This is a genomic window from Sanguibacter sp. 25GB23B1 (assembly GCF_040012415.1).
Classification (GTDB): Bacteria; Actinomycetota; Actinomycetes; order Actinomycetales; family Cellulomonadaceae; genus Sanguibacter.
Map to the genome: position 1 here is coordinate 1 of NZ_JBDYKL010000021.1, position 54743 is coordinate 54743.

Here is a 54743-nt window from a genome sequence, read left to right on the forward strand (position 1 = left end):
GCGGCGAGGAGATGGAGCTGCTCGCCCGGCTGGCGGGCGGCTGACCGGCGGCTGACCGGGAGAGTCAGCTCGCCGGTCCGGCGGTCACTTCACCTCGCGGTGGAGCACCCGCCAGGTGCCGGCCGCGAGCGGGAGGATGACCCACACGAGGCTGGAGACCGCGAGCTTCGCCCACGCGTCGCCGTCCATCGAACCCATGAGGAGCGGGCCGGTGGTGCTGTTCATGTCGAGCCACTGGACGGGCGTCCGCATCCACGAGATGAGCGCCCCGAGGAGCGTGAGCACGGTCGGCAGCACGTAGTAGGCGACGAGCGCTGCCGGGGTGTTGAGCAGGATCATGCCGAACGCGACACCCTGGGCGACGACGAGCAGCTGCATGAGGAAGAAGCCTGCGAGCAGGTCCCACTCCACCGTCCACGTACCGGCACCGTCCTGGAGGGCCATGCCGGCGACGTTCGCGACGGCGGCGAGGACGATCGCGGCGAAGACCGCTGCGACACCGAAGCCGAGGGCACTGATGAGCTTGGCCGCGATGACCCGGCCGCGCCGTGGCTCGAGCGTGAAGGTCACCATCCCGGTGCGCTGCGACCACTCGCTGGTCGCCGCCATGATGCCGATGGCCGGCAGGAGGAACATCTGCGGGGTCGCTGCACCGAGGGCGAGGTCCATGAAGGTCAGGTACTCGGGGTCGCTCACCCACACCTGGATCACCATGACGATCGCGGTGATGAGGCCGAGCGTGATGAGCAGCCAGCGACCCGCACGGGTGTCGAGCTGCTTGCGGAGCTCGACGTGCAGGAGGCGGGTGAACGGGATCGCCGTGATGGGCTGCGTCCGTGTGGGGGTGGTCTTCACCGTGGACTGTGTCGTGGTGCTCATGCTGCTCCGACCTCCTCGCGACCGTGCTCCGACGTCAGGTCGAAGAAGAGCTCCTCGAGCCCGTTGTTCTCTGCCGCACCGAGACCGGTGAGCACGATGCCGGCCGCGAGCGCGACGCGCCCGACCTCCTCGGCGCTGGCGGGCGTGCTCAGACCGCCGCTCGGCCGGGTGGTTGCCTCGATGCCGGCCTGCTGGAGCGCTGCGAGCAGGCCCGCGTCGTCGAGGCTCGACACGACGGAGCCCGCGACGGCGAGCAGCTCGGCCTTGGCACCTTGCGCGACGATCTTCCCGTGCCCGATGACGACGAGGTCGTCGGCGATGGCATCCATCTCGAGGAGCAGGTGCGACGAGAGGAGGACGGTCCCTCCGTCGGCGGCGAAACCGCGCAGGAGGGAGCGCATCCACCGGATGCCGGCGGGGTCGAGGCCGTTGACCGGCTCGTCGAGGATGAGCATCTGAGGATCACCGATGAGGGCGTTCGCGATGCCGAGGCGCTGGCGCATCCCGAGGGAGTAGTTGCGGACGCGGCGGCTCGCCTCCTTGGGGTTGAGCCCGACGAGCTCGAGCATCTCGTCGACCCTGCGCTTGTCCACGCCCATCGTCAGTGCGGTGAGCGCGAGGACCTCGCGCCCGGTGCGGCCTGCGTGCTGCGCGGAGGCGTCGAGGAGGACACCGACGCGGCGGCCGGGGTTGACGAGCTCGGCGAACGGCTTGCCGAAGACGGTGGCCGTCCCGGCGCTCGGTGGGGTGAGGCCGCACATCATCCGCATGGCGGTCGACTTGCCTGCCCCGTTCGGTCCGAGGAAGCCCGTCACACGACCCGGGCGAACCTCGAACGACACGTTGTCGACGGCGGTGAACGCGCCGTATCTCTTGGTGAGTCTCTCCACTGTGATCATGGGTCCAGCCTCCTCCTCCCGAGGGCCCGCGCGCATCGGGCATCCGGCGCGGACCGGCGCGTCTTTGGTAGGGGGTGCGACGCACCCGGCAGCGACCTGTGGCAGTGTCACCGCGACCGGAGCTCCGCCTAGGCTGGCGCTCATGCCCTCGCGCTCCACCCTGCCCACCTACTCCCCGCCGCCGCTCGGCACGTGGGGCAAGACGTGGCGGGTCCTGGCGGCGCTGCTCGTGGGGATGCTGACCTTCGCGGTGACGCTCGAGGACACCACGACGGTCGCGCCGTGGTTCTTCGTCGTCGACCTCGCCCTCGGGATCGTCTCGGTGATCCTCCTGCCGTGGCGCCGCAAGCACCCCTTGACGATCGCGCTCGTGGTGTCGCTCATCTCCGCGTTCTCCTCGTTCAGCGTCGGGGCCCTGGGGATCATCGTCATCTCCGTCTCGGCGCGCCGCCGGTGGCGGGAGGTGCTGCCGGTCGGCGCCGTCTGGCTCGGTTCCGCGTACGCGTACGAGCTCGTCGTCAACCCCGACGACCCCACGCCGTGGTGGGCGATCATCCTCACGGGCGCGCTCGTCTACGTCATCTGCGTCGCGATCGGCTTCTACATCGGCGGTCGCCGCGAGACGCTGCAGAACCTCGAGGAGAGGGCGGTCCGCGCCGAGCGCGAGCAGGCTGCGCGCGTGGACCAGGCGCGCACGGCGGAGCGCTCCCGCATCGCCCGCGAGATGCACGACGTGCTCGCGCACCGCATCTCGCTCGTCGCGATGCACTCCGGCGCCCTCGCCTATCGCGGCGACCTCACGCGCGACGAGACCCGGGCCACCGCGACGATCATCCGCGACAACGCCTACCTCGCCCTGACCGAGCTGCGCGAGGTGCTCGGCGTGCTGCGCGACGTCGACGCGGGCGCGAGCGACCCGGACCGCCCCCAGCCGACGCTCGCGGCCCTGCCCGACCTCGTCGACGAGAGCCGCGCCGCGGGCACGGTCGTGAGCTGCACGGTCCTGCCCCGGACGGCCGAGGAGCTCGGCTCGCTGGCCGACACGACGAGCCGCAACTCCTTCCGGATCATCCAGGAGGCGCTGACGAACGCGCGCAAGCACGCGCCCGGCGCGCCGGTCGAGCTCCGTCTCTCCGGGGTGCCGGGCGGGCGCCTGAACATCGTGCTCCGCAACCCCATCCCCGAGGCGACCGCAGACGGCGACCCGTCCGCCGAGCTGCCGACGTCGGGCATGGGACTGGCTGGTCTGGCCGAGCGGGCGAAGCTCGCCGGGGGCGAGCTCACGCACGGCGTGGACCAGGGTGGGCAGTTCGTCGTGAGAGCCTGGCTCCCGTGGCCGACATGACTCCTCCCGCTGAAACCACCATCCGCGTCGTCCTCGTGGACGACGACGCCCTCGTGCGCGCCGGGCTGCGGCTCATCCTCGGCGGCGACAAGGACGTGGAGATCGTCGGCGAGGCGCCCGACGGGCTGGAGGGCGTCGCCGTCATCGCCCATACGCGGCCCCACGTGGTCCTCATGGACATCCGCATGCCGCGCCTCGACGGCCTCGCCGCGACGGAGCAGGTGCTCGCAGCCAATCCCGGCACCAAGGTCATCGTGCTCACGACCTTCGACACGGACGACATGGTGCTGTCCGCCCTGCGGATCGGCGCGCAGGGCTTCCTGCTCAAGGACACGGCGCCCGAGCAGATCGTCGCCGCCGTCCGGACCGTCGCCGCCGGGCACCCCATGCTCTCGCCCACCGTCACCGCCCAGCTCATGGCGAGCGTCGTGCGTGACACCTCCGGGTCCCGGAGCCAGCCGGCGCTCGACCGCCTCGCCCGGCTCACCGACCGTGAGCGCGAGGTGGCCGTCGCGATCGGCCAGGGGCTGTCGAACGCGGAGATCGCGACCTCGCTCTACATGAGCGTCGCCACGGTGAAGTCGCACGTGGGACGCCTGTTCACCAAGCTCGAGGCCGAGAACCGGGTGCAGGTCGCGATCTGCGTCCACGACGCAGGCCTCGTCTGACACGCACCGCTGCCGACCCGTACCGCCACCGAAGGGGAATCATGACCGACGCGACACCCGCCTGGATCCCGCTCGACGAGATCGCCGCGCAGGAGGCCGAGCTCCAGCTCGGGTCGCTCACGCACGACGACGCGTGGGAGCTCGGCCGCACGCTCGTCGAGGCCGCCCGCGCGCAGCAGGCACCCGTGACGATCGACATCAGCATCGGCGACCAGCAGGTGTTCCGGGCGGCCCTGCCGGGCTCGAGCACCGACCACGTCTCGTGGATCGAGCGCAAGACGCGGGCCGTGCGGCGCTTCGGCCACAGCTCGCTCTACCTCGGGCAGGAAGCCCGCGAGGAGGGCGTGACCTTCGACGACAAGCACGCCCTCGACCCGGCGCTCTACGCGGCGCACGGCGGCGGGTTCCCGCTCGTCGTAGCGGGCACGGGGCTCGTCGGCGTCGCGGTCGTGTCGGGGCTCCCGCAGCTCGACGACCACGCGCTCGTGGTGCAGGCGCTGCGGACGTTCCTCGGGACGGACCCCAGCTAGCCGTCTGCTGTTCGCCCAGCCGTCAGGTCGGCGTCCTCAGAAGCCGTCACGGGCAGCCGATGAGGCGCCCGTGGACGATGACGGTACTGCTCGGACTGGCATGATCGCTCCGGGCTCAGGGCGCGTCACGCGCTCTGTCTCGGCAGGTCGGGCTGCGGACGCCACGGTGATGGAGTGGGTCCGCGACCGCGCGGCAGGCACGACCGGCGGCCTGCTCGGTGACCTCTCCGTCGCTGCCGTGGTCGTCGACGCGACCATCCGCGCCAACGAGCTCGACGAGCTCTTCCGGCGCGAGGAGGACCTGCGCTGCGTCGTCCTGCGAGGGCCCGACGGGCCGGTGCTCGTGGCCCGGTCCTGGTTCGAGATGACCATGACCGGACGGCTCGGCTACGGACGCCTCCTGCACGCCCGGACACCCATCCTCGAGATGATCCTCGAGCCGTCGCTCGTCATGGGGCACGACTCCACGGTCGCGGCCGCGGCGTCAGCCGTCATCGCGCGCCGCTCCCCCGGCACCGCCGCCGACGCCGTGGTGGTCGAGTGGGAGGACGGGTCCCTCGGGGTCGCGTTCGTCTCGACGGTGTTCGAGCGGCTCGCCCGGCAGTACGCCCACCAGTCGTGGCACGACCCACTGACCATGCTGCCCAACCGCCGGTACCTCATCGAGCAGATCCAGTCCCTCGAGCTCCAGCGCGCAGATGCCGGGACGAGCTGGCAGGCCGTGCTCTTCTACGTCGACCTCGACCGGTTCAAGGACGTCAACGACCAGCTCGGTCACGGTGCCGGTGACCAGGTCCTCACCCAGTTCGCGAGCCGGCTCCTGTCGGTGTCGCGGGTCGGTGACGTCGTCGTGCGCCTCGGTGGCGACGAGTTCGCCATCCTGGCCACGTCTCCGCTGACCGTCGCGCAGGCGGGTGCGCTCGCGTCCCGGCTCGTCCTGGAGGCCGCCGCACCCTTCGTCGTCGAGCTCGCCGACGCCGCCGGGGCGGTCACCGAGCGCACCGTGACGATCGGCGCGAGCGTAGGGGTCGCCCACTCCGACCTCAGCCTGCCGAGCGTGCTCGTGACGTCGCTCGAGGTGCTGCTCAAGCAGGCCGACATCGCGATGTACCGCGCCAAGGAGCAGGGGCGCGGACGATCCACCTTGTACGACCCGCAGATCCGGACCGGTCAGGAGACCTCCGAGGCCACGACCGCCCGCCGACGGATGGAGCGCAGCCTCCGCGCGGCGATCGACCAGGGATCGTTGACGGTGCACTACCAGCCGGTCGTCGACCTGCCGTCCGGGCGGGTCATCGGCGTCGAGGCGCTCGCCCGGTGGCACGACCCGGTCCTCGGCAACGTGCCCCCGGACCAGTTCATCCCCGTGGCCGAGCAGACGGGGCTGATCAACGACCTGGGCGAGTGGGTGCTGCGCACCGCGTGCCGCCAGGGAGCCGTCTCGACCGTCGGCGTCGACGACGAGCTCACCGTCGCGGTGAACGTCTCCCCGGTCCAGCTTGCCCAGCCCGGGTTCGTCGCCGTCGTCCTCAGCGCACTGGAGGACTCCGGGCTCGCCGCCCGGCGGCTGTGCCTGGAGATCACCGAGACCGCGGCGGTCGCCGACCTCGAGGCCACCGCGGAGCAGCTGCGCGAGCTCCGCGGGCACGGTGTGCAGATCGCGCTGGACGACTTCGGCACCGGGCACTCCTCCCTGACGATGCTCCGGGCACTGCCGCTGACGACCGTCAAGATCGACCGGTCGTTCGTCGAAAACGTCGCTCGCAGCGCCCAGGACGCCGTGCTCGTCCGCATGGTCATCGAGACCGCGCACGTCCTCGGCCTGCGGGTCTGCGCCGAAGGCATCGAGGACGCGGACCAGGCTGCCCAGCTCGTCGCGCTGGGGTGCGACACGGCGCAGGGCTGGTACTTCGGCATGCCCGAGCCGCCGTCCGAGCGGCTGACGCGTGCTCTGCGCTGGACGGTGGGACCGGACATGTTCGACGCCAGCGCCCCGGCACCCGTCCCGCTCGGGGCGGCGGACGAGCTCATCCTCGTGACGACGCCGGAGCACGTCATCACCTACGCCTCCTCCACCGCGCAGGGGCTGGTCGGCTGGACACCGCAACAGCTCGTCGGCACCCCGGTGCTGGACCATCTGCACCCCGAGTCCGTCGCGCGCCTCGCCTCGCTCGACCCCACCACGGTGCACGACGGCCGCGCCACCCACAGGGTGCGCCACCGCGACGGCGGCGAGCGGTGGTTCGACACGCGCAGCAAGGCGTTGCGCGACGAGGACGGGACAGTTCGCGAGGTCATCTCGGTGGGGCGGGACGTCAGTGCTGTCAGGCGCACCCAGGGTGAACTGGCTGATAGCGAGCAGAAGTTCCGGCACGTGTTCGACGATGCGCCGACAGGCATGGTGCTCAGTGGTTCGGACGGGCGCATGTTGCGGGTCAACCCGGCGTTCACGGCGATGGTGGGGCGCGTCCCGGCGGACCTGGTCGGGCGACTGGAGGCGGAGATCATCGACCCGGGTGACCATGCTGAGGAGGCCGCGCGGCTGGGTGCGCTCCGCGACGGGACTGTCAGCTCGTTCCGGCTGGTCCGGCGGTATCTCGGTCACGACGGCGTTGTGGTGCCGGCCGAGGTGCGCGCCTCCGTGATCCGCGACGATGCGGGCGGGGTCGTCTACGTGATGGGGCAGGTCAGCCCCAGGTGATTCGCCAGGCCCACCGGGGCCTGTGGCTCAGCCGCCCCCGGGAGCGGGCCAGAGACCCAGCCCAACCTGGTCCAGTGCGCGTTCGCCGCGACCGGCCCTGACCAGCTGTGGGGCGCGGACGTGTCGTTGCCGTGCAATGGCGTCTGCGGTCTGTGGGGCGCCCGTGGAACAGTTGTCTGACCATAGCGAGCGATGACCGACGGTGGCGGTGGCAAGGCTCACGATCAGGGAGGGACTCACCCGTGGTCCTGCACATCGTCGCCCTACACTGGAAGTGGCAGTAGCTTCGGAGCATCTGTGTCTCACAACCGAGCAAAAGGATCTACGTGCTTCCACGCGCGCCCGAGGCCGACCTCTCGCCGAAGATCGACGAGCTTATCTGCTGCGGTGTAGGCGCGGCCTCGCTTTTCCCCGATCGCCGTAAGGAGTCCCGCCTGGGCGAGTTTGGTGAGATCGCGCGTGGCCGTCTGCGGGGTGATCTCTGTGCTCGCCTCGGCGAGTGAGGTGATATAGCGGCCGCGTGTGACGGTTGCGCCAAACAGGGCGTCGTACAGCGCTTCCATTGCTCGATCATCTACACCGGCGGTTTCAAGTAGTTCACTGAGAGCCATCGACGCCTCGCCTGCGGCGGCGATGCGGGACGCGCGCTCCTTAGCCTGATTGTAGTGGGCGGTAAGGATAAAGCGGATCCAGGGGCGCACCTGCTCGGTTGTCGCTGACCGTGGGCGCCACTCCCCCTTGCCCACAGTGGCGAGGACATCGTAGTAAGCCTGCGTGTGGCGACCGAGATACTCCTCGATGGAGAGGAATATGGGCGAGATGGCGCCGTCCGCGGCGAGCACGAGGGACTGCAGCACGCGTGCCATACGTCCATTACCATCCTTGAACGGGTGAATAAGGACAAAGTTCAGGTGCGCCATGGCTGCGTTGACGAGGCTGTCACCGCCTTCCTCGATAGATTCAGCCAGTTCTTTCATCAATGCAGGCAGCGCATCCGCTTCGGCTCCCTCGTGCACGATGTCCCCAGTAAGCTCCTGCTGAACGAAGACCGGCCCTTTGCGATACCGCCCGGGTCGCTTCGTGAGATCGTACGATGTCACCATGTAGTGCAAACTGCGGATAAGGGTGGGGTCTACTACGACAGGATCCTCGGCGAGTTGAAGCACGTAGGTCATCGCCAATTGGTAGCCAGCAAGGGCCCGCTCAGTCTCCTCGTCGACGGTAGCCGGTTTCTCACCTTGGGCAATGGCTGCCACCTCATCGACGCTCGCATTGATGCCCTCAATGCTGTTCGATCCCTGCACATTGCGAGCGAAAGTCATTCGACGAAGTGGGGCCGTCCAACGGCGGGCCTGACCAACCTGGTGCCTCAGGGATTCGCTCAGGTCCTGGATGGCTACGCGAACCTCTTGTTCTTCGTCCGTGAGGACGGGGGCTACGTACATGATCTCTCCGACCTAGAGTTGATGCTTAGTAAGCATCATATCATCACGATCGGCCGGGCGTTCGGCCGTTGCGCGGGCCTAGATGTTCTGTGTCATGACGTTGGTGACGGTCAGGCGCGTGCTCTGGGAAATCGACGGGCAGGAGAACCTCGACGCCCTCGTCATCGAGTGGACCTCCCGCCTCGTCTCGGTCCAGGTGCGCGACCCTCGCTCGCGGTTCGTGGGCGTGTGGCTACCTCCCCGGGACGTCCGTCGCCGGGGGGATCAGCGCTCGACGTGATCGGCGATGAGCTCACGCTGCTCGTCATCCGGGTCGGGCGCGCTCGCGCGCACGATCGCGCCGACAAGCACGATGAGCGCCGCGACGACGAACGCCTCGAAGTGGTGCGGCGGGCTCGTCGACATCCCGTACGCGTCGTCCAGCCTCGAGAGCACCAGCGCGCTCGCCCACCATGGAAGGATCGGCGCCACGTAGGCACCGGCGACGACGCAGACCGCCACCACGTTGATCAGGCGGTGATGCGCCGGTCGGAACGGGCGACCCTGAGAGATCGCGACGAGCACCGGGCGCAGGGCGAGGGCCGCCACGAGGAGCGCGACCCCGCGCAGCAGCGCGTCAGCACGCGAGAGAAGCTGCTCGCTGAGCGACGCCTCGTAGGTACGGACCGTCACGACGCCGATGGGCTCGGATCGGTAGTCCCGGTCGGGCAGCCCACCAGTCGATACGCCCCACACCGAGACCTCGGGGTACGGCTTCTGGTCGACCTCGAGCACGAGGTCGGCACCCACGCCGTCCGACGAGCGCAGCTGCATCGGTACGGCCACGTGACCCGTCGAGCTGGTCACCGGCTCGAGCCAACGGACCACACCCACCACTGCGGCGACCACACCCCCCGCGACGAGCACGAACGCGAGCACGACAGCCAGCCGACGCGATCGGACACTGACAGCACGCATGCTCATCCCCTCGACCGACGCTCCTGGCCAGCAGCGTACAGACCGGCACGACCCAGCCGGCGTTCTCCGCCAGACCTCCGCGAAACGCTCTTGCTTCTGCTCCACGCGGGGCGCATGGTCGAACGACCCGGTCCAAACGAACGAGGGGAACACCGTGGGCTCGGCCCGACAGGCGCCACACAGCACAGACGAACGATCGTCCCGCCGGAGGCACCCAAGAGCTCACCTGCAGACCCGCTTCTCGAGCACTCGACGTCAGCGAGCCGCAACAGTGGTGGTGGCCGCGCTGACTCTCACCACGAGCCTGGTGCTCATCGACGAGCGACACCATCCTGGGCTCTTCTACCGCTACGTCGTGGCCCAGATCCCAGACGTTCAGCTCTTCTACACCTCGGACGCGGACGTCGTCGCGTTGCGCCTGCGGATGGTCGCCGCTGCGGGCGACCTGCTCGCGATCGACGGCATCGACAGCGTCGCATGGCCAGCCATCCAGCTCTTCGACGATGGAACGAGAGCTCGTGTCACACCGATCGGCACGCTGGACGTGCAGGCCGATGCAGATGTCGACCTGGCCTCACTAACCGACCTCACGCGAACCGTGGCCACCAGCGCCAGCGACTCCACTCTTGAACTGCGCATCACCGTGAACAGCGACGACAGCGTCATCACCATCCGGCCGAGAGACATCTGAAGTCAGCCCAACGTCGGTGCGGGCACCCTGCATGATTGTCTGGTCCCCAGCGCTCGAGGAGGTCAGCCCGTGGTGCCATCGAGCGAGGGTGCACGTCGGTGGCCGGCCCGTCTCGGGGTGCTCGTCGTCGTCGTCGGGGTCGTGGCCACGCTGAGGGCCTGCGGTCCGCGTGACGAACCCCCCGTTCTGGAGCTGACCCTCTGCCAGGCGGCATTCTCTGACATGGCCTCAGCTCACCAAGGTGATGCCAACATCGTCCTCGCCGACTCCGAGAGTCGGTCGTTGCGCTACTGCGAGTCCCCTGAGGAGTGGCTCGCAGGCGCGGGCGAAAGGCCAGACGCGATCCCGGTCGGCACCGACGCGAAAGTGGTGCTGCGGGAGCTGTGCTCGAGGGCAGATCGCGCTGACCATCCGGCGTGCTCCGCCCCCGAGACGTCGTAGGGATCGGGACGGTTCGGAGGGCCCTCGACGTCGTTCATGGCGAAGTACGAGACGACAGGCGCCGAGAGGAACCGCCCGCACCATGAGCACCGATGAGCTCTTCGCGCTGTGCCGCGTGGCCCTGCCGTTCGCTCGACCGACTTCGCGTCACCAAGGCGGGCGGACGTTCCTCGGGTCGAACTGATCCGAGCAGGGCACTGATCTAGACCGGCGGCGATCGAATCCAGCGACCTTCCGGCTCATATCCGTTCGCTATGCGGCTCATCCGGGTTGAATCCAAGACACTCTGGCCGCATAGTTGCTGTATGGCATCCCGAATCATCACCACGCATGCCGATGCGACCCGTATGCCCGTACCGGATCTCGTCCGAGAGCTCGTCGACGGGCTCGGAGCCTCGGTCGTCGCCGCGATGTCAGGTGCCGGATCGCGCTCGCTCCCGAAAAAGTGGGCCGAGGGAACCCGACCCGGTCAGGACAAGCTTGATCGCTTGGTCCTGGGTTACCGAACGTGGAGGATCCTCAAGGATGCCGAGGGGAGCAGCGTCGCGCTCGCGTGGATGGTGGGTTCCAACCCCCGCCTGGGCGAGAGCACACCCGTCACCTTCGTCAGGGACCTACGAGCCGCGGAAGTGCTGGGCGCCGCCGAGGCGTTCGTGAGCGACGTCCCGGCGTGATCGCGAGCCCTGAGTCGCGCACCTGCTCGAGTACCGGTGTGCGGCTGGCCCCTGCCACAGGAGAACTCGCGTTCCGGGTTGCGAAGGACCGCTACACACGGCGATCCGGACCGCTCGCCTCGTTGCCGAACGGCCATGTCGGAGCGCTGCCTCGGACCGTCAAGGAGGTGCGTGGACGCTTCGACACGATCGGTCGCACGGTCTACTTCGGCGACTCGCCGGAGTGCTGCTTCGCCGAGACTTTGCAGGCGTTCCGCAAGAACCGCCAGGCTCTCGCAGCTGATGCCCAGGCCGCCGGACAGGATGTCGACGAGTACGTCCGAGACGTCACACAGGACGCACTCGACAACGGGTTGGACACCCCCTGGGCGGTGTCGGTCGACTGGCAGATGGAGCGTTCACTGCTCCCCATTCGTATGCCACTGGAGGGCTGGTGGGTGCTGATCGATCATCCGGACACACTCAACACCTTGAATGATGCGCTCGCCGCCGATCTCCGTTCGGTCGGGGTCACCCTCCTGACGTCGAGCATCGCGACCGGGGAGAATCGAGCAGCGACCACCCTGATCGCCCAGCACGTCCGCGACCTCGTCCTGGACGATGGTTCTCAGCCTCTGGGGATCTCCTTCCCGTCGAAGACCGGCTACGGGCGCTGCCTTGCATGGTGGAACCGTCGGGAAGACGATGGCCTCCTCCCGGCGGACGAAGGCCCGAGCTCCGACGGCCGTAGCGACAACGTCGACACTCCGGGGTTCCGCCGCGTATGCAGCGACTGGAGCCTTTCCGTGTTGCCAGGACGCCCTTCCTGGTAGCCCTCACCTATGGCTGCGGCAACCCGCTCGGGCGCTTCGACGGGCCACCGCAGTACGCTCACCAACGTGCCTGATCCCTCCGTCCCGGACCGGGAGCGCCTCGACCTGCGGGCCGACTGCTCCCGGTGCTTCGCGCTGTGCTGCGTGGCCCTGCCGTTCGCGCGGTCCAACGACTTCGCGTTCACCAAGGCGGCGGGCGACCCGTGCGTCAACCTCCAGGGCGACTTCCGGTGCGGCATCCACACGACGCTGCGAGAGAAGGGCTTCCCGGGCTGCACCGTGTACGAGTGCTTCGGCGCGGGTCAGAAGGTCGCGCAGGTGACGTTCCACGGGACGGACTGGCGGGCCGAGCCGGGCTCGGCGCGCCTCATGTTCGACGTGTTCGCCACGATGCGCCACCTCCACGAGCTCCTGTGGTACCTCACGGAGGCGCTCGACCTCCACCCGTCGGGGCCGCTCGCCGAGCAGCTGCGCGCCGCGCTCGACGCGACCGAGCGGCTGACCGTCACGGAGCCCGAGACGATCGCGGGCGTCGACGTCGCCTCGCACCGGACGGACGTCAACACGCTCCTCCTCGCGGCGAGCGAGGCGGCGCGAGAGGCGGTCGTCCGAGCACGGCGCGCACGGCTGCCCAAGCGGGTCGGCCGCGGCGCCGATCTCGTCGGTGCGCGGATGCCGGGCGCCGACCTCTCCGGGGCGAACCTGCGCGGCGCCGTCCTCGTGGCAGCCGACCTCTCGCGCGCCACCCTCTACCGTGCAGACCTCATCGGCGCAGACCTGCGGGACACCGACCTGCGGGGCGCCGACCTCAGTGGCGCGCTCTTCCTCACGCAGATGCAGGTCCAGGCAGCCCGGGGCGACGCGGCGACCCGCATCCCCGCGGCGCTCGAGCGCCCGGCCCACTGGGCAGCGGCCGGCACCGGGCCGACGCAGCCCAAGTCCACCCGCTGATCACCCTGCGAGTCGCCGCCACGGTGCCCACCGATCGGTACTCTGGCGCGGTCGACTCGAAGGGAAACAGCACCAATGTGGATCGTCTCCAAGGACCGCTCGGACATCTGGACGGGCTCTGAGGTCCCTGTCGGCAACGGCGGAGGCATCGGCTGCCACGAGTGGGTCAACCTCGACACCGGCGCTGCGTTCCTCCTCTACCCCACGAGCAAGTGGAACCAGGGCGGCGCGTTCCTCCTCTACTACCTGCGCCCGGGCTCCGACCTCGTCGTCGACATGACGGAGAAGTTCTTCACCGCCGACATGAACGTCTACCCCCGCGGCAAGGCCGACGGGTGGGAGGCGCCCCAGGCGCGCTGCATCAGCTTCGTCACCAACGCGCTCGGCGCGAAGGACCCGCTCAGGCTCTGACCCGGCGCCGGGGCCGTTCCCGAGGCTCGGACGCTCAGGTGCGCAGCCTCGTCGTCGGGCCGGGCTCACCGACGTGCCGCGCAGCCGCGGTGATCATCACCGCCCGTCGGCCGCTCGGGCGCAGGGACACATGGTCCTCGAAGCCGAGCTCGGGAAACTTGTCGTGCCCGTGGAAGTAGAGGACCACCGTGTTGAGCACCGCGGCGAGCGGCACCGCGAAGAGGGCGCCGAGGATCCCGGCCACGAGCGTCCCGCCCGTCACGACGAGCACGACCGCCACCGGGTGGAGCGAGACGGCGTGGCCCATGAGCCATGGCTGGAGCACGTGCCCCTCGATCTGCTGGACGAGGAGAACCACGCCGAGCATGATCAGCGCCGTCACCCAGCCGTTCGCGACGAGGGCGACGAGCACGGCGACGGCCCCCGTGACGACTGCCCCGACGAGCGGCACGAATGCGCCGAGGAAGACGAGGACCCCGAGCGGCACCGCGAGCGGGACACCGATGATCGCCGCTCCGATCCCGACCCCGAGCCCGTCGATGAACGCGACGAGGATCTGGGTCCGGACGTAGGACGCGAGGGTGACGAGCCCGCGCCGGCCGGCCTGGTGGGTGCGCTCGCGTGCGTGACGTGGCAGCAGACCGACGATCCACGTCCAGATGCGCCGGCCGTCGAAGAGGAAGAAGAAGGTGCAGAAGAGGGCGATGAGCCCGCCCGAGAGCACCTCGGTGACGGTCGTCGTCACGGTCAGGGCCCCGGACGCGACCGAGGATGATCCGCCCTGGACGGCCGACGACATCTCGTCGAGATAGCCGTCGATCTCGTCGGAGTCGAGGTGCAGCGGGCCGCTCGCCAGGGCGTCGAGGAGCTGCTGGATGCCCTGCTCGGCCTTGCCGCCGAGGTCGGCGAGACCGCTGGCGATCTCCAGGCCGGCGACGACCACGAGACCGACGACGCCGGCGAGGAGCGCGACGAGCGCCGTGGCCGAGGCGAGCACCGGGGAGAAGTACAGGCGTGTGCGGAGCACGCGGGCGAAAGGCTGGAGGAGGACAGTGAGCAGGAGGGCGACGGCGACCGCGACGACGAGGACCTTGAGGTAGGACACGAGCCACACGACGCACGCGGCGCCGAGCACGATCGCGACCAGCCGCCACGACCACGCGGCTACGGACTGGATGCTGCGCGGCACGAGGTCTGTCGACCGTGGCACCGCTCTCGTCGAGGCGCCCAACGCGTCGCTGCTCACGTCGAGCCTGGTGCCCTCGCTGGGTCCGGCGCCCTCGCTGTGAGCGGTGCCCTCGTCCGGCGTGGTCGGACCATCTGTCTCGTCCTGCCCGGCGCCCATCGCCCCCCGTTCCTCGTCCGCTCCGACGCTGGTGGGCGCGCCAGGGATCCGGTACCGCTCCTGGCCAGTGTTGATCCGTCCGACGGCGCGCGCAAGCGGATTCTTCGGACGGGCAGGAGCCGATCACTTCTGCATGCGCTTCACACCTCTGTGCGCAACTGCCTTGCGGCTTTTGTTGGCACGTCGACGGAAGTGGCATAGGGTGCGTCTCATCGAGCCTGGCGACGTCGCCGGGCGAGCGCCCGCACCGACGCCGGCGCGCTGACGACGAGGAGCGACGATGCACCTGGCGGACACCATCCCGGACGAGCACGGCCTCGGCCGGACCGGACTCTGGCTCGTCGGAGCGCGCGGATCGGTCGCGACGACAGCGATCGTCGGCCTCGCCGCGATCACGGCACGGCTCGCCGGACCGGCCGGGTGCGTCACCGCCGGGGACGATTTCGCGGACGCCGCGCTGCCCGGGTTCCACGACCTCGTCGTCGGCGGGCACGACATCAGCCACGACACCCTCGTCAAACGCGCCGAGGCCCTCGTCGCCTCAGGCATGCTCCCGGCCAACCTCCTCGACGGGGTGCGGCCTCGACTCGCAGAGATCGAGGCGGAGCTGCGGCCCGGGTACGCGCTGCCACGCGGCGTCGGGGTCGAGAGCCCGGGGGTCGCGGCGGACCCGGCGGGGCACCCGGCCGAGAGCCAGGGCGACGCGGCCCGACGCCTCGCTCACGACATCACCGACTTCCGCGAGCGCCACGGCCTGGCCCGGGTGGTGGTCGTCGACGTGTCCTCGACCGAGGCGCTCGTCGAGCTCCTCCCGGAGCACGAGGACCCGGACCTCCTGCGGGCCGCGCTCGACGACACGGCACGCACGGTGCTCCCGGCGAGCTCGGTCGTCGCCTACGCAGCGCTGCTCGCCCGCGCCCCCTACGCGGGGTTCACGCCGTCGGCCGGGATGAGCCTGCCGGTCCTCACGCGCACGGCCACCGAGCTCGGTGTGCCGGTCGCGGGTCAGGACGGCAAGACCGGCCAGACGTGGCTGCGGACCGTCCTCGCTCCCGCGTTCACGTCCCGAGGCCTCCGCGTCCTGTCGTGGGCCGGCACCAACCTCCTCGGCGGCGGCGACGGCGCGACGCTCGCCGACCCCGAGGCGGTGCGCAGCAAGCTCGTGTCGAAGAACCGCGGCCTGGTCGACCTCACCGGCACGACCGTCACTCCCCTGCACATCGACAACGTGCCCGACCTCGGCGACATCAAGGTCGCGTGGGACCACGTCCACGTCGAGGGGTTCCTCGGTTCCCGCGCCACCCTGCAGACGACGTGGAGCGCCTACGACTCCATGCTCGCCGCGCCCATGGTCCTCGACCTCGCCCGCCTGCTCGCCCTCGCGGACGCGACCGGGCACGCCGGGCCGGTGGCCGAGCTCGGCTTCTTCTTCAAGGACCCGTGGGGCAGCGAGGCGCACGCCTTCGCGGAGCAGGCCCGCACCCTCGTCGACTGGGCGGCCGCCGCGTCCGCGACGCTCGCCGCACGTTCGTGACGCCCGTAGCGCGGGTGGCGCCCGGCGGGGCCCGGCTCGGCGACTACGTCGAGCTCGTGCGGGCCCCGGCGATCCTCTCCGTCCTCGGCGACACCCTCGCGGGCGGGGCCGCGGCCGGCCACCCGTTCACCGTCCGGCGGCTCGCGCTGCCGCTCGCGTCGGCGTGCTTCTACGCGGGCGGCATGGCGCTCAACGACTGGGCGGACCGCGAGGTCGACGCCCGCGAGCGCCCCGAGCGGCCGATCCCGTCAGGTCGGATCAGCTCTCGCCGTGCGCTCGGCGTCGCCGTCGGCCTCACGGCCGGCGGCCTCCTTCTCGCGCCCGTCGGCGGGGGCCGGCGGGCGCTGCTCCTTGCCGTGCCGCTCGCCGCGACCGTCTGGACGTACGACGTGCTGGCGAAGGACCACGCTACGGGTCCGCTCGTCATGGCGGCGTGCCGCGGCCTCGACGTCCTCCTCGGCGCGGGGCCCGGTCACCTGCGGCCTGCGCTGCCCGCGGCGGCGGCGCTCACGCTCCACACCGCCGGCGTCACTGTCCTCTCGCGGGGCGAGGTCCACGGGACGACGACCGCCCACGCCGGGGCCGTCGCCGCCGGGACGGTCCTCACGGCGGTCGCGGCCGCCGTCGTGCCGACACCCCGCCGGGACGCACGCTCGGCGCTGCACCGTGCCCTCGCGACCGCCGCCTCCGTCGCGTTCGCCGCTGCCTGCCTCCCTGCTCAGCTCACCGCGGCCCGCGAGCCGACCGCCGACCACGCCCGCACCGCCACCCGCGCGGGGATCCGCGCGATGGTGCCGCTCCAGTCCGCGTGGGCCGGGCGGCACGGGCAGCCGTGGGCGGTCGGTGCCCTCGCCGTCGTCGAGGTAGCGGGGCGCGCGCTGCGCGCTCGCTCCACCCGCGCGGGGACGCTGGTGAGCGAGACGTGAGCATCCCGGAGGCGTTCCCCGCAGGGACGGCCGGGATGCCGTTCACCCTCGGCTACGGCACCAACGGCTTCACGGACCACCCGCTCGGCGCGACGCTCGACCTCCTGCACGCCGAGGGCTACGGCGCGGTCGCGCTGACCCTGGGCTACCCGCACCTCGACCCGTTCGCGGCGGGGGCAGACGCTCTCGTCGACGACCTGCGCGGGCGGCTCGACGCGCTGGACATGCGCGTGGTCGTCGAGACGGGGACGCGGTTCCTCCTCGACCCGTACGTCAAGCACCGGCCCACGCTGGTGGACGCCGAGGCCGGGGCCCGCGTCGCGTATCTCGAACGGGCCGTCGAGGTAGCTGCCCGGCTCGGTGCGGAGTGCGTCTCCTTCTTCTCCGGCATCGAACCGCCGGGCGCCCGCCCGGGCGAGGCCTGGGCGCGGCTGCTCGAACGGCTGCCGCGGCTCGTCGAGCACGCGGAGCGATCCGGCGTGCAGCTGGCGCTCGAGCCGGAACCCGGGATGGTCGTCGAGACGGTCGCGGACGCGCTGCGCCTGCGCGAGGAGATCGGCTCCCCCGAGACGCTCGGGCTCACGGTCGACATCGGGCACTGCGTCGTCGTCGAGCCCGGCGGCGTGGAGGCGGCGCTGCGGGCCGCCGGCCCGTACCTCGTCAACGTGCAGGCCGACGACATGCGCAGCACCGCGCACGAGCACCTGCCCTTCGGGGAGGGCGAGCTCGACCTCCCCCTGGCGCTCGCGACGCTCGCCGACGTCGGGTATCGCGGAGTCGCCGCGGTCGAGCTGCCGCGGCACTCCTACGACGCGCCCGGCCTCGCCCGACGCAGCATGGCGGCGCTCGTCGCTGCCTGGTCCGACGATCACCCTCGAGGAGGCTCACGATGACCACCCCCACCCCTGTGACCGCAACCGCCCCTGGGACCGCGCCGTCGGATGGCTGGCTCAGCGACGCGCTCCACGCCGTCGAGTCGGACCCGACGAGCATCGGCTCCGTGTTCGGCTCCGTCGGGCGCCACGTCGGGCGTGGGCCGGTGGACAAGGCCGGCGATCCCCGCGGGATCCACGGCACCGTCGACGACGCCGCGCGCGCGCAGCTCGTCCAGAGCCTGGCTCGCTCCGCGAGCCCGTCCGAGACCGCTGAGCGCCTCACCGCGCTCTACCGCGCGGGCGACACCGCAGAGAAGCGCGGCGTGCTGCGCGGCCTCGACGCCCTTACCGGCGACGGCACCATCAACCCGGCGCCGCTGCCCGCCTCGGTGCCGAACCCGCTCGTCGCGGCCGGGACCGCCCTCGTCACCGACGCCCTGCGCACGAACGACCCGAGCCTCGTCGCCGCCGCGACCGGTCCGTTCACCGCCGCGCACCTCGACCAGCACGCGTGGCGCCACGCCGTGCTCAAGCTCGTCTTCATGGGCGTGCCCCTCGACGCCGTCGCCGGCCTCGACGAGCGTGCGGACGACGAGCTCGCGCGGATGGCCGCCGACTTCGCCGCCGAGCGTCGGGCCGCCGGACGCACGGTGCCCGACGACCTCGCGCGGATCACCGGCGCCGGCAGCACCTCCGCCGGCACCGACCGCGCCCCCGAACCCGGCCCTGCTGCCCCCGAGAAGAAGGACGCCTGATGCGCATCTTCGACCCGCACATCCACATGACGAGCCGCACGACGGACGACTACGAGGCGATGTACGCGTCGGGGGTGCGGTGCGTCGTCGAGCCGGCGTTCTGGTTGGGGCAGCCGCGCACGAGCGTCGCGTCCTTCACGGACTACTTCGACGCGCTCCTCGGCTGGGAGCGGTTCCGGGCGTCGCAGTTCGGCATCCGCCACCACGCGACGATCGCGCTCAACCCCAAGGAGGCGAACGACCCCCGGTGCACGGGCGTGCTCGACGAGATGCCGCGCTACCTCGGCAAGGACGGCGTCGTCGCGGTCGGCGAGGTCGGCTACGACTCGATGACCCCTGCCGAGGACGACGCGTTCGCCCGGCAGCTCCAGATGGCGCGCGAGCACGCGCTACCCGTCCTGGTGCACACGCCGCACCGGGACAAACGTGTCGGCACGCAGCGGACGCTCGACGTCGTCGCGGAGTCGGGCGTCCCCGCCGAGCACGTGGTCGTCGACCACCTCAACGAGACCACGGTCGCCCTCGTCAAGGACGCCGGCGCGTGGATGGGCTTCTCCATCTACCCGGACACCAAGATGGACGAAGCCCGGATGGTCGCGATCCTGCGGGACGTCGGGACGGAGAAGGTCCTCGTGAACTCCGCCGCGGACTGGGGGCGCTCGGACCCGCTCAAGACACGCTCGACCGGGGACGCGATGCTCGCCGCGGGCTTCACCGCGGCCGACGTGGACCGCGTGCTCTGGCAGAACCCGGTCGACTTCTACGGGCAGTCGGGCAACCTCCTCCTCGAGCCCGTGCCGGGCTTCGTCGAGGAGGACGGGCCCGCGGCGGGCGTCACCTTCGAGGGCAGCTCCGTGCTGCGAGGGGTGCGGGCGTGATGCACCTGTCGTACTGCACGAACGTCCACCCGGCGGAGGATCTCGACGGGGTGCTCGACCAGCTCGTCCGCTCGGCGGGGCCGGTCCGCGAGGCGGCCGGTCTCGACGTCCTCGGCGTCGGGCTGTGGCTGCCGGCGTCGCTCGCGCACCGGCTCGCCGGATCGGCGCAGGACCGCGAGCGCCTGCAGAGGGTCCTCGCCGAGCAGGGTCTGGAGGTGCGGACGCTCAACGCGTTCCCGTACGCGGCCTTCCACGCGGAGGTGGTCAAGCTCGACGTGTACTCGCCGACGTGGGCCGAGCCCGAGCGTCTCGCGTACACGCTCGCGTGCGCCGAGGTGCTCGCGGACCTCCTGCCGCCGGGGGCGGACGGGTCGATCTCGACGTTGCCGCTCGCGTGGCGCGAGCCGTGGTCGGCGGAGGACGACACCGCAGCGACGCTGGCCTTCGTCGTGCTCGGGGCCGAGCTGCACGCGCTCGCCGCGCGGACGGGCCGGACGGTCCGGGTCGCGGTGGAGCCCGAGCCGGGCTGCGTCCTCGACACCGTGGACGACGTCGTCACGTGGCTCAGCGAGCGGGTGCCTGCGGGGATCGACCCGGAGCACGTGGGCGTCTGCCTCGACACGTGCCACCTCGCCGTCTCGTTCGCGGACCCGGAGCAGGCGGTGCGTCGGATCACGGAGGCGGGGCTGCGCGTCGTGAAGGTCCAGGCGTCTGCGGCGCTGCACGTCGCGGGCCCTGCGGACCCGGCTGCGCGGGCGGCCGTGGCCGCGTTCGCCGAGCCGCGGTACATCCACCAGGTGCGCGAGCGCACCGAGGCCGGGCCGGTGCTCGCGGCGGACGACCTCCCGGACGCCCTCGGCGGCGGGCACGGAGACGCGACGGGCCGTGCGCTGCCCGGGACGGGTCCGTGGCGGGTGCACTTCCACGTCCCGCTGCACCACGAGCCCGCTCCCCCGCTCGCGGCGACGACGGACGTGCTGCGTGCGGCGGTCCGGGCGGTGGCGGCTGCGCCGCACGGTCTCGAGGCGCACCTCGACGTCGAGACGTACACGTGGTCGGTGCTGCCGCCCGGGTCGCGGGACGTGTCGCTCGTCGCCGGGATCGCGGCAGAGCTGCGCTGGGCGGTGGACGAGCTGCTGCCGATCGCGACGGCGCGATGAGGCCGGTGCTGCTGCTCGACGTCGTCGGGCTGACCGAGAAGGCGCTCGCGCACATGCCGCGGCTGCGGGCGCTCGCGACGGGCGGCTGGCAGTCGCCGCTGGCGACGGTGCTGCCTGCGGTGACGTGCAGCGTCCAGGCGACGATGCTCACCGGGCTGACGCCGGCGCAGCACGGGATCGTGGGCAACGGGTGGTACTTCCGTGGGCTGGGCGAGGTGCACCTGTGGCGTCAGCACAACAGGCTCGTCGAGGGCGAGAAGGTGTGGGAGGCCGCGCGCCGGGAGCAGCCCGGGTACACGGCGGCGAACGTGTGCTGGTGGTACGCGATGGGGGCGTCGACGGACGTCACGGTGACGCCGCGGCCGGTCTATCACGCGGACGGCCGCAAGTCGCCGGACGCGTACGTGCGCCCGCCGGCGCTGCACGACGAGCTGACGGGCCGCTTCGGCGAGTTTCCCCTGTTCACGTACTGGGGGCCGACGGCGTCGATCGAGTCGTCGAGGTGGATCGTCCACGCGACGCGGCACGTCATGCGGACGCGGTCGCCGAACCTGCTCATGGCGTACGTGCCGCACCTCGACTACGACCTCCAACGGTTCGGCCCCGACTCCCCCGAGGCGGACGCGGCGGCGGCCGAGCTCGACGCCACTCTGGCTCCGTTGCTCGACGACGCAGCCGAGCGCGGGCTCGTGGTGCTCGTCGTCTCCGAGTACGGGATCGCGCCCGCGAGCCGTCCCGTGCACATCAACCGTGCGCTGCGGGAGGAGGGGCTGCTCGAGGTCTACGTGCAGGACGGCCGCGAGCTGCTCGATCCGTGGACGTCGCAGGCCTTCGCGGTCGCGGACCACCAGGTGGCGCACGTGTACGTCGACGACCCGTCACTGGTCGGGCGCGTGGCCGACCTGCTGCGCGGGCTGCCGGGGGTCGACGAGGTGCTCGACCGTGAGGCGCAGGCCCGGTACGGGATCGACCATCCGCGCGCCGGGGAGCTCGTGGTCGTCGCAGAACCGCGCGCATGGTTCACGTACTACTTCTGGCTCGACGACGACGTCGCCCCTGACTACGCACGCGGCGTCGACATCCACCGCAAGCCCGGCTACGACCCCGCGGAGCTCTTCTTCGACCCCGCCGACCCGTTGGCCAAGGCGCGCGCCGGGCTCAACCTCGTGAAGAAGAAGGTCGGCCTGCGGTACGCGATGCGCACGACGCCGCTGGACGCGACGGTCGTGCGTGGGACGCACGGTCGTTTGCCGGACTCCGCCGCCGACACCCCGCTGGTCATCTGCTCGGACGCCGCGGCGACCGGTGGGGTCGGGGAGATCGTCGGAGCGGGGCAGGCGGTGCCGGCGGCCGCGGTCAAGGGGCTGGTGCTAGGGCTGCAGGGGCTCGGCTGAACTGACACCTCCTATGGGACACAACACACGCCGCCATTGGCGTGCAATCGCGACGACCTTTTCAAGGCGCGTTCGAAAGTCTGACCTCACGGGCCGCGGCCATTATCCTTAACTGATAGTTGCCCAAGGCATGGGCCCATCTGGATATCGCGACTTCAACCGAGCAACCACGGAACACTAACATCTGAGTGCTCAAAACCAATAAATCCACCAACGACTGAAGCGGCGTCTCCAGAAGACCATTGCCGCACTTTCGAAGGGTCCCCAATTCCCCAATCAGCCGCCTGATGGGCGGACAACCCACTCAATGGGCTTGGCTCCTCAAAGGGGCCATCAAAAACGCAAACGTTGCTTTGCCCATCTTCTACGACAAGAGCGGTGGCGAACCAGCTCTCCACGTCAAAGACTCGCTCTCTGGATCGATCGATGCCGACATATAGCGAGGCATTGACAGCGTCCGAACGCCCGTCGTGCAGAGCAGCAAGGAGCTTGCGGCTTGTTTGAAAACCAGTCTGAAGCGACTCGCGAAGCTCCCCAGGGTTCTGCGGGAGTACAAACGGCGCTAGGCCTTGGTTGAATCGCCGACCGCGCTTCTCTATGGTGTCTGCCAAACCCAAGAGCGGGTGCTGCATGGACGATCCAAACCCAGAGTGCGCATGAATCATTCCTATTCGTTCAGCATTCCCCAAACAGCCAGCTCGCCGTAGTCGGAGGTCACGGAGAGGGTCGTTGATGAGAGCCGGCCACAGGGCCGAGGGAAAATACTCTACGGTGCGCCTCTCGCCGCCGAGCACCTCAAGCACAACCCAAGCGTTTAACGAAGGGTTGATGTCGACTAAATAACGGTGTGGGCTGGCGAGGCCCAGAGCGTGCGCCTCGGTCGACGGGATCAAAGATCGTATCGCCTCCTCGGCAGAAGCGGTCTGCGCCAGTATTTCTAATAGTTGGTCGGGGCTCGTGAAGTCAATATCACGCGTAGACACCCCGGCCTTCAGCGCATCCGCGATCAGCCACCAACGCACCCGCTCCGGTGGCAGAGTAAAAACCACACCCAGACTAACTCGAGGCGGGAAGACGTGCTGCATCAGACCATCAAGAGCCACATCTCGACCCTCTTGAGAATCAAAGAAGACGGCAGCTTCCAGCGGCATTCCCTCGACGCCCAGAGCGAAGCCCAAACCCGGGAGTTCGGCTGCCGTTCGACCATCCACGTCAGTCTTCTGCGCCTCCCTCATCGCCTCGCGGTGCCCCTCGATTCCTCTCTGACCGAGACTAACCGATGCGGATCGAAAAAATGGCATCAAAGGTCGCACGAAGGTGTCGAGAGCCCGCGACATGAGCCTTTGCAAGGGATAGGAAGCGAAGGCTCGTCCAATCTCTCCAACTATTGCTGCGAGAACGAACGCGCTGGGCGTCACCAAAGCAGTCAGAGAAAGTGCGGAGTTCGCAGCCCCACCAATAAATCCGAGTTCGCGCAACCTATCGAGAGAATCCAACGGATCATCGATATTTCCTGCTCGCAGAATAGCCCACTCGACTACGTCAGAGGTTGAGGCCATCAACTCGAAAATTGCGGAGGGGTCGACTACTTCAATTAGCGCCCAGAGTATTGCCAGTTCATCGCGATCGAGCGCCAGAAGATTTCGAAGATGCTGGTCGGAGGCTTCGACGGGTGCGGCTCGAATTAGATCCGAGATGCTCGCACAAATCCACATATCAACGCCTTCATTCGCCTCCAACCAGATCTTCATTGCCTCGATAGGCTCGGTTGCGAGGGTTCGCCGCTCCTTGTCCGTAAGAATTTGGTTCCAAATGTGGTTTCGACGCCGATCGTGAAACCACAAGAGGTCGTTGTCCGCAGTCACGAACATTTTCACCCTGTAGAGCGCATTGCGAATGGTTTCAAGGTGAACCATCTCGATTCCCATGTACTCTGCGAGGAATGTCTCGTCGGGCGGATCAGCAAAGACTGAGAGTTTCTTCGCGGCCGTTTGCAGCTCGAGGCTCAACTGGCCCCAGGCCGCGTCCAGCAAGTCGGCGGAATGGCCACCAGCGGTCAAGCCTCGGAGGTCCGCATTCTCGAGACTGAGTGCGATCGCCCGTTCGATAAAGAGCGGGTATCCTCTGGATACCTGCATAATCATGGTCCACTGCGAAGCGGGAATTTTGGCAGATTGGAGCCATCTGTCAACAGAAGCAGCAGGTATTGGGCGCAGGACTAATTGCCGAACTCCGCGGGATATGAGTTTAGCAAGAAGGTCCTGTCCCTGCTTGTCTGCGTCGCTCAAGGCAACCACGATGTTCACGCCTTCCCGCGCCGTTTCGGCGAGTACAGAAAGAAGCGCTGCATCGTTGGGGGACATTCTCTCGCCACCGTCCAACCGTATGACAATTGTCACACCGAGCCATCGCTGTATTTCCGAGGCAATGTCCATCAATTGCTCAGAGATGTCGGGTATCGTAAATCCATCGATCCGTTGCTGCAACGTTTCCGAAGCCGCTTGAAATACTTCCTTTAGTGCCTCCTTGGCGATCTTCATCGCAACCGGTCCGATTTTCTGCTCGACCACACCGAACAAGGTTTCGAGTGCCAGGGCTCCTGCCTGCTTCATCGCCGCACCTCCCCCACGGAGCGCCACCTTCCGTAGATTGAGCCAAAGTTCGTTGTGGCTCGGCACTGGTGCACTGCTTGCGTTCAACACGTCACCAAGTGACCTCGCGAACGAGTTCTGCAATGACCCGTCGACGTACCCGACTCTTCGTAAACCGCCGAGAAGCACCGGGGCCGGCCACCGGTACGCAAGGGCTTGGATCAGGGTGGACTTTCCGATGCCTGAGTCCCCAGCGACCAGCAGGACCCCGGAAGTCATCGAAGTGATCTCGCTCATCTCAACGTCGCGTCCCCATACCGCTTCGCTCACCATGGCATCAGCGTGCCCGACTTGCATGACCTTTCACAACAGGCGCGCACGGATGCGCCTACCCGCTGGGCCATGGCTTTACTGAAGGCGACGGCCTTCGCAGGCCCCTCTCAGGTCGTCCGTCGCGTGGCAACGCTCTTCCGTCCATGGGCTGGATCACCTATGGTCCCAGCAGGGCACCACGCACAGCACGCCTCCATCGACAAGTGCGCGGCTCGCCCGGTGTGGCTTCTCGGACTCAACTAGGCACTGAGGTGGCTGCGTCGGCGGCGTCATACCGCGATCCGGACGCCGGCGAGCTCCTCAAGCTGGCGCCACACGCGGTCGGCGCTGTCGCCCTCCGGGTCCCGCGTGCGCGCCGGCGGGTCAATGAGGACGGGCGCGCCACGGGGTGCCGTCCTGTCGCGCGTAGTAGTCGCCGCCCGCGGCTCCCGGGTCGGTGAGCGCTCGGACGGCAGGCCAGGCAGCCGAGTCCTTGCCCTGCGCCCACACCCGGCAGGCTCGCGGCAGCCCTGTTGTGAGATCAGGCGAAGCTGACGGTTGCCACCCAGTCGGTATCGATGTGCGACGCCTTGCAGATCCACGCGGCCCTGGGAGGTTCACCGTCGTCGGTCTGCGCGGCGACCGTGCCGGTGATCGACCAGGAGTAGAACTCACCCCACAACGAGAAGGACTCACCCTTGGCCGGTCCGTCGGTGAACGACGCGGAAGCCCGAGCCTGGAGCTCGTCCCGCACCTCGTCTTCGCAGACGGTCCGCGCCTCCTCCGCCGAACGTTGCTCGTCATTCTTGCGGGAGACGACGCCGGCGATGACACCGACGACGAGCACCGCGATCAGCACGCCAGCAGACACGAGCAGCCACCGATACAACCCGGTGCCTGATCGTTCTCTGTCGTCAATGATGCGCATGTTCGGAGCGTATCCGAGCACATCGCGTCGACTCTGAACCTCGGCGGATGGGCGGCCGGCCCCACTCCGCCCGTCGGACAGGGAGCGTGGGACGATGGCCGCCAGGACGAGACCCGAGGGGCTGGTGCGAGGATGCGACGACCGCTGCGCGCCGGAGCGCTCGTTCTTGTGGCGTCGACCATCGCCACAGCCGGGTGCACTGTCTTCGGCGAGGCCGGGACGTGTATCTCGTGGGCGCCGTTCGCCACGCCCGGCGAAGCGCTCGACAACGCAGAGCTGACCGTGACGGCGCGCATCCTCGACCGAGATGGGACTGCACACCTCTACGACACCGACGCCCACGTCTGGACGATGACGACGGACGGACTCGCGCCCCTGCGCGGCGAGGCCCCGTCCGAGACCGTGCGCGTCATCTCGACGCCGGTGACGTGCGAAGACGGCGGCCCGTACCCCGATGGCGACCCTCTCGACACCGACGACACGCTCGTCCTCTTCCTCACGCGTGACCAGGCCGGCGACGACTGGCGGACGCTCACCCCGCGCCAGGGAACAGTTCCGGCGGGTCCAGCGGGCGAGCTACCACAGGAGTGGCCGCATGGTCTTGACCGTCAGGCCCGCTGAACCGCCTGACGCGGAGCGCCTCGCGTCACTTCACGTGGCCACGTGGCGGGAGACGTACGCGCACCTGTTCCCCATGGCTTCTTCGACGAAGACCACTCCCGCATGCGCCAACGGATGTGGACCCACATCCTCGGCAACCCCCGGGACGACTGGACGGTCCGCATTGTCGAGATCGACGGGCGTGCGTGCGGTTTCGCGATGCTCTGGGTCGCCAAGCAGAATCCCCGGGCCGTCGCGTTCTATCGACGCAACAGATTCGAGCTCGACGGAGCCGAGCAGATCGATCCCGGAGCTCCGATGATCACGGACGCTCGCATGGTTCGATAGCGGCAACGTACTGCTCGGAGACGAGAGCAGGCACGAGCAGCCACCGATATAACCTGGTGGTTGATCGTTCTCTGTCGTCAACGATGGCCACCTTCGGAACGTATCCGAGCGCATCGCGTGGTCGACGCTCCGCACCCATCCGTTCGCGAAGTCCACCATCGGCGTCAGGACATCGTTGGGCGGGACAGGGGTTGCGCTTACGGCGGTGTTCGTTCCCGCTCATCTCAGTGCATCAGGACGCGGACCTGGTCCTCGATCTCCTGCGCCAGCTCGTCGACGGTGCGCCCGGCGTTGAAGGTGGCGGCCATCGTGATGAACATGATGGCCGAGACGACGTGTGCCCGGGTCGCGGCGTCGTTCGAGTCGGACCGGTCATCACGGCGCAGGACCTCGGCGATGGCCTCTTCGGTCTGGACGGTGAGCGCGAGGGCCTCGCGATGGTGGGGTTCTTCGGGGTCGCCGAAGACCATCTCGCGGAGGTAGGTACGGCCGTTCTCGACCTGGGCGCGGTTGCACTCGACGACGGGCCGGACGATCGCCATGAGCGCCGCGAGCACGTCGGGGGTCGCTGCCGCGGCAGCCCGTCCGCGCACGAGCGCGTCGGCGTAGGAGGAGTTCTGGACCAGCAGGAGGAGCTCGCCCTTGGTCTTGGCGTAGAGGAACAGGGTTCCTGTCCCGATGTCTGCCGCGTCGGCGATCTGCTGGGTCGTGACCTCGTCGACGCCGTGTTCGCTGAAGAGCTCACGCGCCGCGGCGGTGATCCGCTCGAGCTTGAGCTGCTTGTTCCGCTCGCGCCGACCGAGGGGCGCAGGACCAGCTGGCATGACGAGTGTCCTTCGAGGAATAGAATCTGACTGTACTCACTTATGAGCATAGTCGTTGTTGATGCGGTCCATCCATGGGACGGCATCGGTCATCTTCCCACGGGAGAGCCGAGGCTGAACGAGTCCGATGGCATCGGCACGGCCCATGAACGATCGAGACGAAGGACCACTGATGCCCGCCTCCTCTTCACTCTGGCAACCGCTCACGCTCGGACACATCGAGCTCCCGCACCGACTCGCCCTCGCCCCCATGACACGCAACCGCGCCGACCCCGACGGCACGCCAGGTCCCCTCGTCACGACGTACTACGCGCAGCGCGCATCGCTCGGGCTGCTCATCACCGAGGGCACACAGCCCTCCGAAGACGGCCAGGGCTACCTGGGAACCCCGGGCATCTACACCGCCCGGCACGTCGAGGGCTGGCGCGCGGTCGCCGACGCCGTGCACGACGGCGGAGGAGCCCTCTTCGTCCAGCTCATGCACGTGGGACGGATCTCCCACCCGGACAACACTCCGCACCACCGCCAACCCGTCGCACCATCAGCAGTCTCCGCCGAGCAGGAGATGTTCACGCCCACCGGACCGCAGACCACCCCAACCCCGCGCGAGCTGCGCACCGACGAGATCCAGACCGTCATCGGCGAGTTCCGCCACGCCGCCGCCTCCGCGATCGCCGCCGGTGCCGACGGTGTCGAGATCCACGGCGCGAACGGATACCTGCTCCACCAGTTCCTCTCACCCAACGCCAACCACCGCACCGACTCCTACGGCGGATCCGTCGAGAACAGGTCGCGGTTCGTCGTCGAGGTCGCTCGGGCCGTGTCGGAGGAGATCGGGGCCGACCGCGTCGGCATCCGCCTGTCCCCCGCGATGCCACTGGGCGGGATCGACGAGGGCGGCACCGAGGACGTCCACACCCAGTACGGGCACCTCGTGAGCGAGCTCGCACCCTTGAGGCTCGCCTACCTGCACCTGCACCACGTGGGCGACGACGAGCTCCTCCGCGCGTTGCGAGACGCGTGGCCGAGCGCGGTGCTCGTAGTTCGTTACGGCCGCACCCGCGACCAGATCTCCGACGACATCGACGCGGGCCTCGCCGACGTCGCACCGCTCGACAGGTGGGCCCTGGCCAACCCCGACGTCGTCGAGCGGCTGCGCACCGACGCACCCTTCACCGAGCCCGACGTCACCACCTTCTACACCGGCGGGGAGAAGGGGTACACCGACTACCCCGCTCTCGCCCAGGCCTGACACACCCCGCGGGCCGCCCAGGAGGCGGGCCCGCACCCGGCACGTCCACGTGCACCCGAACCGCACCTCCCGGCGCGGAGTACCACCACAGGAAGGCAGAAGACCATGCCCACTCTCCACGGAGCCGTTGTCCTCGTCACCGGAGCGAACGGAGGCATCGGGACCCACTTCGTCCACGACGCCCTCGACCGCGGTGCATCGAAGGTCTACGCGAGCGCCCGCACCCCCGCCAGTGGGACGACGAGCGCATCATCCCACTCACCCTCGACGTCACAGACGGCGCCTCGATCGCCGCCGCCGTCGCAGCGGCGCCCGACGTCACCGTCCTCATCAACAACGCCGGCGCCTCACCCGCGACCCCGGAGATCCTCAGCCACACCGACGAGGAGATCCGCGCCAACGTCGAGACCAACTTCCTCGGCCCGCTGTTCCTCGCCCGCGCTTTCGCTCCTGTCCTTGCAGCCAAGGAGGAGTCGGTCATCGTCGACATCCACTCCGGGCTCAGCTGGTACGCGGTCGCCGGGATCTACAGCGCCACCAAGGCGGCCCTGTGGTCGGCGACCAACTCGTTGCGCATCGAGCTCGCACCCGAGGGTGTCCACGTGGTCGGTGTCCACGTCGGCTACGTCGACACCGCGATGGCTGCGCACGCCGAAGGGCCCAAGGTCGACCCGGCCGACCTCGTCACGAGCGTCTTCGACGCTGTCGAAGCCGGCGAGTACGAGGTCCTCGCCGACGAGACGTCGGTCCAGCTCAAGGCCGCTCTGAGCGCACCGCTCGAAGACCTGTACCCCCAGCTCGCGAAGGTCGCTCAGGCCTGACACCCGGAGCAGAGCCGCAGACGCGGGGCGCACCACCGAGCGTCTGCGGCTCTCTGGCCCGGTCTCGCGAGAGACCGGGGACCGTACGAGGACCTACGGGGCGAGGAAGCGGACTACGGCGGGGGCGAACTCCTCGTGGCGCTGGAAGATGCCGCCGTGGCCGGAGTCGGGATAGATGATGAGCTCGGACCCGGGGATGCGCCGGTGCAGGTCTTCGGAGAGGACCGAGGGGACCATGCGGTCGTTGTCACCGTTGGCGACGAGGGTGGGTTGGGTGATTCCCGACAGGTCCGAGGGCACCGAGCGACCGAACTTCTGGATCGCCCTGAGCTGGGTCTGGAACGCTCTGGTCGAGATCTTCGCGTCGCGGTCGACGGTGCGCTCCCCGAGACGGCTCACGAAGGCCTTCCCGGCATGCTTGCCCGTCGCGTTGCGGTTGAAGAAGAGGAACTCCTTGGGGTCAGACCGACTCAGCGTGGCGCGGAGGATGTCCCAGTAGGTGGTGCGGACGACCTTGTCCATGTCTTTGCCGCCGCGGGGACCGGTGCCGGTGAGCACGAGCCGGCGCACCAGGTCAGGGTGCTCGAGAACCAGATCCTGGGCGATCATGCCGCCCATGGAGAAGGAGAAGATGTCGACCTGGTCGTATCCGAGGGCCGTGACAAAGGCGTAGGCGTCGTCGGCCGCCTCCTCGATCGTCGTCGGAAAGGTCCCGCTCGAGGCGCCGACGCCGCGTTGGTCGAAGGTGATCACGTGACGCCCCCGGGCGATGGGGTCGACGATGCGCGGGTCCCAGTTGTCGAGGGTCGCGGCGAGGTGGACGAAGAACACGACAGGGATGCCGCCCTTCGGCCCGAGCTCGCGGTAGGCGTACGTGACGCCCCCGGCGGTGACGGTCCGGGTGGGTGCCTGCGCGTAGGACACGATGACGGGTTCGGTGCTGGCGCTCATGGTGGGGCTCCTGGGTCTGGGTGATGCTCGAGGCTGGGTGGGGTGTGGTGCTGCGCGACGCTCAAGGGGCGCGCCCCTCAGGGGACAGTGATGACGGCCTTGCCCTGGATGCCGCCTGCAGCCAGTCCCGCGAGAGCGGTGGGCGTCGTGTCGAAACCGGAGACCTTGCCGACGACGGGTCGCAGCACACCGGCGTCGACGAGCGCGGTGATCGCGCGGAGCTGGTCGCCGCTCGCGTGCATGAAGAGGAACTCGTAGCTGACGCCAAGCTTCTTGGCATGGCTACGGACCTTGCGGCTCAGGGCCCTGATCGCCAGGCGCAGCACGGGGTTCAGTCCGGCCTCGCGAGCGAACGTCGGGTCGGGAGGCCCCGAGATCCCGATGACCTTGCCGCCCGGCTTGAGGATGCGCAGGGACTTCTCGAGGTTCTCCCCGCCGAGACTGTCGAGCACGAGGTCGTACCCGGTCAGGAGTGCCTCGAAGTCTTGAGACCGGTAGTCGATGACGACGTCGGCGCCGAGACCACGGACGAGGTCGGCGTTCGTCGCGCTGGCGGTCGTCGCGACGGTCGCACCGAGGTGCTTGGCGAGCTGGATCGCGATCGACCCGACTCCCCCGGCGCCGGCGTGGACGAGCACCTTCTGGCCGGGGCGCACCGCCCCTCTCTCGACGAGCGCCTGCCACGCGGTCAGCGCGACGAGAGGGAGCGAGGCCGCCTCCTCAGTGGTGATCGACGTCGGCTTGAGCGCCAGGTCACCTTCGGCGACGGCGACACGCTCGGCGAAGGTTCCGATCTGGTCCTTTCGTGGCCGGGCGTACACCTCGTCGCCGGCCACGAAGGCGCGGACCTTCGCACCGACGCCGAGCACGGTGCCGGCGACGTCGTGGCCGAGCGTCAACGGGAGGTCGTACGGCAGGACCTGCTTGAACTCCCCCGAGCGGATCTTCTCGTCGAGCTGGTTCAGGCCGGCGGCCTGCACCTGCACCAGGACGTCATGGTCTCCGACGACAGGCTCGGGGATGTCGGCCTCGTGCAGCGGGCCCCTGTACTCGGTGATGACGAAAGCTCTCATGGGGTGTCTCTCTCTGGATGGTGGAACGGGATGTGGGGATGCGCTCAGCGGCGCAGGAAGACCTGGGCAGCGAGGACGACCGCATGGTGGTGCTGGAAGACGGCTCCGTGACCCGAGTCCGGCAGGACCATCAGCGTCGATGACGGGATGAGGCGGGCCAGCTCGGTGGCGTTCGCGGGCGGAACCATCGAGTCGCTGTCACCGTGGATGACGAGCACACGACCGGCAACGGCCGTGAGGTCCGCTGACTGCTGCGTGCCCCATCCGCGGACCGCGCTCAGCTGCGTCCTGAGGACTCCGGGAGTGACAGGCCCGTCCCGTCCTGCGGTCCGTTCGCTCAGTCGGACGAGGTAGTCGCGCGCGCTTCGGCGGCCTTCTGGAGAGCGGGTGAAGAAGAGCAGCACCCTCGGGTCCTTGCGCGTCGCGAGCGCCCGCAGCGTCGTTGACATCATCACGCCGGTCATGCGGGTGAGGCCCGGACCACCTGCCGGTCCAGAGCTCGCGAGGATCAGCCGGTCGACGAGGTCGGGAGCGCGAGCGACGACGGCCTGGGCGACCATCCCGCCCATCGACAGCCCGAAGAGATCGGCGCGATCGTGACCGAGAGCTCTAATGACAGCGACCATGTCCGCGCCCATCGCGCCGATGCTGTGGCGGGCTCGCCCGGTGGACGTCCCGACACCGCGATACTCGAGGGCGATCAGGTGGCGGCCCTGGGCGAGGCCGTCGACCACCCTGGGGTCCCAGCCATCCAGGTTGGCTCCCAGGTGCGTCAGGAGGACGAGCGGGGTCCCGGAGCGTGGGCCGAGCTCACGGTAGGCAAAGCGCGCCCCCGCAACCGAGACTGTCGACGTCGGGGCACGGTAGTAGGCGGAGCTCCCGTCTGACATCGACACACCCCGCTCCTGAGGTCTCGCCACCCGGTCGATCCGAGTTCACTCAATTCTGAGTATGCTCAGAATAAATGTCAAGGGCTCGGGAGGTGAACCCGACCCCATGGACCTGAGGGGCCCGACAGAGCTCGTTCAGTAGCGGCAACGGACTGCTCGGAGACGAGAGCGAGCACCCGACGGCACGGGCGCGGGGCGCGGGCAGCTAGGCGAGATGCCCGACGAAGTTCAGCTCACGGACAGCACGGTTGTGAAAGTAGTCGTCCTCCTCCAGCGTCGTGATCCCGCCGGACGTGAACCGGAAGGCGACTCGCCCGGCGGCCTCCATGGGCATCTCGACCCACGCCGCGAGGACGAACGTCGCTGCCATGCCGTGGGTGACCACGACCTGCTGACTCACGGGTGACGACAAGATGTCGGCCATGGCCGCGTAGACGCGCACCGCCAGGTCCCACTTCGTCTCCGCTCCGGGGATGCCCTCGTCGTGCCGCATCCGGTCACCGACCGGGGGCGGCGGGATGAAGCGTGCGTCCAGCCACGCCTGGGGTTTTCCACCTGCTTCTCCGTAGGACTTCTCCCGCAGCCGGGGGTCGAGGCGGACGCCAGTGTCCATACGGTCTGCGACGAGCTGCGCGGTGCGGCGTGTCCGCAGCAGGTCGGAGGAGACGACCTCCGCCGGTCCGCCGTGGGAGAGGCGTGCGGCCAGCTCGACCGCGACACGCTCGGCGTCGGATCGCCCCCGCTCCGTGAGGTCGGAGTCGTACTGGCCACCGACCAGCCGATCCACGTGGTGCGTCGCCTCGGGGTGCGTCACGACGTAGATGGTCCTCACGTCGGTGTCCCTCCTGTTCGCTCACGGCCGCGGGATAGCATCCCATCACCGAACCGCTTGCTACCCACATCGTGAGGACGACCATGGGCAAGGTTGCTTGGGGATTCACCTGTTCGATCGACGGCTTCATCGCCGGACCCGGTCATGACATGGGCTGGCTCTCGACCGCCGAACCGATGCCGGAGGGTGCCACCGAGCGCATGGCGGGCGAGGTCGCGGTGATCATCTCCGGCAGGGCCGGCTACGACGCTGCGAAGGCGCAGCAGGGCGAGCGGGACGAGATGACCGCCGAGGCGTACGGTGGCGCGTGGTCGGGTACCGAGATCATCCTCACCCACCGCCCCGAGGAGCTGGCCGACGACCCGTCCGTCATCGCGATGAGCTGCGACATCGTCGAGGCAGTCCGCCGCGCTCAGGAGATCGCCGGCGACAGGGACGTGCAGATCATCAGCGCCGACATCGCCCGCCAGGCCCTCGAGCACGACCTCGTCGACGAGCTGCAGGTCTTCGTCGCGCCGGTGTTCCTCGGCGACGGGACCCGCATCTTCGACGTCCCAGGTGGACGGCGATACGACTGGGAGCTCGTCGACGTCTACGAGGGCGCGGAACGCAGCTTCGGGCGGACCTACCGCCCGAAGCGGGCCGCCGGGCAGGCGGGCGCTCCCTGACGTCGCGTTGCTCACGGCCTATGGGGTGTCGGGCCGCTGCCGCCTGTTCGCCTCGGGTGTGGGTGGTGCCGGCCAGATGGCGCGCAGGATCCGGATCGTCTCGTCGAGGCTGGTGCCGGCACGGGTGCTGGCACCAGCGAGATTGCGGGCCGCCTCGAGGACGGGTCGCGTCGTCGTGGACGCGGTCGGGCTGACGCGGGTCCCGCTCCCGGTCCGGCTGACGAGCAGCCCCTCCGCCTCGAGTGCTCGATAGGCCTTCCCGACGGTGCCGGGGGCGACACCGAGGTCCTTGGCGAGCTGACGCACCGAGGGGAGGCGTTCGTCCGCCGCCAACCGACCGGTCGAGACCAGCCCACGGATCTGGTCGTGGATCTGGTCTGCCGGCGGTGCGGATCCGGACAGCGTGATGATCATGGTTCGACCGCGACCGGCACCTGGCGGCGTGACGGGACGGCCGACAGCGCCACCGAAGCCCAGAGTGCGACCCCCGTCGCGGCACACAGCAGGGACGCGATGACGAGCGCGGGTTGGAGAGCAGAGAACGTCGTCCAGAAGCTCACGGGCCCCTCAGACGTGCTCATGGTCGATCGTATCGACGCGGTCGCGGCGAGAGAGCTGAAGACCTGTCCCAGGTGCAGGAGCAGCGCGCCGGTCGCGGCCGTGACGATGTTGCGGGTCCTGACGGTCCGCACGCGGATGTCGAGCTCCCGGTCCTCGGCGAGTGCAGGGCGTGCGACGAGTGACATGCCGACAATGGCGACGACGAGCAGGATGCCCACGGAGATCATGGCCGGGACGGAGTAGAACCATCCGTAGATGCTCGTTCCCATGCTGTACTGCCCGAGGTCCACGGAGTACGCCGTGTAGCGACCTGTCGTCGGGTCTGGCTCAGATGCTGCGCCCGCCAGGATCGTGAGCAGAAGGACGAGAGCAAGGACAGTGCCGGGGGCGACGAACCACCTGGCTCGGGCGAAGGACACCAGGGACCGCCGGGTGAGCTCCGCCGCGCCGCGTCCACCCCGCGCACGGACAGGGATCGCGAGGAGCGCTACGCCAAGGATCCCGAGCAGCACGGGGACGGCGAACCTGTTGTCGACGTACCAGACGCGCACAGGGACTGGCGCCTCGACGGGCAGCAGGAACGGCACGCCCAGGACACGTGTCACGATCTCACCCAGCAGGGCGAGCAGCACCGCGGCGAGCGTGAACCCGCTCACCCAGCCGACCGGCAGCGCAGTGGAGCGCCCCCAGATCAGGCGCCACACCACCGCGAGGACGATGCCCGCGACGAACGAACCGAACACCCACAGATACAGCCACACCACAGGCCACGCCCTCTCACTCGCTTGTGTCATCCAAACGATACACTTATGTGTCATCGCGTTGATACACTCGCCAGCTCGTGGCCGATCCGTTCACCGGGACGTCCGCGTCGAACGACGGGGCGGCGACGGAGCCTTCACCGTCGCCGCCCCGTCCTCGACGGTCAGCCGACCGAGTACTCCGCGCTGTCCGTGACCTCGAGGCCGCCGGCGAACTGTGCCGCAGCCTCGCCGTCCCAGTGCAGCTCGGACGGCAGCTGGACGGACAGGTAGCTGCCGTCCGACTCGGCCACGAAGACGCCGAGGGTCCCGGACGGCTGGTGGTCGGCGCCGAGCATGTCGTACACGAACGTCTCGGCGCCGTCGACCGTGAAGGTCTCCGCCTCGAGGGACGTCGGCAACGACTCGGCGCCCACGAGGCTCGCGACGATCCGGCCCTCGAACGAGTTCGCGTCAGCGCCGGAGTCGTCGCCGTCAGCCAGGATGAGGTTGCCCTGGTCGGACGACAGGACGTGCCACCCCTCCGGGACCTCTGCGATCGTGAAGCCGGCGGGCTGCTGCTCGGTGTAGGTCACGAGGTCCACCGCAGCGGCCGGACCGGCCGTCGGCCCGAGCGAGAGACCGACAGCGACGGTCGCCGCGAACGCGCCGGTCAGTCCGGTGCCGACGAGGCCGCGGCGACGACGGCGTGCGTGCTGTCCGCGGTGGACGTCGTCGTCGAGGGTGGAGGGGGTCGGCGCGCTGTCGAGGTCGGCGGCGGCACGGTTCATCAGGGTGGTGAGGTCGCTCATGACAGGCTCCCGGCGTGGGTAGGGGTGGAGGCAACGGTGAGAAGGGCGGTGGTGCGGGCGGGCCCGTCCGGGACCTGCGGCACCGGTGAGGTCTCGGGTGCTCCGCCCGTCCGCAGCACGGGACCGAGACGGAGCTTGAGCTTGTCGAGCGCTCGCGAGGTCTGGCTCTTGACCGTGCCCTGCGTGCAGCGCAGGGACCGTGCGGTCTCCGCGACGCTCAGGTCGTGGAAGTACCGCAGCACGACGGTCGCCCGCATCCGCTCCGGCAGCTCGCCGAGCGCCGAGTACAGCAGGCGGGTGTCGTCGGACACCGCCCCGCTCCCCGTCGCGGTGTCCGGCATCTGCGAGCGCAGGTCCTCACGCTTGCGACGCGTCGACCGCATCTCGTCCGTGAACGCGTTCACCAGCACGCGCCGGGCGTAGGCCCTGCGGTTCTGCACCCCGCGCAGCCGTGGCCACGCGAGGTACATCTTCGTCAGCGTCGTCTGCACCACGTCCTCAGCAGTGTGCTGGTCCCCCGCCGTGAGGAGAGTCGCGGTGCGCACGAGCAGCTGACGGTTCTCGGCCGTCCAGGCCCGGAACTCGTCGTCCGATGTCATGTGGTCCTCCATCTGTCCATGCCCCTCAGACGGGTCCAGGACGACGAACGGTTGCACGCCCATTCGATCAGAGCACAGCGCGGCACCTCGACGGGATCCTCGTGCGACCTCGGGTGGGGACGAAGATCCGTCGTAGGACCGAGGTGGCCCGCTGCCCGGACCGGCACGATGGGCTCATGACCACCGCACCCGAGACCTCCCCCTCTTCCCCCGGAACGGTCCGTTCCATCGTGTCGTGGTGTCGTCGCGAGGCGGTCACCGTGGTGCTCGCGCTCGTCGTCGCGGGCTTCCTTCTGGTGACGCCCGCCTACCCGAACCCGATCTACATGGAAGCGAACGGCGCTCTGTATGACACTCCTGACCACGGTGCCATCATGGTGTTCTGGTTCGTCGCGGGATCGTCCGTCGTCGCAGGTGTGCTCCTCGCCAAGCGATCCACCCTCCTAGCGACAGGGCTCACGCTCCTCCCGTTCCTCATCGTGCCGTGGTGGCACGCCTTCGTCTGGGGGTGGTTCCTCGGCACGATCACCGTCGCCGTGGTGGCTGCGACCGTGTCGTGGCGTCGCGCCGTCGCGCCGTACGCTGCGGCGCTGGCGATCACTGTCTTCTACTGCGGCACCGAGACTCCCGCCGTCCTGCCGATCGGGTTCGTCACAGCGGGAACGTTCCCGGCCTCGCGGTTCGCGTCTTTCGTCGTCTACGTCGTAGCCATCACCGCGGTCGTCGCGATCAGTGCGAGCGTCAGCGCACTGGAGCGTGCCCGGCAACGCCAGGTCGCCGCTGCCGCGCAGGAGACCCACGCCCTCCACGTCGAGCTCGTCGCCGGCGAGCGTGCACAGGTGGCGCGGGACCTGCACGACGTCGTCGCGCACCATGTCTCTCTCGTCGCCGTGCGCGCGGAGAGCGCGCCCTACCAGTACCCCGACCTCGGGGAGGACGCCCGAGCGGTGCTCGCGGACATCGCCGACGACGCCCGGCAGGCGCTCGGCGAGCTCCGCCAGGTCCTCGTCGTCCTGCAGCGCGCCGACGGGAGCGTCGACGGGCAGCAGAACAGGGCACCCCAGCCACAGGCGGCCGACGTCGAGGAGCTCGTGCGCAGTGCCCGGACCGCCGGTCAGCGCGTCGAGGTCGACGGCGAGTGGGGCGCCGTGCCGTCCGCGCAGGGGTACGTCCTGTACCGCGCGGTCCAGGAAGGGCTGACGAACGCGCGACGCCACGCACCACGCTCCGTCGTGACGCTCGACCTCACGCGAGCGGAGGCCACCATCGGCTTCACCATGACGAACCCCGCACGGGGTGCAGGTGCTGCGGAGCCGGGGCGCGGGATCGTCGGGATGCGCGAACGCGTCGAGTCCCTCGGGGGCACCATGACCGCAGAGCTCGCGAACCACCGGTTCCTGCTCACGGTCTCCCTACCGGTGGACGTCACTGCGGACCAGCGCGCGAAGGTCGACGCGTGACCGGCGCAGGCGGGACGACGACGCTCGGGACAGCAGGAGCCAGGACGACCGTCGTCGTCGCCGACGACCAGGCCGTCGTCCGCCGCGGCTTCGCGGCCATCCTCGGCTCCGCTCCGGACCTCGAGGTCGTCGGCGAGGCGGGCGACGGCGCAGAGCTGCTCGACCTCGTCGCGGCGCAACAGCCTGACGTCGCGGTGGTCGACGTGCGGATGCCCGTCATGGACGGCATCGTCGCGACCCAGCGCATCACCGCCGAGCACCCCGGCACGCGCGTGCTCGTCCTCACGACCTTCGACCTCGACGAGTACGTCTACGACGCGCTGCGCGCCGGGGCCAGCGGGTTCCTCCTCAAGGACGTCACCGCGACCCGGCTCGTCGAGGGTGTGCGCCTCGTCGGCGACGGGTCGATGCTCCTCGGTGCCAACGTGACCCGTCGGCTCGTCGCCGACTTTGCCGTGCCCACCCGCCGAGCAACCCCCGTGCCGGGGCTCGACGACCTCACGCGACGCGAGCGCGAGGTGCTGCTCACCGTCGCACGAGGGCTGTCCAACGTCGAGATCGCCGTCGAGCTCTTCATCAGCGAGGCAACCGTGAAGTCCCACGTCTCGGAGATCCTCCGCAAGCTCGGCTGCCGCGACCGCGTGCAGCTCGTCATCGCCGCATACGAGAGCGGGCTCGTCGACGGGGCCGACGGCTCAGACGCCGAGGCCGGCGGCGCACGCCCCGACACCTCTCGTCGTGCCTGACGTCGCGGCCACCGGCCCGCTCCTCGTCGCCCTAGTCCTGCTCAGCGGGCTCGCGGTGGGTCTCGTCTCGACGGTCGTGCCGGTGCTCGCCGTCGAGGCGTACGTCGTCTCCGCAGCCCTGACCGCGTCGCTGCCCCTCGCCCTCGGTGCCGCAGCCGCGGCGGCCGTCGGGCAGACCGTGGGCAAGGTCGCCGTCTTCCTCGCCTCGCGCCGCGCCGGGGAGCGCTGGCGCAGCGACGACCGCGCGTCGCGCCGGTCGCCACGCTGGTCGTCACGGACGAGGCCGCGACGGACACCAGGTCCGCGCGAGGTGCGGGCCCGACGGTGGCTCGCCGACGTCAACACGCACGCGCTGCGGCTGCTCGGCGGGCGTCCTGGTCCGGCTGTCGTCCTCGCGAGCGGTGCCGTGGGCATGCCGCCGCTGCTCCTCGTCGCCGGGTACGCCGGCCTGTCGACGATGCGCGTCGGGACGTTCTCCGTCGTCGTCCTCCTCGGACGGGTCGGACGGTTCGGCGCGCTCGTCCTCCTGCCGACGGCGTGGTGACGCTCCGGGGCGCCGCCACGCTGACCCACCGCCTCCGAGGCCTTCACAGGGGACCACGCTGTAGGAGATGATCGAGAGCGCCAGCCGCTTGACCCTTACTCAAGCGGTCGTCGTGCGAAAGAGGGGCGGGCCCGTGGCTCGAGGATCAGCATCGCCGAGACGTCATGGGTGAGCCGGCGGGTCTGGCCGCGATCTACCAGCACCTCCACGAGAACCCGGAGCTGTCCTTCGACGAGACCGCAACCGCTGCGCTGGTGGCCGCGGAGCTCGACCGCTGCGGCTTCGACACGACGACCGGCGTCGGTGTCACCGGTGTGGTCGGCGTGCTGCGGAACGGACCCGGCCCCACGGTGCTCCTGCGTGCCGACATGGATGCGCTCCCGGTCGAGGAGCAGACCGGTCTCGCGTACGCGAGCACGGCACGCGCCACGGACCCGCACGGCCGCGACGTGCCGGTGATGCATGCGTGCGGTCACGACATGCACGTCACCTGCCTCATCGGAGCGAGTCGGTCCCTCGCCCTCGACCGGGACGCCTGGTCGGGCACACTCGTGGTGGTCTTCCAACCGGCCGAGGAGCTCGGCACCGGCGCCAGGGCCATGATCGAGGACGGCGTGTTCGACCGCTTCCCGCGGCCGGACGTCGTCCTGGGACAGCACGTCAGCCCCCTTCCCGCCGGCACGATCGGGCTGCGGTCCGGACCGGCTTTCGCGGCCTCCGACGCCCTCCGCATCACGGTGCACGGACGAGGCGGGCACGGCTCCCGACCCGAGGTCACCATCGACCCCATCGTCATCGGCGCCTCGATCGTGACGCGGCTGCAGACGATCGTGTCGCGCGAGGTGGCCGGCACCGACGTCGCGGTGCTCACCGTCGGCGCGTTCCACGCGGGCTTCAAGGAGAATATCATCCCGGACTCCGCCGAGCTCTCGCTCAGCGTGCGCACGTTCGAGGCCGGGGTGCGCGACCGTGTCCTGGCTGCCATCCACCGGGTCGCGGCGGGCGAGGCCGCGGCCGGCGGGGCGATCAGAGAGCCTGACGTCGTGCTCGTCGAGAGCTTCCCCGCAGTGGTCAACTCATCGGCGTCGACCGACCGCGTCCGCCAGGCCTTCACCACGGCCTTCGGCACGGACACCCTGGTCGACCCCGGGCTGGTGACCGGAAGCGAAGACGTCGGCCTCCTGGCCAGCGCCGCAGGGGCAGAGTGCGTCTACTGGCTGCTCGGCGGCGCCGACCCCTCCCACTTCGCGGCAGCTCAGAGCACAGCCGAGGTGCTCAGCACCGTCCGGGACCTGCCCTCCAACCACTCCCCGCTGTTCGCGCCGACGATCGAGCCGACCCTCACGAACGGCGTGGCCACCCTGACCACCGCTGCCCTCGCCTGGTTGGCTCCGCCGGGGCGCTGAGACCGCGGACGCACGAAGGTGCCTGCCGAGCGGAGCCTCCGCGCAACGGGATCGCGTCGCGAGCCGCTCCTAGACTGGGCGGATGCCTGACGTCCGTCCCCTCGAGCTGCCGACGCTGCGCGGCCCTCGGGTGTGCCTGCGCGCGTGGCGGAACTCGGACGTCCCGGCTGTCCAGGAGGCGTCTCACGACCCGCTGATCCCGCTCATGACCTCCGTGCCGTCAACGCCTGGCGAGGCGGAAGCCCTGGCATTCGTCGCTCGCCAGCACGACCGCCTCCGGACGCGCGCGGGCTACGTCTTCGCGGTCGCCGACGCGGAGGACCTCACGGTGGGTCTCATCGGGCTCTTCATCGCTCCGGGCGCCGGCGCTCGTGCCAGCATCGGCTACTGGATCACGGCCTCGCGACGGCGTCAGGGCTACGCTGCGGAGGCGCTCGGCGTGCTCACCTCGTGGGCGCTGACCCACGTGGACGTCGACCGGCTGGAGCTCTACGTCGAGCCGTGGAACACCGGCTCATGGCGTGCGGCCGAGCAGGCCGGCTACGCGCGCGAGGGGCTGCTCCGCGCGTGGGAGCGGATCGACGGCACGCCGCGCGACATGTACATGTACGCGCAGCTGACGGCCGGTACCGCGCACGGCGTCTAGCTAGCCGTCCATCAGCCAGGGTCGGCGGCGACGTCGTCCGAGGCCTCGCGCGTGCGGTGGTAGTGGCGGCGCGCCTTCATGCGGTTGCCGCACACCGCCATGGAGCACCACTGTGCGCGGTTGCCGTGGCTGCGGTCGATGAGGAAGAGGCGGCACTCGGGGTTGCCGCAGGATCGGAGCCGTCCCGGTCGAGTCCGCTCGAGCTCGCTCCACGCGATCACCGCGCGGGCGGCGAGGAGGTCGTCCTCCGGTGCGTGGAGCAGCCAGACGAGCACACCGGAGTCCATCGAGGGAACCTTCGTGGCGCCACCGACGAACGGAGCGAGCGTGCGGGGGTCACCCTCTCCCCGCACCACCGTCTGGAGGACCTCGCGGACCCGGCGGACGGTCGTCACCTCTCCGGGCGTCCCGGCGCCGCCGTGCTGCGTGGTCCAGGCGGCAGCGAGGTCGTCGTCGCGCAGCTCGTCGGTCACCACGCCGCCGTCGGCGGGGGTGGTGTTGAGCAGCGCGAGGAGCAGTGCGTCGTCGTCGGGAACGGACCTCATCCCCCAATACTAACCCCATAGCGCTGCATTGACAGGTTAGTCCTGCGACCCTATGGTCGACCTAACCACACAACGGCAATTAAGGAGTTAGATCATGACCGAGATCCACCACCGCCTGCGCACCGTCGACGGGCACGAGATCTTCTACCGGGAGGCGGGCGACCCAGCCGCTCCCACCCTCGTGCTGCTGCACGGATACCCCACCAGCTCGTTCATGTTCCGCCACCTCATCCCGCTGCTCGCCGACCGGTTCCACGTCGTCGCACCCGACCACCTCGGCTTCGGGCTCTCCGCAGCGCCGAGCGTGGACGAGCTCGACTACACCTTCGACGCCCTGGCCGACGTCACCGAGGCGCTCCTCGCCGACCTCGGCATCGACAGCTACGCGATCTACGTCCAGGACTACGGAGCCCCCGTCGGCTGGCGACTCGCCCTCCGCCGACCGGACGCGATCACCGCGATCATCACCCAGAACGGCAACGCCTACGAGGAAGGCTTCGTCGACTCCTTCTGGGAGCCCGTGCTCGCCTACCAGCGCACGCAGGACGAGACGACGGAAACCGCCGTCCGCGGTGCGCTGAGCGTCGACGCGATCCGCTGGCAGTACCTCACGGGCGTCGCCGACCCGACGCTCGTCGACCCGGAGACCTGGCTCCACGACCACGCCCTCGTCTCCCGGCCCGGCAACGACCTCGTGCAGCTGGCGCTCTTCCGCGACTACGCCACGAACGTCGCCATGTACCCGCAGCTGCACGAGTACTTCCGGACCAGCCAGGTCCCCCTCCTCGCCGTCTGGGGCGACAGCGACGAGATCTTCGGACCCGACGGGGCCCGCGCGTTCGTCCGGGACCTGCCCGCCGCACAGATTCACCTCCTGCCCGGCGGGCACTTCCTCCTCGAGAGCGCAGTCGACCAGGTCGCCGACCTCATCCGGGACTTCCTCGGGTCGCTGCCGAGGGAATAGGCCGCCGTCCCGGGTTCTTGTCGCCCACATGAGAGCAATCGTGTACTCCAGCCCTGGCGCCTCGTCCGTCCTCTCCCTCGTGGACCGAGCAGCCGCCGACCCGCGGCCTGGTGAGGTGCGGGTCCGCGTCGTCGTCTCCGGCGTGAACCCGACCGACTGGAAGGCGCGCGCCGGCGGTGACGTCGCCTTCCCCGAGGTCGTCCCGAACCAGGACGGCGCAGGTGTCGTCGACGCTGTCGGCGAGGGCGTCGACAGCCTCGAGGTGGGCGACCGCGTGTGGCTCTACCTCGCAGCGCACGGTCGCCCGACCGGCACCGCCCAAGAGTTCACGGTCCTCCCCGCGGACCGTGCCGTGCGGCTGCCCGACGGCGTCGACCTCGACGTCGCCGCCAGCCTCGGCGTCCCGGCGATGACGGCGCACCGCGCTCTGACCGTCCACGAGCACGGGCCCTCCCGGCTCGCCCCGGGCGCTCTCGCCGGACGCGTGGTCCTCGTCCAGGGCGGAGCCGGTGCCGTCGGCCACGCCGCGATCCAGCTCGCCGCGTGGGCGGGCGCGACCGTCGTCGCGACGGTGAGCAGCGACGCGAAGGCCGAGCTGGCCCGCGCCGCCGGGGCGCACCACGTGGTGCAGTACCCCGACGACGCGCTCGCCGACCGCATCCGCGAGATCGCGCCCGACGGCGTCCACCACGTCGTCGAGGTGTCTCCCGGCCAGAACGCGGCACTCGACGTGGAGGTCATCGCCAACCACGGCAGCATCGCGTACTACGCGAACAACAACGGTGAGGACTTCACCGTCCCGATCGTCCAGAGCTTCATCAAGAACGCCCGGTGGCAGGGCCTGCTCCTCTACACGGTGGGCCCCGAGGCGCTCCACGCCGCCGCGGAGGACATCACGGCCGCGCTGCACGACGGCGCGCTGCCTGTCGGCGAGGCCGCCGGGCTCCCGATCACGTGGTTCCCGCTCGAGGAGACCGCTGCCGCCCACGACGCGGTCGAGAACGGCACCACGGGCAAGGTCCTCATCCGGGCCGCCGAGTAGACCGACAGCGGCCCGGCACGTTGGCCTGAACCGTCAGGCGCTCGTACTCCTGCGGTTGAAGAGCAGGTGCACCAGTCGCGTGACAGGGCCGGTGCGCACCTCGGTCGGCCACGACGGTGCAGGCCCTGGGGCGGCCGCGGAGGCGAGCACCGCCGCGCGGACCTCGTCGAGATCGGCATCGAGCGTCTGCAGGATGCGTGACGCCCGCGCCGCGGGTTCCAGGACGGCGAGCCAGAGGACCGTGCTGCTCAGCCTGGTCTCTCTCGGCAGCTGTCCGCCCTTGCGGAGCTGACCCCACTTGGCCGATGCAGTGTTCAGTGCGGACTGCAGCTCGGACGCGTGTCGCTTGCGCGGCGTGCGGCGTGCGGGCGGCGTCTCAGCGACCTGGGTCGCGACGGTCGAGAGACCCAGGTTCCGGAGGAGAGGCGCATCGTCGTCGGCGTTCACGACGGCGTCGCGCACAGCCTCGTAGCTCACGGTGGTGGCCACCGAGGTGACGTCGCCGGTCAGCGGACCTCCCTGTGCCAGCAAGCCGAGGAGGACGTGCTCCGAGCCGTAGAGGTGCGCGCCGAGAGCTGTCGCCTCGCGCTCCGTGGCGGTCATGGCATCGGTGAACGAGTCGTCATAGATCAGCATCTGAGTCCCATCGTCGGGGGCCGCGGGTGCGGCCGTGCTTCTTGTGGACCGTCTGGCGGGTCACTTCCAGGGAGGCGGCGATCTCTGCCCACGACATTCCTGCCGCGCGGGCGCGCGCCACGTGCAGGTCTTCCAGACGAGCAGCCAGCCGACGCAGCGCCACGACCGTTCGGAGACCCTCGGCGGGCTCGACCGCGACAGCCTCGACCTCCATCGACTCGATATTCATGATGTCAGCCTAGGCTGACACCGATGGAGTGTCAACCTGATCTGACATTCGTGGCGCTGCCGGGCCTAGGGAGCGATCGTCAGGTTCGCGACGCGGCCGGCCGCGTCGGTCGTGAACCGGTGATGGAGGTCCACGCGACCGCCGGGGAAGTTCCCCTCCACACGGACGAGCACGTCGAGGGCGTCGCCGTCCTGCTCGACCGACAGGCGGGTCGAGGTGGTGGTGAACTCGCTCGCCGCACCGGTGAGCCATTCCCGGATCTCGTCGTGCCCGAGGTAGGTGCGGCCGTCGTCCACGACGGTGGCGTCCGCCGCGAACACCGCGAGGGCGGCTGTCGCCTCCTCGGCCTCCTTGAGGTGGAAGTAGCGGTCCGACGCTGTCAGGTCTGGTCCGGTCATGATTCTGCGCCTCCTGTGCGTGCCGTCCACGGCGTGCGTTGCGTCCGTGCGTCCGTGCTGCCGACGATCGACCTTCCCGTCGGGGGAAGGTCAAGCGCCGGCACGGGCGGCTCAGCGGACGGTGCGGAAGATCGGCCAGCCGATCTCGGTGACGGCCTCGCTCCCGGCCGCCTCGTACTGCAGGTACGTCTCCCGGACGGGCCCCTCGATACCTAGTTCGTGACGTGCCACGTGAGCACCGAGAGCCCCGTACACCTGCGGGACGGTCGCGTCCCTGCCGCGGTGCGTCGCCACCGCCAGGTCGACCGCCTGCAGTGTCTCGGCCCGCGCGCGACCCGTGAGCGCCACCGCCTCCCCGAGGTCGTGGACAGGGACGTACAGCGCAGCGTCGCCCCTCTCGTCGAGGAACAGCGCGGTCTCCCAGAGACCACCGCGCGGACCGGCCGCCTCGATTCCCGCCCGTTCGACAACCTCGGACAGCTCTCTCGTCGCCGCGGTGTACCAGTCGCCGAGCTCCGAGAGGTCGATGGTCTCGCGGACGAGCACCACCGGCGTGGGTGGGACGCTGCGGTAGCGGACCACGGGCGTCTCGGCCGGCGTCTCCAGGAGACCCCTCAGCGAGCTGACGGCCGCCCGGGTCTCCTCGAGCCGCGCCTCCATGCGGTCGAGGTGGGCGGCGATCACCGCGTTGCGCTCGGCGACGCCGGGGGCGGCGAGGATCTCGCGGACGTGGTCGACGGGCACGTCCAGCGACCGCAGGGTGCGGATGACCTGCGCGTCGGCGATCTGCTCGGGTGCGTAGAGGCGGTACCCGCTCGAGGCGTCGACCCGCACGGGCTCGAGCAGACCGACCTGGTGGTAGAAGCGCAGGGCCTTCGCGCTCAACCGCGTCGCACGAGAGAAGTCACCGATGGTCATCGTCGTCGTCACCGCACCATCCTCGCCTCACGCGACTCTGGCGACGGTCAGCCCGTCGCCGCGCGAGCCCGGCCGTAGCGCTCGTAGACCACGCGGGAGCCGAACGTCCTCGTCTCGAGGAGGTCGAGGTGGACAGGTTCGGTGACCGGCGGGAGATAGGGCGTCCCGCCGCCAAGGACGATCGGGTTGCGGAACATGCGCATCTCGTCGACCAGCCCGAGCTGGATCGCCTGTGCGGCCAGGTTGGCGCCGCCGATCGAGACGTCCTTGTCCGTCGATCCGAGCGCTGCCGCGACCTCTTCAGCCACCGACCCGGTGGCGAGGCGTGCGTTGCCCTCGACCGAGTCGAGCGTGCGGCTGAAGACGACCTTCGGCAGTGCGCACCAGATGTCGGCGAACGCGGTCCGCGGCTCGTCGTGACGCATCAACGGGTCGGTCTCCCAGACGAGCATGGTCTCGTAGAGCCGGCGACCGCAGAGATAGGCCCCGAGCTCACCCACCTGCGCGGTGGCGAAGCGGAACTGCTCCTCGCTCGGGGCACCCCACCCGATGCCGCCGGAGCGGTCCGTGATGAATCCGTCGACCGACACGCTCATCGAGACGAGCAGCATGATGCCACCCTCCTTCCGCAGGCTCCGATCGTCTCGCACCGGGCGGCTCGTGCCAAGCACCGTGCGCCCCCGAAGCGAACGCGGATACTGGTCGGGTGTACGCCGAGACGCTCCTGGAGCACGGAGCAGCGATCTGGACGTCGCACGGCAGCGGCGGCGCAGTCGTGCCGGCTGACGGCTGCGTCGACCTCATCCTCCGCGACGACGAGGTCCTCGTCGCCGGGCCGTCGACCCGGTGGATCGCGACACTCGCGGACGGGGACGACGGCTCTCTCGGCCTCCGTCTCCCGCCGGGCCGGGCGAGCGGGGTTCTCCGGCTCGACCTCTCGGAGATCAGCGACGCGCTGCTGCCGCTGCGCGACGTCCTGCGACGCGACGCGGTCAGGCCCCTGCGGGCGGCGCTGCTCGGCGCTCGGACAGGGACGCAAGGTGCCGTCGGTGCGGTCGCGGGCGAAGCGCGCGCGGAGGACCGGTGGACGGTGCTGGCTCGTCGTCACGCGACGGTGGGAACGCCGGCGCGACAGGTGGCCGGCGCGCTCGGCGTGTCAGAACGGACCTTCCGTCGGCAGATGCTGGCCGCCTTCGGCTACGGGTACGCGACGCTCGTGCGCATCGAGCGGTCGCGGCGCGCGCAGGCACTCCTGCAGGATGGCGCCGCACTCGTCGACGCTGCGGCCGGGGCGGGATACGCCGACCAGCCGCACCTCTCGAGGGAGTTCCGGCGGATGGTCGGCGCGAGCCCGGGTCAGTTCGCGGCGAGCGCCGCGAAGAGGTCGACGGAGTTGCCGTCCGGGTCGAGCAGCGTCGCGTAGCGCTGACCCCAGCGCGCGTCCCACGGTTCGACGTGCGCGGCGTATCCGGCCGCGGTCAGCCCGGCGAACGCCTCATCTACCTGCGCGGGCGTGCCCTTGTCGAAGGCGAGCGCGATGTGGTGCCCGCCGGTCGGCGAGACGTAGCCGGGGTCGAACCCGCGGATCGTCTCGACGGTGTCCCACGCCAGGGCCGTTCCGTCGTCGAGCCGAGCGTCCACGTGCGGCGCGTCGTCCTGGCCGTCGTCGATCTGCACCCCCAGGGCTCGGTAGAAGGCCAGCGAGGCTGCCATGTCGCGGGTGACGATGCCGATGAAGGCGAGTCTCAGTGTCATGCCCCGACGGTACGGCCGCGTGACGCGGCACGTCGTGAACAGAACGGCCAGGTCGTGACGACCGTCCAACCCGCGTGCGTGTGCTGTGGGGTCGGGTGCCCCAGTACTGTCGGGAGATGCTGCACCCCAGGCGAGCCGATGCCCGCGCGCTCTACCTGCGGCTCGGGACAGGAGAGCTCGCTGCGGCGGCGGTGTTCACCGGGACCGCCTGGTGGGCGGTGGCCCCGCACATGAGCTCGCCCGGCGACGTCGCGGCCCTCTGGTCGGCGCTCGTCCCGCTCCTGGTCGTCCTCCTGCAGGCAGGCGCGTACTGGCTGCTCGCCCGACGATGGGTGCTCGCCTCGACGATGCCCCGCCCGCTCGCGCAGGTCTACACCGTCTTCCGGTTCACCAACCGAGCGCTGCTGGCGGTCGGTCTCGTCGGGGTTCTCCTCTGGCTCCCTGGCGACCCGGCACCGATGGCGCTGGTGGTCGGCGTGTGGCTCTTCGGCATGCTGGAGCACGTCAACTACTTCGTGGTGCGACTCAGCTATCCGCTGCGCGGGTGGGCCTCGCAGGTCGCCCGACGGCGCACCCCACGGCTCGTCAAGGACGTCCGAGCGGGACTCGGCCCGAGGGGCGGGACGGGAACCCGGGCGGCCGCGAATCGTATCTGAATCATCTGCACGCGACTGCCCAACCGGGCCCTCCAGAGCTTTGGGCACAACCTCGACGGACTAGGCAGGCTCCCGTACCTGACCGCGACCCACCTCCGTTCAGAGGCGACCGCGTGGGGCCTGGCCGACGCGATGGTGCGCGAGACGGTCGCCTCGGTCGCGATGCGTCTGCGTGACGCACTCCACGCCTGCCCGGCCGACGGTATCGACGTCAGCGCTGTCGCAGAGCGCATCGACGAGAGAGCGTCCGCTGCCCTGGACACGGTCTCCTGAGACTCCCGCCCGCGGCCGACCGCCTCGTCGCGGGCGCTGCTCGATCGCGCACGGCCAGCACGTCTCGGTCAGCAGCAGTCGCACCCCGTGACGTCGCGCTCCCCGGTCAGTGCTGAGACCGGTGTCTTGCACGCATCTCCGCGCCAGGCCTCGAGGCCTTCGCGCACGGCGAAGACGACGATGACGAGCCCGGCGACCGGGTCAGCCCACGTCCAGCCGAACAGCGAGTTGAGGAGGAGCCCGAGCAGGACCGCCGCCGAGAGGTAGCTGCAGACGAGGGTCTGCTTGGAGTCCGCCACCGCCGAGGCAGAGCCGAGCTCTCGCCCGGTCCGGCGTTCGGCGAGGCTCAGGAACGGCATGATCACGACGCTGACGGCTGCGAGCATGATCCCTACGGTGGAGTGCTCGGGATCGTGGACGCCGAGCAGCGCGAGGACCGCGTCGACGGATACGTACACGGCGAGGGCGAAGAACGACACGGCGATGATGCGCAGGGTCACACGCTCGCGCTGCTCGGGGTCGGGTGCGGAGAACTGCCAGGCGACGGCGGCGGCAGAGAGCACCTCGATGATGGAGTCGAGCCCGAAGCCGATGAGCGCCGTGGACGAGGCGATGGTGCCGGCGACCAGGGCGACGACCGCCTCGATGACGTTGTAGGTGATCGTGGCTGCGACGATCCATCGGATGCGGCGCTGGAGGATCGCACGGCGCGCTCCTCCGACCAGCCCGGTCGCAGCCATGCCGGTCATGCCCGGCCCTCGCAGCAGCCCGGGACGGGGCAGGTCTCGTCGGTGCAGGCTCGGTCGTCGTCGATCGCGACGACCACGTCGAGCATCGCGGTCAGCGCCCGGGCGAGGTGGGCGTCGGCGATCTCGTAGCGGGTCGAGCGCCCTTCCGGGACGGCGACGACGATCCCGCACCCGCGCAGGCACGCCAGGTGGTTGGACACGTTCGAGCGCGTGAGCCCCAGCTCGGAGGCGAGCTCCCCCGGGTATCCGGGGCTGTCGAGGAGCGAGAGCAGGATGCGCGAGCGGGTGGCGTCGGCCATGGCTCGTCCGAGCCGGTTCATGACATCGAGGCGCGAAGCAATGGTCAGCACACGCTGACCATACAGCACGCGCTGACCAGTGGGCATCTCTCCGCACACTTCTCCCTGGCCGACGGCACCGACGAGAAGACTCCCGCCACCCTGCAGCGATCTCCCGAGAACCGGCGGACATAAGCAGAGAAGAATGCCCCGGAGAAAGGTGAAGATATCCTCTCTGAGGATTGCCTCTCCAATCGAAGGAATTCCTTTCCTTGCTGGTGGGACACAATCCATCGGCCTATTGTTCGTGATATGACAGCTCTTCAGTCCCGACCCGAACAGAACCGGCTCGCCCGTCTCCGGCCGACGTCCGGCGAGGGCGGCGCGAGCCATGCCGCACGGCTGAACTGGCTGCGCGCCGGGGTGCTCGGGGCGAACGACGGCATCATCTCGACCGCGGGTCTCATCGTCGGTGTCGCAGGCGCGACCTCCCGGATCGGGCCCATCCTCACCGCCGGCATCGCGGGGCTCGTCGCGGGCGCCGCCTCGATGGCCCTCGGCGAGTACGTCTCCGTGAGCAGCCAGCGCGACGCAGAAAGGTCGCTCATCGCGCGCGAGCGGCGCAGGCTCGACGAGGACCCGGCCGCCGAGCTGGACCAGCTTGCGGAGATCTATCGTCGCAAGGGGATCTCCGAGGCGACCGCGCGCACCGTCGCCGAGGAGCTCACCGAGCACGACGTGTACGCCGCGCACATCGACGCCCAGCTCGGCCTCGACCCCGACGACCTCACCAACCCCTGGCACGCGGCGATCTCGTCCGGCATCGCCTTCACGCTCGGCGCCCTCCTGCCTCTGCTCGCCGTCTGGCTCGCTCCGGCCGAGAGCCGGATCCCGGTGACCTTCGTCGCCGTCCTCCTCGCGCTCGCGCTCACAGGGAGCGGCAGCGCCGCTCTCGGCGGAGCCAGGCGCAGCCGCGCGGTGCTGCGGATCGTCGTCGGAGGGGCGATCGCGATGGCGGTCTCCTTCGCGATCGGGCACCTGCTCGGCGTCAGCGGCATCTAGGCTCGCAGCAGCACCCGTCCGACGTCGGGAGCACACCACACCCTGGATCGTCCTGCCCTGCTCAGACGTCCCTCGAGAAGGTCGCCCAGACGTGCTTGGTGCGGTCCGTCGTGAACCAGCCGATGCTCGAGGCCAGGCGTTCCGCGAGACGCAGCCCCAGTCCTCCGTCTCCTGGCGCACGGCCGTGGGCCAGCGCGGGGACCGTGGCCGGATCAGGGTCTGCGACGTCGAGGAGGTAGCTCGTCGCACTCGACGAGAGGGTCACGGTGGCCGGCGCTCCGGCGTACCTGAGCGCGTTGGTCGCGAGCTCGCTGCTCACGACGACCAGGCCGCGCGTGACGGCGTGCGTCCGAGGAGCGCCGTGCCCCATCGCGAGGGTGATCACCTCGGTCACGCCGGCACGGAGGTGCACGAGATCGTCGTAGCGGTTCAACGTCCAGGTGTCGACGAGGGCGAAGCCGTGGGGTGGGTGGGCTCGGGGCAGTGCGGTCATAGACGCTCCAGCTAGGCCTCCATCGTCGCACCTCGCCGTCGATCCCGGCGTTCGAGAACTCGAACGAGGGGGCTGGCTGGAGTCCTCCAGACGAGCCGACCCGTGGCCGACGCGGTACGTTGACGCCGTGGATTCTCAGTGGTTCAGCCCGACTGCCAGGAGCAGCACGATGGGCGTCGCGACGCTGGCCTTCCCGTGGGAGACCACGCCGCTCGGCGCGATGTCGACCTGGGGAGAGTCGCTGCGGCAGATCGTGCGCATGTGCTTCAGCACGAGGTTCCCGGTGCTCATCGCGTGGGGACCGGACCTGACGATGATCTACAACGACGCCTACCGAGAGATGCTGGGCACGCAGAAGGGGCTGAGCGCGCTGGGCTCCCCGCTCGCCCAGGTGTGGGAAGAGATCTGGGACGAGATCGTTCCCCTGGTCGAGCAGGTCATGACGACCCGACTCCCGGTGTGGATGGAAGACACGCCCCTGCTGGTGAACCGCTCAGGTTTCCTCGAAGAGACGTTCTTCACCTTCTCCTACAGCCCGCTGGTGGACGACTCGGGTGACGTGGTGGGCATCCTCGACATCGCGACCGAGACCACCGAGCAGGTGGTCACCCGTCGCCGACTCACGCTCATCGACACGTTGCGCGACCGCCTCCAGCAGACTCCCGGGCCTCTCGACGAGCTTGCGACCACGGCGGCCGCGGTCCTCAGCGGAGGTCCCGACATCGGCAGGTGTGCGATCTTCGGACGCCCCCGCGTGGGGACGACGCTCTTCCTCGCCGGCGACGCCGAGCTGACGGAGCAGGTGCCCGACGACCTCGTCCGCCAGGTGATGTCCACCCGCACGTCCAGGATGGTCGGCTCCACCCTGCTCACGCCTCTGACCGCGACTCAGCACGGTGACGCCGAGGGCGTCCTGGCCGCCCAGGCTGCCTCTACCCGACCGTTCGAAGCCTCGTTGCGCTCGCTCGCAGACCTCGCCGCCCAGGCGATCACAGGGGCGCTGCGCTCCGCGATCGCCCAGCAGATCGAGCTCGACTACCGCGACGCACGCGCCCGCGTCGCCGAGCTCGAGATCGCTCGGGCGCGGGAGTCCTCGGTCGCGCTGCAGCAGTCGCTCCTCACACCTCCACCGGAGCCCGACCACCTGCACGTCGTCGTCCGCTACCAACCCGCAGCGCTCGACCTCGAGATCGGCGGGGACTGGTACGACGCGTTCCTCACGAAGGACGGCGCCACGACCCTCGTCATCGGGGACGTCGCCGGGCACGACTACCGGGCCGCAGCGAGCATGGGCCAGCTGCGCGGACTCATCCGCGCCATCGCCTACGACAGCGCGCTCCCGCCGTCGCAGGTCCTCGAGCGCAGCGACCAGGCCATCGAGGGCCTGAACCTCGGCAGCGCGTCCATCGCGACGGTCGTCCTCGCACGGATCGAGCAGACGCTCCCGGAGGACACCCCCGGGCGCCGCACCGTCCGCTGGTCCAACGCCGGCCACCCCCACCCGATCATCGTCCGGGCGGACGGGTCCGTCGAGGTCCTCGCTCGCAAGAACGACCTCCTCCTCGGTGTCCTGCCGACCGCCGAGCGCAGGGACCACACCGTCACGATCGACAACGGCGACACCCTCGTCTTCTACACCGACGGGCTCATCGAGCGACGAGGCGCCGCGCCGGAGGACAGCCTGGCCGCCCTCCGGGCCGCGCTCCACGACGCTCATCTCGTCCCTGTCGACGATCTCGCCACCCACCTCCTCGAGACCCTCGCACCCGGTCACGTGGACGACGACGTCGCCCTCGTCCTCATCCGGCCCTACCCGGAGGACGAACCACGCCCCGCGGAAGCCGGCCCGAACAAGAACGTCCCCGACTCGGTCGAGTGACCGCGCGGTGAGCGCCGGCACCCAGCGTGCAGGTGCACCGGAGCCGCTTCAGCCGCCGTCAGGATCGGGCTCGGGCTCGGACACGAGGTGGACGATCGACGCCGGGCTGGTGATCCAGTACGCGGAGGTCGTTCCCAACGGTTCGATCTCGTCGCAACGGGCCACGCCTTCTGCGGCGAGATGCTCAGCGGCGGCAGTCGTGTCGTCGGTGGTCACCTGCAACCAGAGCTCAGCCTGGCTGACACCAGGGACCTTGTCGATCCACAACGTGTTGGCCCCGAACTCGAACCCGACGGACTCCGGGCCCGACTCGAACGGGTTGGGCGTCTCTCGGAGGCCGAGAGTCTCGCGGTAGAAGCGAACCGTCTCGTCCCAGACGTGCGGGGGGACCTTCATGGCGATGTTGCGTCCCCCGGAGAAGCTCACTGATCGATGAGTACCCACGCGTGATCCCTTCTTCAGCGTCGATCATCGAGGCAGTCTCGATCGGGGTCAACGGTTCGACGGGACGGACGGCGCGGTGAGGTGGCAAGGGTTCGGTCGACCGTGCTGTGGTTGCGCATCGTGTCTTCCGTCCTCAGGCCGTGAGCGCGAGCGCGGCGGTGATCGACACGGTCGCGAGCGTCGTCCACAGGGCGATGGCGACCGCCTGCCAGACGAGGACGCGGTTCGTGGTGACGCCGGCTGCGGCGAGCGTGGCGGCGGTGAACTGTGTGGGGATCGCGAGCGGTCCGAGGATGCTGGCGCCCGGGACGCCGAAGCGGGTGAACCACCGGTGGAAGCGTGCGCGTCCCTTGGACCGGGGCTTCTCGGTGGCGTCACGCCCGGATCGTCGGGCGACGGCGTCCCGGGCACGCCCGCCGAGGAGCACGACAAGGACGACGCACAGGAAGTTGCCTGTCGCAGCTGCGAGACCGGCGACGACGGGGTGGAGCCCGCCGACGACACCGACGATCGCGGCGACCTCGCCCTCGAGGAAGGGCACCGCTCC

The 54743-nt window shown here is 69.9% G+C and carries 60 protein-coding genes and 1 pseudogene (1 of these 61 running past the window's edge); 33 read left to right on the forward strand and 28 right to left on the reverse strand.

Annotated elements, in window-relative coordinates; translation table 11 throughout:
• Positions 1-84: 84 nt before the first annotated feature.
• The gene (locus tag ABKW26_RS12265; protein WP_348594050.1) at positions 85-879 is read right to left on the reverse strand and encodes an ABC transporter permease; all 795 of its coding nucleotides are present in this window, start codon (positions 877-879) and stop codon (positions 85-87) included.
• A complete protein-coding gene (locus ABKW26_RS12270) occupies positions 876-1778 on the reverse strand; it encodes an ATP-binding cassette domain-containing protein (protein WP_348594051.1) in 903 nt (300 codons plus the stop codon). The genes ABKW26_RS12265 and ABKW26_RS12270 overlap by 4 nt, the downstream gene beginning before the upstream one ends.
• A gap of 142 nt (positions 1779-1920) precedes the next feature.
• On the opposite strand from ABKW26_RS12270, the gene ABKW26_RS12275 reads away from it, so the two are divergent.
• The 4 genes from ABKW26_RS12275 (at position 1921) to ABKW26_RS12290 (ending at position 7022) form a co-directional block, all read left to right on the forward strand.
• On the forward strand, positions 1921-3123 hold the full coding sequence (locus tag ABKW26_RS12275) for a histidine kinase (protein WP_348594052.1): 1203 nt from the start codon (positions 1921-1923) through the stop codon (positions 3121-3123).
• A complete protein-coding gene (locus ABKW26_RS12280) occupies positions 3120-3791 on the forward strand; it encodes a response regulator transcription factor (RefSeq protein WP_348594053.1) in 672 nt (223 codons plus the stop codon). The genes ABKW26_RS12275 and ABKW26_RS12280 overlap by 4 nt, the downstream gene beginning before the upstream one ends.
• Positions 3792-3832: 41 nt before the next feature.
• Entirely contained in the window at positions 3833-4321 is a 489-nt protein-coding gene (locus ABKW26_RS12285) for a heme-degrading domain-containing protein (RefSeq protein WP_348594054.1), read from the forward strand.
• A gap of 169 nt (positions 4322-4490) precedes the next feature.
• Positions 4491-7022 (forward strand): EAL domain-containing protein, encoded by a 2532-nt coding sequence (locus ABKW26_RS12290; protein ID WP_348594130.1) that lies wholly within the window; start codon positions 4491-4493, stop codon positions 7020-7022.
• 302 nt (positions 7023-7324) lie between these two features.
• Here the strand turns inward: ABKW26_RS12290 and ABKW26_RS12295 are convergent, their stop codons facing one another.
• On the reverse strand, positions 7325-8344 hold the full coding sequence (locus tag ABKW26_RS12295; RefSeq protein ID WP_348594055.1) for a Fic family protein: 1020 nt from the start codon (positions 8342-8344) through the stop codon (positions 7325-7327).
• 241 nt (positions 8345-8585) lie between these two features.
• Between ABKW26_RS12295 and ABKW26_RS12300 the strand changes: the two genes are divergently transcribed.
• Positions 8586-8747 carry a hypothetical protein gene (locus ABKW26_RS12300; protein WP_348594056.1) on the forward strand — a complete coding sequence of 54 codons (162 nt, stop codon included), beginning with the start codon at positions 8586-8588 and terminating at the stop codon, positions 8745-8747.
• Here the strand turns inward: ABKW26_RS12300 and ABKW26_RS12305 are convergent.
• Positions 8732-9424, reverse strand: a complete 693-nt coding sequence (locus ABKW26_RS12305; RefSeq protein ID WP_348594057.1) for a hypothetical protein — start codon at positions 9422-9424, stop codon at positions 8732-8734. The genes ABKW26_RS12300 and ABKW26_RS12305 overlap by 16 nt on opposite strands.
• A gap of 307 nt (positions 9425-9731) precedes the next feature.
• On the opposite strand from ABKW26_RS12305, the gene ABKW26_RS12310 reads away from it, so the two are divergent.
• From ABKW26_RS12310 to ABKW26_RS12330, 5 genes are all read left to right on the forward strand, one after another.
• Positions 9732-10115 (forward strand): hypothetical protein, encoded by a 384-nt coding sequence (locus ABKW26_RS12310; protein WP_348594058.1) that lies wholly within the window; start codon positions 9732-9734, stop codon positions 10113-10115.
• A 746-nt stretch (positions 10116-10861) separates the two neighbouring features.
• A complete protein-coding gene (locus ABKW26_RS12315) occupies positions 10862-11230 on the forward strand; it encodes a hypothetical protein (RefSeq protein WP_348594059.1) in 369 nt (122 codons plus the stop codon).
• The gene (locus ABKW26_RS12320; RefSeq protein ID WP_348594060.1) at positions 11227-12042 is read left to right on the forward strand and encodes a hypothetical protein; all 816 of its coding nucleotides are present in this window, start codon (positions 11227-11229) and stop codon (positions 12040-12042) included. Before ABKW26_RS12315 ends, ABKW26_RS12320 begins: the two co-directional genes overlap by 4 nt.
• 66 nt (positions 12043-12108) lie before the next feature.
• Positions 12109-12993: a pentapeptide repeat-containing protein gene (locus tag ABKW26_RS12325; RefSeq protein ID WP_348594061.1), complete on the forward strand. Its 885-nt coding sequence runs from the start codon at positions 12109-12111 to the stop codon at positions 12991-12993.
• 75 nt (positions 12994-13068) lie between these two features.
• Positions 13069-13404, forward strand: a complete 336-nt coding sequence (locus tag ABKW26_RS12330; RefSeq protein WP_348594062.1) for a hypothetical protein — start codon at positions 13069-13071, stop codon at positions 13402-13404.
• Between the two features lie 34 nt (positions 13405-13438).
• Here ABKW26_RS12330 and ABKW26_RS12335 read toward each other — a convergent pair whose 3' ends face one another.
• On the reverse strand, positions 13439-14614 hold the full coding sequence (locus ABKW26_RS12335; protein WP_348594063.1) for an AI-2E family transporter: 1176 nt from the start codon (positions 14612-14614) through the stop codon (positions 13439-13441).
• A 415-nt stretch (positions 14615-15029) separates the two neighbouring features.
• Between ABKW26_RS12335 and ABKW26_RS12340 the strand changes: the two genes are divergently transcribed.
• From ABKW26_RS12340 to ABKW26_RS12370, 7 genes are read left to right on the forward strand one after another with little or no spacing between them, the layout of a single operon-like run.
• Positions 15030-16283: an inositol-3-phosphate synthase gene (locus ABKW26_RS12340; RefSeq protein ID WP_348594064.1), complete on the forward strand. Its 1254-nt coding sequence runs from the start codon at positions 15030-15032 to the stop codon at positions 16281-16283.
• A complete protein-coding gene (locus ABKW26_RS12345; protein WP_348594065.1) occupies positions 16280-17209 on the forward strand; it encodes an SCO3242 family prenyltransferase in 930 nt (309 codons plus the stop codon). The genes ABKW26_RS12340 and ABKW26_RS12345 overlap by 4 nt, the downstream gene beginning before the upstream one ends.
• A complete protein-coding gene (locus ABKW26_RS12350; RefSeq protein WP_348594066.1) occupies positions 17206-18102 on the forward strand; it encodes a sugar phosphate isomerase/epimerase family protein in 897 nt (298 codons plus the stop codon). Before ABKW26_RS12345 ends, ABKW26_RS12350 begins: the two co-directional genes overlap by 4 nt.
• On the forward strand, positions 18099-18839 hold the full coding sequence (locus ABKW26_RS12355; RefSeq protein WP_348594067.1) for an EboA domain-containing protein: 741 nt from the start codon (positions 18099-18101) through the stop codon (positions 18837-18839). Before ABKW26_RS12350 ends, ABKW26_RS12355 begins: the two co-directional genes overlap by 4 nt.
• Positions 18839-19717, forward strand: a complete 879-nt coding sequence (locus tag ABKW26_RS12360) for a TatD family hydrolase (protein WP_348594068.1) — start codon at positions 18839-18841, stop codon at positions 19715-19717. Before ABKW26_RS12355 ends, ABKW26_RS12360 begins: the two co-directional genes overlap by 1 nt.
• Complete coding sequence (gene eboE, locus ABKW26_RS12365; RefSeq protein WP_348594131.1) at positions 19717-20877, forward strand: metabolite traffic protein EboE; 1161 nt, start codon at positions 19717-19719, stop codon at positions 20875-20877. Before ABKW26_RS12360 ends, eboE begins: the two co-directional genes overlap by 1 nt.
• The gene (locus ABKW26_RS12370; RefSeq protein ID WP_348594069.1) at positions 20874-22271 is read left to right on the forward strand and encodes a nucleotide pyrophosphatase/phosphodiesterase family protein; all 1398 of its coding nucleotides are present in this window, start codon (positions 20874-20876) and stop codon (positions 22269-22271) included. The genes eboE and ABKW26_RS12370 overlap by 4 nt, the downstream gene beginning before the upstream one ends.
• A 155-nt stretch (positions 22272-22426) precedes the next feature.
• Here ABKW26_RS12370 and ABKW26_RS12375 read toward each other — a convergent pair whose 3' ends face one another.
• Both ABKW26_RS12375 and ABKW26_RS12380 read right to left on the reverse strand, forming a co-directional pair.
• A complete protein-coding gene (locus tag ABKW26_RS12375; protein ID WP_348594070.1) occupies positions 22427-24883 on the reverse strand; it encodes a hypothetical protein in 2457 nt (818 codons plus the stop codon).
• An 832-nt stretch (positions 24884-25715) separates the two neighbouring features.
• Positions 25716-26102, reverse strand: coding sequence for a hypothetical protein (locus tag ABKW26_RS12380; protein WP_348594071.1), 387 nt, complete (start codon positions 26100-26102; stop codon positions 25716-25718).
• A 132-nt stretch (positions 26103-26234) separates the two neighbouring features.
• Here ABKW26_RS12380 and ABKW26_RS12385 point away from each other — a divergent pair, with 132 nt between their 5' ends.
• Together ABKW26_RS12385 and ABKW26_RS12390 are read left to right on the forward strand one after the other, a co-directional pair.
• Positions 26235-26723 carry a hypothetical protein gene (locus ABKW26_RS12385; RefSeq protein WP_348594072.1) on the forward strand — a complete coding sequence of 163 codons (489 nt, stop codon included), beginning with the start codon at positions 26235-26237 and terminating at the stop codon, positions 26721-26723.
• A gap of 102 nt (positions 26724-26825) precedes the next feature.
• Positions 26826-27050 carry a hypothetical protein gene (locus ABKW26_RS12390; RefSeq protein WP_348594073.1) on the forward strand — a complete coding sequence of 75 codons (225 nt, stop codon included), beginning with the start codon at positions 26826-26828 and terminating at the stop codon, positions 27048-27050.
• Between the two features lie 224 nt (positions 27051-27274).
• On the opposite strand, the gene ABKW26_RS12395 is transcribed toward ABKW26_RS12390, so the two are convergent.
• Positions 27275-27874, reverse strand: coding sequence for a helix-turn-helix domain-containing protein (locus ABKW26_RS12395; protein WP_348594074.1), 600 nt, complete (start codon positions 27872-27874; stop codon positions 27275-27277).
• A 172-nt stretch (positions 27875-28046) separates the two neighbouring features.
• On the opposite strand from ABKW26_RS12395, the gene ABKW26_RS12400 reads away from it, so the two are divergent.
• Together ABKW26_RS12400 and ABKW26_RS12405 are read left to right on the forward strand one after the other, a co-directional pair.
• Positions 28047-29126, forward strand: coding sequence for an alkene reductase (locus ABKW26_RS12400; RefSeq protein WP_348594075.1), 1080 nt, complete (start codon positions 28047-28049; stop codon positions 29124-29126).
• A gap of 105 nt (positions 29127-29231) precedes the next feature.
• Positions 29232-29947: pseudogene (locus tag ABKW26_RS12405) on the forward strand (SDR family oxidoreductase).
• 93 nt (positions 29948-30040) lie between these two features.
• Here ABKW26_RS12405 and ABKW26_RS12410 read toward each other — a convergent pair.
• From ABKW26_RS12410 to ABKW26_RS12425, 4 genes are all read right to left on the reverse strand, one after another.
• On the reverse strand, positions 30041-30898 hold the full coding sequence (locus ABKW26_RS12410) for an alpha/beta hydrolase (protein WP_348594076.1): 858 nt from the start codon (positions 30896-30898) through the stop codon (positions 30041-30043).
• A gap of 77 nt (positions 30899-30975) precedes the next feature.
• Positions 30976-31971 (reverse strand): NADP-dependent oxidoreductase, encoded by a 996-nt coding sequence (locus tag ABKW26_RS12415; RefSeq protein ID WP_348594077.1) that lies wholly within the window; start codon positions 31969-31971, stop codon positions 30976-30978.
• 44 nt (positions 31972-32015) lie between these two features.
• Positions 32016-32861, reverse strand: a complete 846-nt coding sequence (locus tag ABKW26_RS12420) for an alpha/beta hydrolase (RefSeq protein ID WP_348594132.1) — start codon at positions 32859-32861, stop codon at positions 32016-32018.
• Positions 32862-33066: 205 nt separating this feature from the next.
• Positions 33067-33693, reverse strand: a complete 627-nt coding sequence (locus ABKW26_RS12425) for a histidine phosphatase family protein (RefSeq protein WP_348594078.1) — start codon at positions 33691-33693, stop codon at positions 33067-33069.
• Between the two features lie 83 nt (positions 33694-33776).
• Here ABKW26_RS12425 and ABKW26_RS12430 point away from each other — a divergent pair, with 83 nt between their 5' ends.
• Entirely contained in the window at positions 33777-34361 is a 585-nt protein-coding gene (locus ABKW26_RS12430) for a dihydrofolate reductase family protein (protein WP_348594079.1), read from the forward strand.
• Between the two features lie 18 nt (positions 34362-34379).
• Here the strand turns inward: ABKW26_RS12430 and ABKW26_RS12435 are convergent, their stop codons facing one another.
• From ABKW26_RS12435 to ABKW26_RS12450, 4 genes are all read right to left on the reverse strand, one after another.
• On the reverse strand, positions 34380-34775 hold the full coding sequence (locus tag ABKW26_RS12435; protein WP_348594080.1) for a GntR family transcriptional regulator: 396 nt from the start codon (positions 34773-34775) through the stop codon (positions 34380-34382).
• Entirely contained in the window at positions 34772-35686 is a 915-nt protein-coding gene (locus tag ABKW26_RS12440; RefSeq protein ID WP_348594081.1) for a hypothetical protein, read from the reverse strand. The genes ABKW26_RS12435 and ABKW26_RS12440 overlap by 4 nt, the downstream gene beginning before the upstream one ends.
• A gap of 161 nt (positions 35687-35847) precedes the next feature.
• Positions 35848-36474 carry a hypothetical protein gene (locus ABKW26_RS12445; protein WP_348594082.1) on the reverse strand — a complete coding sequence of 209 codons (627 nt, stop codon included), beginning with the start codon at positions 36472-36474 and terminating at the stop codon, positions 35848-35850.
• Positions 36471-37073 carry a SigE family RNA polymerase sigma factor gene (locus tag ABKW26_RS12450; protein ID WP_348594083.1) on the reverse strand — a complete coding sequence of 201 codons (603 nt, stop codon included), beginning with the start codon at positions 37071-37073 and terminating at the stop codon, positions 36471-36473. Before ABKW26_RS12450 ends, ABKW26_RS12445 begins: the two co-directional genes overlap by 4 nt.
• A 176-nt stretch (positions 37074-37249) precedes the next feature.
• Between ABKW26_RS12450 and ABKW26_RS12455 the strand changes: the two genes are divergently transcribed.
• The 5 genes from ABKW26_RS12455 (at position 37250) to ABKW26_RS12475 (ending at position 41875) form a co-directional block, all read left to right on the forward strand.
• The gene (locus ABKW26_RS12455) at positions 37250-38533 is read left to right on the forward strand and encodes a histidine kinase (protein WP_348594084.1); all 1284 of its coding nucleotides are present in this window, start codon (positions 37250-37252) and stop codon (positions 38531-38533) included.
• The gene (locus ABKW26_RS12460) at positions 38530-39279 is read left to right on the forward strand and encodes a response regulator transcription factor (RefSeq protein WP_348594085.1); all 750 of its coding nucleotides are present in this window, start codon (positions 38530-38532) and stop codon (positions 39277-39279) included. The genes ABKW26_RS12455 and ABKW26_RS12460 overlap by 4 nt, the downstream gene beginning before the upstream one ends.
• Positions 39272-39823, forward strand: a complete 552-nt coding sequence (locus tag ABKW26_RS12465; protein ID WP_348594086.1) for a hypothetical protein — start codon at positions 39272-39274, stop codon at positions 39821-39823. The genes ABKW26_RS12460 and ABKW26_RS12465 overlap by 8 nt, the downstream gene beginning before the upstream one ends.
• 164 nt (positions 39824-39987) lie before the next feature.
• The gene (locus tag ABKW26_RS12470; protein ID WP_348594087.1) at positions 39988-41229 is read left to right on the forward strand and encodes an amidohydrolase; all 1242 of its coding nucleotides are present in this window, start codon (positions 39988-39990) and stop codon (positions 41227-41229) included.
• 82 nt (positions 41230-41311) lie between these two features.
• On the forward strand, positions 41312-41875 hold the full coding sequence (locus tag ABKW26_RS12475; RefSeq protein ID WP_348594088.1) for a GNAT family N-acetyltransferase: 564 nt from the start codon (positions 41312-41314) through the stop codon (positions 41873-41875).
• An 11-nt stretch (positions 41876-41886) separates the two neighbouring features.
• Here ABKW26_RS12475 and ABKW26_RS12480 read toward each other — a convergent pair whose 3' ends face one another.
• On the reverse strand, positions 41887-42420 hold the full coding sequence (locus tag ABKW26_RS12480) for a CGNR zinc finger domain-containing protein (protein WP_348594089.1): 534 nt from the start codon (positions 42418-42420) through the stop codon (positions 41887-41889).
• Positions 42421-42514: 94 nt separating this feature from the next.
• On the opposite strand from ABKW26_RS12480, the gene ABKW26_RS12485 reads away from it, so the two are divergent.
• Both ABKW26_RS12485 and ABKW26_RS12490 read left to right on the forward strand, forming a co-directional pair.
• Positions 42515-43384 carry an alpha/beta fold hydrolase gene (locus ABKW26_RS12485; RefSeq protein WP_348594090.1) on the forward strand — a complete coding sequence of 290 codons (870 nt, stop codon included), beginning with the start codon at positions 42515-42517 and terminating at the stop codon, positions 43382-43384.
• 28 nt (positions 43385-43412) lie between these two features.
• Positions 43413-44426, forward strand: coding sequence for an NADPH:quinone reductase (locus tag ABKW26_RS12490; RefSeq protein WP_348594091.1), 1014 nt, complete (start codon positions 43413-43415; stop codon positions 44424-44426).
• A 33-nt stretch (positions 44427-44459) separates the two neighbouring features.
• Here the strand turns inward: ABKW26_RS12490 and ABKW26_RS12495 are convergent, their stop codons facing one another.
• The 5 genes from ABKW26_RS12495 to ABKW26_RS12515 form a co-directional block, all read right to left on the reverse strand.
• On the reverse strand, positions 44460-45062 hold the full coding sequence (locus ABKW26_RS12495) for a Clp protease N-terminal domain-containing protein (protein ID WP_348594092.1): 603 nt from the start codon (positions 45060-45062) through the stop codon (positions 44460-44462).
• A complete protein-coding gene (locus ABKW26_RS12500) occupies positions 45049-45291 on the reverse strand; it encodes an RNA polymerase subunit sigma-70 (RefSeq protein WP_348594093.1) in 243 nt (80 codons plus the stop codon). The genes ABKW26_RS12495 and ABKW26_RS12500 overlap by 14 nt, the downstream gene beginning before the upstream one ends.
• 65 nt (positions 45292-45356) lie before the next feature.
• The gene (locus ABKW26_RS12505; protein WP_348594094.1) at positions 45357-45689 is read right to left on the reverse strand and encodes a nuclear transport factor 2 family protein; all 333 of its coding nucleotides are present in this window, start codon (positions 45687-45689) and stop codon (positions 45357-45359) included.
• Between the two features lie 111 nt (positions 45690-45800).
• Positions 45801-46619, reverse strand: coding sequence for a MerR family transcriptional regulator (locus ABKW26_RS12510; protein ID WP_348594095.1), 819 nt, complete (start codon positions 46617-46619; stop codon positions 45801-45803).
• Between the two features lie 35 nt (positions 46620-46654).
• Entirely contained in the window at positions 46655-47218 is a 564-nt protein-coding gene (locus ABKW26_RS12515; RefSeq protein WP_348594096.1) for a dihydrofolate reductase family protein, read from the reverse strand.
• A gap of 95 nt (positions 47219-47313) precedes the next feature.
• Between ABKW26_RS12515 and ABKW26_RS12520 the strand changes: the two genes are divergently transcribed.
• Entirely contained in the window at positions 47314-48030 is a 717-nt protein-coding gene (locus ABKW26_RS12520) for a helix-turn-helix domain-containing protein (protein WP_348594097.1), read from the forward strand.
• On the opposite strand, the gene ABKW26_RS12525 is transcribed toward ABKW26_RS12520, so the two are convergent.
• Positions 47964-48362, reverse strand: coding sequence for a VOC family protein (locus ABKW26_RS12525; RefSeq protein WP_348594098.1), 399 nt, complete (start codon positions 48360-48362; stop codon positions 47964-47966). The genes ABKW26_RS12520 and ABKW26_RS12525 overlap by 67 nt on opposite strands.
• 116 nt (positions 48363-48478) lie before the next feature.
• Between ABKW26_RS12525 and ABKW26_RS12530 the strand changes: the two genes are divergently transcribed.
• Positions 48479-49018: a hypothetical protein gene (locus ABKW26_RS12530; protein WP_348594099.1), complete on the forward strand. Its 540-nt coding sequence runs from the start codon at positions 48479-48481 to the stop codon at positions 49016-49018.
• Between the two features lie 341 nt (positions 49019-49359).
• On the opposite strand, the gene ABKW26_RS12535 is transcribed toward ABKW26_RS12530, so the two are convergent.
• Positions 49360-50040, reverse strand: coding sequence for a cation transporter (locus ABKW26_RS12535; RefSeq protein WP_348594100.1), 681 nt, complete (start codon positions 50038-50040; stop codon positions 49360-49362).
• Complete coding sequence (locus ABKW26_RS12540) at positions 50037-50390, reverse strand: metalloregulator ArsR/SmtB family transcription factor (protein ID WP_348594101.1); 354 nt, start codon at positions 50388-50390, stop codon at positions 50037-50039. Before ABKW26_RS12540 ends, ABKW26_RS12535 begins: the two co-directional genes overlap by 4 nt.
• A gap of 240 nt (positions 50391-50630) precedes the next feature.
• On the opposite strand from ABKW26_RS12540, the gene ABKW26_RS12545 reads away from it, so the two are divergent.
• Positions 50631-51380 (forward strand): VIT family protein, encoded by a 750-nt coding sequence (locus ABKW26_RS12545; protein ID WP_348594102.1) that lies wholly within the window; start codon positions 50631-50633, stop codon positions 51378-51380.
• 61 nt (positions 51381-51441) lie between these two features.
• Here the strand turns inward: ABKW26_RS12545 and ABKW26_RS12550 are convergent, their stop codons facing one another.
• On the reverse strand, positions 51442-51873 hold the full coding sequence (locus ABKW26_RS12550; protein WP_348594103.1) for an ATP-binding protein: 432 nt from the start codon (positions 51871-51873) through the stop codon (positions 51442-51444).
• Between the two features lie 169 nt (positions 51874-52042).
• Between ABKW26_RS12550 and ABKW26_RS12555 the strand changes: the two genes are divergently transcribed.
• Positions 52043-53752, forward strand: coding sequence for a SpoIIE family protein phosphatase (locus ABKW26_RS12555; protein ID WP_348594104.1), 1710 nt, complete (start codon positions 52043-52045; stop codon positions 53750-53752).
• 48 nt (positions 53753-53800) lie between these two features.
• Here the strand turns inward: ABKW26_RS12555 and ABKW26_RS12560 are convergent, their stop codons facing one another.
• The gene (locus ABKW26_RS12560; RefSeq protein ID WP_348594105.1) at positions 53801-54178 is read right to left on the reverse strand and encodes a hypothetical protein; all 378 of its coding nucleotides are present in this window, start codon (positions 54176-54178) and stop codon (positions 53801-53803) included.
• 151 nt (positions 54179-54329) lie between these two features.
• Positions 54330-54743, reverse strand: the 3' portion of a protein-coding gene (locus ABKW26_RS12565; RefSeq protein ID WP_348594106.1) for a small multidrug efflux protein. The gene runs 126 nt beyond the window's last position; 414 of the gene's 540 nt are visible here — the last part of the coding sequence; its start codon lies off the right edge, out of view; the stop codon is at positions 54330-54332.

Bases quoted from the DNA above. Each gene is read 5' to 3' on its own strand.
- ABKW26_RS12500 (WP_348594093.1), bottom strand. From the start codon at position 45,291: ATGAATATCGAGTCGATGGAGGTCGAGGCTGTCGCGGTCGAGCCCGCC.
- ABKW26_RS12295 (WP_348594055.1), bottom strand. From the start codon at position 8,344: ATGACTTTCGCTCGCAATGTGCAGGGATCGAACAGCATTGAGGGCATC.
- ABKW26_RS12435 (WP_348594080.1), bottom strand. From the start codon at position 34,775: ATGATCATCACGCTGTCCGGATCCGCACCGCCGGCAGACCAGATCCAC.
- ABKW26_RS12375 (WP_348594070.1), bottom strand. From the start codon at position 24,883: ATGAAGCAGGCAGGAGCCCTGGCACTCGAAACCTTGTTCGGTGTGGTC.
- ABKW26_RS12355 (WP_348594067.1), top strand. From the start codon at position 18,099: ATGACCACCCCCACCCCTGTGACCGCAACCGCCCCTGGGACCGCGCCG.
- ABKW26_RS12480 (WP_348594089.1), bottom strand. From the start codon at position 42,420: ATGAGGTCCGTTCCCGACGACGACGCACTGCTCCTCGCGCTGCTCAAC.
- ABKW26_RS12485 (WP_348594090.1), top strand. From the start codon at position 42,515: ATGACCGAGATCCACCACCGCCTGCGCACCGTCGACGGGCACGAGATC.
- ABKW26_RS12360 (WP_348594068.1), top strand. From the start codon at position 18,839: ATGCGCATCTTCGACCCGCACATCCACATGACGAGCCGCACGACGGAC.
- eboE (WP_348594131.1), top strand. From the start codon at position 19,717: ATGCACCTGTCGTACTGCACGAACGTCCACCCGGCGGAGGATCTCGAC.
- ABKW26_RS12490 (WP_348594091.1), top strand. From the start codon at position 43,413: ATGAGAGCAATCGTGTACTCCAGCCCTGGCGCCTCGTCCGTCCTCTCC.
- ABKW26_RS12280 (WP_348594053.1), top strand. From the start codon at position 3,120: ATGACTCCTCCCGCTGAAACCACCATCCGCGTCGTCCTCGTGGACGAC.
- ABKW26_RS12315 (WP_348594059.1), top strand. From the start codon at position 10,862: ATGGCATCCCGAATCATCACCACGCATGCCGATGCGACCCGTATGCCC.
- ABKW26_RS12555 (WP_348594104.1), top strand. From the start codon at position 52,043: ATGGGCGTCGCGACGCTGGCCTTCCCGTGGGAGACCACGCCGCTCGGC.
- ABKW26_RS12430 (WP_348594079.1), top strand. From the start codon at position 33,777: ATGGGCAAGGTTGCTTGGGGATTCACCTGTTCGATCGACGGCTTCATC.
- ABKW26_RS12515 (WP_348594096.1), bottom strand. From the start codon at position 47,218: ATGCTGCTCGTCTCGATGAGCGTGTCGGTCGACGGATTCATCACGGAC.
- ABKW26_RS12395 (WP_348594074.1), bottom strand. From the start codon at position 27,874: ATGCCAGCTGGTCCTGCGCCCCTCGGTCGGCGCGAGCGGAACAAGCAG.
- ABKW26_RS12275 (WP_348594052.1), top strand. From the start codon at position 1,921: ATGCCCTCGCGCTCCACCCTGCCCACCTACTCCCCGCCGCCGCTCGGC.
- ABKW26_RS12340 (WP_348594064.1), top strand. From the start codon at position 15,030: ATGCACCTGGCGGACACCATCCCGGACGAGCACGGCCTCGGCCGGACC.
- ABKW26_RS12525 (WP_348594098.1), bottom strand. From the start codon at position 48,362: ATGACACTGAGACTCGCCTTCATCGGCATCGTCACCCGCGACATGGCA.
- ABKW26_RS12385 (WP_348594072.1), top strand. From the start codon at position 26,235: ATGCGACGACCGCTGCGCGCCGGAGCGCTCGTTCTTGTGGCGTCGACC.
- ABKW26_RS12290 (WP_348594130.1), top strand. From the start codon at position 4,491: ATGGAGTGGGTCCGCGACCGCGCGGCAGGCACGACCGGCGGCCTGCTC.
- ABKW26_RS12380 (WP_348594071.1), bottom strand. From the start codon at position 26,102: ATGCGCATCATTGACGACAGAGAACGATCAGGCACCGGGTTGTATCGG.
- ABKW26_RS12530 (WP_348594099.1), top strand. From the start codon at position 48,479: ATGCTGCACCCCAGGCGAGCCGATGCCCGCGCGCTCTACCTGCGGCTC.
- ABKW26_RS12475 (WP_348594088.1), top strand. From the start codon at position 41,312: ATGCCTGACGTCCGTCCCCTCGAGCTGCCGACGCTGCGCGGCCCTCGG.
- ABKW26_RS12305 (WP_348594057.1), bottom strand. From the start codon at position 9,424: ATGCGTGCTGTCAGTGTCCGATCGCGTCGGCTGGCTGTCGTGCTCGCG.
- ABKW26_RS12455 (WP_348594084.1), top strand. From the start codon at position 37,250: ATGACCACCGCACCCGAGACCTCCCCCTCTTCCCCCGGAACGGTCCGT.
- ABKW26_RS12450 (WP_348594083.1), bottom strand. From the start codon at position 37,073: ATGACATCGGACGACGAGTTCCGGGCCTGGACGGCCGAGAACCGTCAG.
- ABKW26_RS12505 (WP_348594094.1), bottom strand. From the start codon at position 45,689: ATGACCGGACCAGACCTGACAGCGTCGGACCGCTACTTCCACCTCAAG.
- ABKW26_RS12535 (WP_348594100.1), bottom strand. From the start codon at position 50,040: ATGACCGGCATGGCTGCGACCGGGCTGGTCGGAGGAGCGCGCCGTGCG.
- ABKW26_RS12330 (WP_348594062.1), top strand. From the start codon at position 13,069: ATGTGGATCGTCTCCAAGGACCGCTCGGACATCTGGACGGGCTCTGAG.
- ABKW26_RS12265 (WP_348594050.1), bottom strand. From the start codon at position 879: ATGAGCACCACGACACAGTCCACGGTGAAGACCACCCCCACACGGACG.
- ABKW26_RS12270 (WP_348594051.1), bottom strand. From the start codon at position 1,778: ATGATCACAGTGGAGAGACTCACCAAGAGATACGGCGCGTTCACCGCC.
- ABKW26_RS12545 (WP_348594102.1), top strand. From the start codon at position 50,631: ATGACAGCTCTTCAGTCCCGACCCGAACAGAACCGGCTCGCCCGTCTC.
- ABKW26_RS12420 (WP_348594132.1), bottom strand. From the start codon at position 32,861: ATGTCAGACGGGAGCTCCGCCTACTACCGTGCCCCGACGTCGACAGTC.
- ABKW26_RS12390 (WP_348594073.1), top strand. From the start codon at position 26,826: ATGCGCCAACGGATGTGGACCCACATCCTCGGCAACCCCCGGGACGAC.
- ABKW26_RS12400 (WP_348594075.1), top strand. From the start codon at position 28,047: ATGCCCGCCTCCTCTTCACTCTGGCAACCGCTCACGCTCGGACACATC.
- ABKW26_RS12415 (WP_348594077.1), bottom strand. From the start codon at position 31,971: ATGAGAGCTTTCGTCATCACCGAGTACAGGGGCCCGCTGCACGAGGCC.
- ABKW26_RS12285 (WP_348594054.1), top strand. From the start codon at position 3,833: ATGACCGACGCGACACCCGCCTGGATCCCGCTCGACGAGATCGCCGCG.
- ABKW26_RS12410 (WP_348594076.1), bottom strand. From the start codon at position 30,898: ATGAGCGCCAGCACCGAACCCGTCATCGTGTCCTACGCGCAGGCACCC.
- ABKW26_RS12550 (WP_348594103.1), bottom strand. From the start codon at position 51,873: ATGACCGCACTGCCCCGAGCCCACCCACCCCACGGCTTCGCCCTCGTC.
- ABKW26_RS12370 (WP_348594069.1), top strand. From the start codon at position 20,874: ATGAGGCCGGTGCTGCTGCTCGACGTCGTCGGGCTGACCGAGAAGGCG.
- ABKW26_RS12470 (WP_348594087.1), top strand. From the start codon at position 39,988: ATGGGTGAGCCGGCGGGTCTGGCCGCGATCTACCAGCACCTCCACGAG.
- ABKW26_RS12495 (WP_348594092.1), bottom strand. From the start codon at position 45,062: ATGCTGATCTATGACGACTCGTTCACCGATGCCATGACCGCCACGGAG.
- ABKW26_RS12445 (WP_348594082.1), bottom strand. From the start codon at position 36,474: ATGAGCGACCTCACCACCCTGATGAACCGTGCCGCCGCCGACCTCGAC.